General features: G+C 58.2%; 60 protein-coding genes (1 of these 60 cut by a window edge). 23 read left to right on the forward strand and 37 right to left on the reverse strand.

Annotated features, from left to right (window positions below; all coding sequences use genetic code 11):
- The 4 genes from KGB21_RS13395 to KGB21_RS13410 form a co-directional block, all read left to right on the forward strand.
- Positions 1 to 540: RHS repeat-associated core domain-containing protein (locus KGB21_RS13395; protein WP_223505398.1), on the forward strand; the 540-nt coding region annotated here is incomplete at its 5' end.
- On the forward strand, positions 537 to 869 hold the full coding sequence (locus KGB21_RS13400) for a hypothetical protein (RefSeq protein ID WP_223505399.1): 333 nt from the start codon (positions 537 to 539) through the stop codon (positions 867 to 869). The genes KGB21_RS13395 and KGB21_RS13400, both read left to right, overlap by 4 nt.
- 182 nt (positions 870 to 1,051) lie before the next feature.
- A complete protein-coding gene (locus KGB21_RS13405; protein ID WP_223505400.1) occupies positions 1,052 to 1,468 on the forward strand; it encodes a hypothetical protein in 417 nt (138 codons plus the stop codon).
- Between the two features lie 333 nt (positions 1,469 to 1,801).
- On the forward strand, positions 1,802 to 2,161 hold the full coding sequence (locus tag KGB21_RS13410; protein ID WP_223505401.1) for a hypothetical protein: 360 nt from the start codon (positions 1,802 to 1,804) through the stop codon (positions 2,159 to 2,161).
- Positions 2,162 to 2,223: 62 nt separating this feature from the next.
- Here the strand turns inward: KGB21_RS13410 and KGB21_RS13415 are convergent, their stop codons facing one another.
- Both KGB21_RS13415 and KGB21_RS13420 read right to left on the reverse strand, forming a co-directional pair.
- Positions 2,224 to 4,014, reverse strand: a complete 1,791-nt coding sequence (locus KGB21_RS13415) for a bifunctional diguanylate cyclase/phosphodiesterase (protein ID WP_223505402.1) — start codon at positions 4,012 to 4,014, stop codon at positions 2,224 to 2,226.
- Positions 4,015 to 4,132: 118 nt separating this feature from the next.
- Entirely contained in the window at positions 4,133 to 6,214 is a 2,082-nt protein-coding gene (locus KGB21_RS13420) for a carboxy terminal-processing peptidase (RefSeq protein ID WP_172668721.1), read from the reverse strand.
- A gap of 138 nt (positions 6,215 to 6,352) precedes the next feature.
- Between KGB21_RS13420 and KGB21_RS13425 the strand changes: the two genes are divergently transcribed.
- Positions 6,353 to 7,315: an NAD(P)H-quinone oxidoreductase gene (locus KGB21_RS13425; RefSeq protein ID WP_034151488.1), complete on the forward strand. Its 963-nt coding sequence runs from the start codon at positions 6,353 to 6,355 to the stop codon at positions 7,313 to 7,315.
- 106 nt (positions 7,316 to 7,421) lie between these two features.
- On the opposite strand, the gene KGB21_RS13430 is transcribed toward KGB21_RS13425, so the two are convergent.
- From KGB21_RS13430 to KGB21_RS13455, 6 genes are all read right to left on the reverse strand, one after another.
- Positions 7,422 to 8,075, reverse strand: a complete 654-nt coding sequence (locus KGB21_RS13430; protein WP_034151489.1) for an HAD family hydrolase — start codon at positions 8,073 to 8,075, stop codon at positions 7,422 to 7,424.
- A 34-nt stretch (positions 8,076 to 8,109) separates the two neighbouring features.
- Positions 8,110 to 9,099 (reverse strand): ABC transporter ATP-binding protein, encoded by a 990-nt coding sequence (locus tag KGB21_RS13435; protein WP_034151490.1) that lies wholly within the window; start codon positions 9,097 to 9,099, stop codon positions 8,110 to 8,112.
- A complete protein-coding gene (locus KGB21_RS13440; protein ID WP_034151491.1) occupies positions 9,096 to 9,896 on the reverse strand; it encodes an ABC transporter permease in 801 nt (266 codons plus the stop codon). The genes KGB21_RS13435 and KGB21_RS13440 overlap by 4 nt, the downstream gene beginning before the upstream one ends.
- On the reverse strand, positions 9,883 to 10,728 hold the full coding sequence (locus KGB21_RS13445; protein WP_034151492.1) for an ABC transporter permease: 846 nt from the start codon (positions 10,726 to 10,728) through the stop codon (positions 9,883 to 9,885). The genes KGB21_RS13440 and KGB21_RS13445 overlap by 14 nt, the downstream gene beginning before the upstream one ends.
- Positions 10,725 to 11,531 carry an alkaline phosphatase family protein gene (locus KGB21_RS13450; protein WP_034151493.1) on the reverse strand — a complete coding sequence of 269 codons (807 nt, stop codon included), beginning with the start codon at positions 11,529 to 11,531 and terminating at the stop codon, positions 10,725 to 10,727. The genes KGB21_RS13445 and KGB21_RS13450 overlap by 4 nt, the downstream gene beginning before the upstream one ends.
- 127 nt (positions 11,532 to 11,658) lie before the next feature.
- Positions 11,659 to 12,723 (reverse strand): ABC transporter substrate-binding protein, encoded by a 1,065-nt coding sequence (locus KGB21_RS13455; protein ID WP_223505403.1) that lies wholly within the window; start codon positions 12,721 to 12,723, stop codon positions 11,659 to 11,661.
- A gap of 362 nt (positions 12,724 to 13,085) precedes the next feature.
- Between KGB21_RS13455 and KGB21_RS13460 the strand changes: the two genes are divergently transcribed.
- Entirely contained in the window at positions 13,086 to 13,799 is a 714-nt protein-coding gene (locus KGB21_RS13460; protein ID WP_034151495.1) for a UTRA domain-containing protein, read from the forward strand.
- Between the two features lie 32 nt (positions 13,800 to 13,831).
- On the opposite strand, the gene KGB21_RS13465 is transcribed toward KGB21_RS13460, so the two are convergent.
- The 9 genes from KGB21_RS13465 to minC all read right to left on the reverse strand — a co-directional run bounded on the left by KGB21_RS13465 (position 13,832) and on the right by minC (position 22,731).
- Entirely contained in the window at positions 13,832 to 15,997 is a 2,166-nt protein-coding gene (locus tag KGB21_RS13465) for a mechanosensitive ion channel family protein (RefSeq protein WP_034151496.1), read from the reverse strand.
- A gap of 77 nt (positions 15,998 to 16,074) precedes the next feature.
- A complete protein-coding gene (locus KGB21_RS13470; protein WP_172668722.1) occupies positions 16,075 to 16,251 on the reverse strand; it encodes a hypothetical protein in 177 nt (58 codons plus the stop codon).
- Between the two features lie 70 nt (positions 16,252 to 16,321).
- Complete coding sequence (locus KGB21_RS13475; RefSeq protein WP_034151497.1) at positions 16,322 to 17,611, reverse strand: M18 family aminopeptidase; 1,290 nt, start codon at positions 17,609 to 17,611, stop codon at positions 16,322 to 16,324.
- Positions 17,612 to 17,707: 96 nt separating this feature from the next.
- Positions 17,708 to 18,787, reverse strand: coding sequence for a hypothetical protein (locus KGB21_RS13480; RefSeq protein ID WP_223505404.1), 1,080 nt, complete (start codon positions 18,785 to 18,787; stop codon positions 17,708 to 17,710).
- A gap of 110 nt (positions 18,788 to 18,897) precedes the next feature.
- Complete coding sequence (locus KGB21_RS13485; RefSeq protein ID WP_034151499.1) at positions 18,898 to 19,740, reverse strand: hypothetical protein; 843 nt, start codon at positions 19,738 to 19,740, stop codon at positions 18,898 to 18,900.
- Positions 19,741 to 19,896: 156 nt separating this feature from the next.
- Positions 19,897 to 20,532, reverse strand: a complete 636-nt coding sequence (locus tag KGB21_RS13490) for an RluA family pseudouridine synthase (RefSeq protein WP_034151500.1) — start codon at positions 20,530 to 20,532, stop codon at positions 19,897 to 19,899.
- A gap of 190 nt (positions 20,533 to 20,722) precedes the next feature.
- The gene (gene minE / locus KGB21_RS13495; protein ID WP_007974947.1) at positions 20,723 to 20,977 is read right to left on the reverse strand and encodes a cell division topological specificity factor MinE; all 255 of its coding nucleotides are present in this window, start codon (positions 20,975 to 20,977) and stop codon (positions 20,723 to 20,725) included.
- 3 nt (positions 20,978 to 20,980) lie between these two features.
- Positions 20,981 to 21,793 carry a septum site-determining protein MinD gene (minD, locus tag KGB21_RS13500; RefSeq protein ID WP_008056976.1) on the reverse strand — a complete coding sequence of 271 codons (813 nt, stop codon included), beginning with the start codon at positions 21,791 to 21,793 and terminating at the stop codon, positions 20,981 to 20,983.
- Between the two features lie 200 nt (positions 21,794 to 21,993).
- The gene (gene minC / locus KGB21_RS13505) at positions 21,994 to 22,731 is read right to left on the reverse strand and encodes a septum site-determining protein MinC (RefSeq protein ID WP_034151388.1); all 738 of its coding nucleotides are present in this window, start codon (positions 22,729 to 22,731) and stop codon (positions 21,994 to 21,996) included.
- A gap of 118 nt (positions 22,732 to 22,849) precedes the next feature.
- Here minC and KGB21_RS13510 point away from each other — a divergent pair, with 118 nt between their 5' ends.
- Positions 22,850 to 23,782 (forward strand): lipid A biosynthesis lauroyl acyltransferase, encoded by a 933-nt coding sequence (locus KGB21_RS13510; RefSeq protein WP_034151274.1) that lies wholly within the window; start codon positions 22,850 to 22,852, stop codon positions 23,780 to 23,782.
- 131 nt (positions 23,783 to 23,913) lie between these two features.
- Entirely contained in the window at positions 23,914 to 25,068 is a 1,155-nt protein-coding gene (locus KGB21_RS13515) for a patatin-like phospholipase family protein (protein ID WP_223505405.1), read from the forward strand.
- An 89-nt stretch (positions 25,069 to 25,157) separates the two neighbouring features.
- On the opposite strand, the gene KGB21_RS13520 is transcribed toward KGB21_RS13515, so the two are convergent.
- From KGB21_RS13520 to puuE, 8 genes are all read right to left on the reverse strand, one after another.
- Positions 25,158 to 25,943, reverse strand: a complete 786-nt coding sequence (locus KGB21_RS13520) for an outer membrane protein OmpK (protein WP_034151276.1) — start codon at positions 25,941 to 25,943, stop codon at positions 25,158 to 25,160.
- Between the two features lie 376 nt (positions 25,944 to 26,319).
- A complete protein-coding gene (locus tag KGB21_RS13525; RefSeq protein WP_034151277.1) occupies positions 26,320 to 27,105 on the reverse strand; it encodes an outer membrane protein OmpK in 786 nt (261 codons plus the stop codon).
- A gap of 153 nt (positions 27,106 to 27,258) precedes the next feature.
- Positions 27,259 to 28,617, reverse strand: coding sequence for a nucleobase:cation symporter-2 family protein (locus KGB21_RS13530; protein WP_223505406.1), 1,359 nt, complete (start codon positions 28,615 to 28,617; stop codon positions 27,259 to 27,261).
- A gap of 208 nt (positions 28,618 to 28,825) precedes the next feature.
- Complete coding sequence (locus tag KGB21_RS13535; RefSeq protein WP_034151279.1) at positions 28,826 to 30,130, reverse strand: urate hydroxylase PuuD; 1,305 nt, start codon at positions 30,128 to 30,130, stop codon at positions 28,826 to 28,828.
- A 51-nt stretch (positions 30,131 to 30,181) separates the two neighbouring features.
- Positions 30,182 to 30,685: an ureidoglycolate lyase gene (locus tag KGB21_RS13540; protein WP_007960046.1), complete on the reverse strand. Its 504-nt coding sequence runs from the start codon at positions 30,683 to 30,685 to the stop codon at positions 30,182 to 30,184.
- Between the two features lie 123 nt (positions 30,686 to 30,808).
- Positions 30,809 to 31,804 carry an allantoicase gene (gene alc, locus KGB21_RS13545; RefSeq protein WP_034151280.1) on the reverse strand — a complete coding sequence of 332 codons (996 nt, stop codon included), beginning with the start codon at positions 31,802 to 31,804 and terminating at the stop codon, positions 30,809 to 30,811.
- A gap of 86 nt (positions 31,805 to 31,890) precedes the next feature.
- The gene (gene uraD / locus KGB21_RS13550) at positions 31,891 to 32,406 is read right to left on the reverse strand and encodes a 2-oxo-4-hydroxy-4-carboxy-5-ureidoimidazoline decarboxylase (protein ID WP_223505407.1); all 516 of its coding nucleotides are present in this window, start codon (positions 32,404 to 32,406) and stop codon (positions 31,891 to 31,893) included.
- Complete coding sequence (gene puuE / locus KGB21_RS13555) at positions 32,403 to 33,329, reverse strand: allantoinase PuuE (RefSeq protein ID WP_034151282.1); 927 nt, start codon at positions 33,327 to 33,329, stop codon at positions 32,403 to 32,405. Before puuE ends, uraD begins: the two co-directional genes overlap by 4 nt.
- A 419-nt stretch (positions 33,330 to 33,748) precedes the next feature.
- Between puuE and uraH the strand changes: the two genes are divergently transcribed.
- A complete protein-coding gene (uraH, locus tag KGB21_RS13560; RefSeq protein WP_008031462.1) occupies positions 33,749 to 34,102 on the forward strand; it encodes a hydroxyisourate hydrolase in 354 nt (117 codons plus the stop codon).
- 217 nt (positions 34,103 to 34,319) lie between these two features.
- On the opposite strand, the gene KGB21_RS13565 is transcribed toward uraH, so the two are convergent.
- From KGB21_RS13565 to KGB21_RS13575, 3 genes are all read right to left on the reverse strand, one after another.
- On the reverse strand, positions 34,320 to 34,946 hold the full coding sequence (locus tag KGB21_RS13565) for a LysE family translocator (protein ID WP_034151284.1): 627 nt from the start codon (positions 34,944 to 34,946) through the stop codon (positions 34,320 to 34,322).
- A 72-nt stretch (positions 34,947 to 35,018) separates the two neighbouring features.
- Complete coding sequence (locus KGB21_RS13570) at positions 35,019 to 36,368, reverse strand: NCS2 family permease (protein ID WP_034151285.1); 1,350 nt, start codon at positions 36,366 to 36,368, stop codon at positions 35,019 to 35,021.
- Between the two features lie 327 nt (positions 36,369 to 36,695).
- Positions 36,696 to 37,130: a MarR family winged helix-turn-helix transcriptional regulator gene (locus KGB21_RS13575; protein WP_034151286.1), complete on the reverse strand. Its 435-nt coding sequence runs from the start codon at positions 37,128 to 37,130 to the stop codon at positions 36,696 to 36,698.
- 81 nt (positions 37,131 to 37,211) lie between these two features.
- On the opposite strand from KGB21_RS13575, the gene KGB21_RS13580 reads away from it, so the two are divergent.
- Positions 37,212 to 38,378, forward strand: a complete 1,167-nt coding sequence (locus KGB21_RS13580; protein WP_223505408.1) for a PLP-dependent aminotransferase family protein — start codon at positions 37,212 to 37,214, stop codon at positions 38,376 to 38,378.
- A gap of 164 nt (positions 38,379 to 38,542) precedes the next feature.
- Here the strand turns inward: KGB21_RS13580 and KGB21_RS13585 are convergent, their stop codons facing one another.
- From KGB21_RS13585 to KGB21_RS13605, 5 genes are all read right to left on the reverse strand, one after another.
- Complete coding sequence (locus KGB21_RS13585) at positions 38,543 to 38,914, reverse strand: glutathione S-transferase N-terminal domain-containing protein (RefSeq protein ID WP_034151288.1); 372 nt, start codon at positions 38,912 to 38,914, stop codon at positions 38,543 to 38,545.
- A gap of 104 nt (positions 38,915 to 39,018) precedes the next feature.
- Positions 39,019 to 39,564, reverse strand: a complete 546-nt coding sequence (gene folE / locus KGB21_RS13590) for a GTP cyclohydrolase I FolE (protein WP_003204506.1) — start codon at positions 39,562 to 39,564, stop codon at positions 39,019 to 39,021.
- A 78-nt stretch (positions 39,565 to 39,642) separates the two neighbouring features.
- Positions 39,643 to 40,200, reverse strand: coding sequence for a Smr/MutS family protein (locus KGB21_RS13595; protein ID WP_017339764.1), 558 nt, complete (start codon positions 40,198 to 40,200; stop codon positions 39,643 to 39,645).
- Between the two features lie 76 nt (positions 40,201 to 40,276).
- Positions 40,277 to 40,597: a hypothetical protein gene (locus KGB21_RS13600; RefSeq protein WP_034151289.1), complete on the reverse strand. Its 321-nt coding sequence runs from the start codon at positions 40,595 to 40,597 to the stop codon at positions 40,277 to 40,279.
- A gap of 131 nt (positions 40,598 to 40,728) precedes the next feature.
- Positions 40,729 to 41,319, reverse strand: coding sequence for a cysteine hydrolase family protein (locus tag KGB21_RS13605; RefSeq protein ID WP_034151290.1), 591 nt, complete (start codon positions 41,317 to 41,319; stop codon positions 40,729 to 40,731).
- Positions 41,320 to 41,557: 238 nt separating this feature from the next.
- On the opposite strand from KGB21_RS13605, the gene prmB reads away from it, so the two are divergent.
- The gene (gene prmB, locus KGB21_RS13610; protein ID WP_034151291.1) at positions 41,558 to 42,466 is read left to right on the forward strand and encodes a 50S ribosomal protein L3 N(5)-glutamine methyltransferase; all 909 of its coding nucleotides are present in this window, start codon (positions 41,558 to 41,560) and stop codon (positions 42,464 to 42,466) included.
- 116 nt (positions 42,467 to 42,582) lie between these two features.
- Here prmB and KGB21_RS13615 read toward each other — a convergent pair whose 3' ends face one another.
- Together KGB21_RS13615 and KGB21_RS13620 are read right to left on the reverse strand one after the other, a co-directional pair.
- Entirely contained in the window at positions 42,583 to 43,374 is a 792-nt protein-coding gene (locus KGB21_RS13615; protein WP_223505409.1) for a hypothetical protein, read from the reverse strand.
- A gap of 89 nt (positions 43,375 to 43,463) precedes the next feature.
- Positions 43,464 to 44,462 carry an alpha/beta hydrolase gene (locus tag KGB21_RS13620; RefSeq protein ID WP_034151293.1) on the reverse strand — a complete coding sequence of 333 codons (999 nt, stop codon included), beginning with the start codon at positions 44,460 to 44,462 and terminating at the stop codon, positions 43,464 to 43,466.
- 83 nt (positions 44,463 to 44,545) lie between these two features.
- Here KGB21_RS13620 and aroC point away from each other — a divergent pair, with 83 nt between their 5' ends.
- From aroC to mtnC, 5 genes are read left to right on the forward strand one after another with little or no spacing between them, the layout of a single operon-like run.
- Positions 44,546 to 45,637, forward strand: coding sequence for a chorismate synthase (gene aroC / locus KGB21_RS13625; protein WP_034151294.1), 1,092 nt, complete (start codon positions 44,546 to 44,548; stop codon positions 45,635 to 45,637).
- Between the two features lie 28 nt (positions 45,638 to 45,665).
- Entirely contained in the window at positions 45,666 to 46,817 is a 1,152-nt protein-coding gene (locus tag KGB21_RS13630; RefSeq protein ID WP_223505410.1) for an MFS transporter, read from the forward strand.
- Positions 46,814 to 47,434, forward strand: a complete 621-nt coding sequence (locus KGB21_RS13635; RefSeq protein ID WP_223505411.1) for a methylthioribulose 1-phosphate dehydratase — start codon at positions 46,814 to 46,816, stop codon at positions 47,432 to 47,434. The genes KGB21_RS13630 and KGB21_RS13635 overlap by 4 nt, the downstream gene beginning before the upstream one ends.
- Before the next feature lie 26 nt (positions 47,435 to 47,460).
- Positions 47,461 to 48,006, forward strand: a complete 546-nt coding sequence (locus tag KGB21_RS13640) for a 1,2-dihydroxy-3-keto-5-methylthiopentene dioxygenase (RefSeq protein ID WP_034151296.1) — start codon at positions 47,461 to 47,463, stop codon at positions 48,004 to 48,006.
- A gap of 4 nt (positions 48,007 to 48,010) precedes the next feature.
- The gene (gene mtnC / locus KGB21_RS13645) at positions 48,011 to 48,694 is read left to right on the forward strand and encodes an acireductone synthase (protein WP_034151297.1); all 684 of its coding nucleotides are present in this window, start codon (positions 48,011 to 48,013) and stop codon (positions 48,692 to 48,694) included.
- Positions 48,695 to 48,785: 91 nt separating this feature from the next.
- Here the strand turns inward: mtnC and KGB21_RS13650 are convergent, their stop codons facing one another.
- Complete coding sequence (locus tag KGB21_RS13650; RefSeq protein WP_223505412.1) at positions 48,786 to 49,067, reverse strand: DUF3509 domain-containing protein; 282 nt, start codon at positions 49,065 to 49,067, stop codon at positions 48,786 to 48,788.
- 343 nt (positions 49,068 to 49,410) lie between these two features.
- Between KGB21_RS13650 and KGB21_RS13655 the strand changes: the two genes are divergently transcribed.
- The 7 genes from KGB21_RS13655 to KGB21_RS13685 all read left to right on the forward strand — a co-directional run bounded on the left by KGB21_RS13655 (position 49,411) and on the right by KGB21_RS13685 (position 54,989).
- Positions 49,411 to 51,249, forward strand: a complete 1,839-nt coding sequence (locus KGB21_RS13655) for a long-chain-acyl-CoA synthetase (RefSeq protein WP_223505413.1) — start codon at positions 49,411 to 49,413, stop codon at positions 51,247 to 51,249.
- A gap of 112 nt (positions 51,250 to 51,361) precedes the next feature.
- Positions 51,362 to 51,880 (forward strand): ankyrin repeat domain-containing protein, encoded by a 519-nt coding sequence (locus KGB21_RS13660; RefSeq protein ID WP_034151300.1) that lies wholly within the window; start codon positions 51,362 to 51,364, stop codon positions 51,878 to 51,880.
- Between the two features lie 192 nt (positions 51,881 to 52,072).
- The gene (locus KGB21_RS13665) at positions 52,073 to 52,603 is read left to right on the forward strand and encodes a hypothetical protein (RefSeq protein WP_223505414.1); all 531 of its coding nucleotides are present in this window, start codon (positions 52,073 to 52,075) and stop codon (positions 52,601 to 52,603) included.
- 82 nt (positions 52,604 to 52,685) lie between these two features.
- Positions 52,686 to 52,877, forward strand: a complete 192-nt coding sequence (locus KGB21_RS13670; protein ID WP_034151302.1) for a PLD nuclease N-terminal domain-containing protein — start codon at positions 52,686 to 52,688, stop codon at positions 52,875 to 52,877.
- 238 nt (positions 52,878 to 53,115) lie between these two features.
- Positions 53,116 to 53,991 (forward strand): polyamine aminopropyltransferase, encoded by an 876-nt coding sequence (speE, locus tag KGB21_RS13675; protein WP_034151303.1) that lies wholly within the window; start codon positions 53,116 to 53,118, stop codon positions 53,989 to 53,991.
- Between the two features lie 211 nt (positions 53,992 to 54,202).
- On the forward strand, positions 54,203 to 54,436 hold the full coding sequence (locus KGB21_RS13680) for a hypothetical protein (RefSeq protein ID WP_034151304.1): 234 nt from the start codon (positions 54,203 to 54,205) through the stop codon (positions 54,434 to 54,436).
- A 211-nt stretch (positions 54,437 to 54,647) separates the two neighbouring features.
- On the forward strand, positions 54,648 to 54,989 hold the full coding sequence (locus KGB21_RS13685; protein WP_034151305.1) for a ribonuclease E inhibitor RraB: 342 nt from the start codon (positions 54,648 to 54,650) through the stop codon (positions 54,987 to 54,989).
- A 73-nt stretch (positions 54,990 to 55,062) separates the two neighbouring features.
- Here the strand turns inward: KGB21_RS13685 and KGB21_RS13690 are convergent, their stop codons facing one another.
- Positions 55,063 to 55,768, reverse strand: the 3' portion of a protein-coding gene (locus KGB21_RS13690) for a DODA-type extradiol aromatic ring-opening family dioxygenase (RefSeq protein ID WP_034151306.1). 62 nt of this gene lie beyond the right edge of the window; 706 of the gene's 768 nt are visible here — the last part of the coding sequence; the start codon falls outside the window, past its right edge; its stop codon occupies positions 55,063 to 55,065.

Here is a 55,768-nt window from a genome sequence, read left to right on the forward strand (position 1 = left end):
CGGCATCGGTATTACCAGCCGGATACGGGGCGCTATCTGACGCCGGATCCGGTGAAGTTGGCGGGTGGGTTGAATGCCTATCGGTATACGCCGAACCCGACGGGGTGGGTGGATCCGTTGGGGTTGAGCGGGAATTGTCCGGGGGCCAATAAGCCGGGTTGTTCGGTGCCGGATGGAGTGGATGGGACTAAAGTTAATTCTGGAGAGCCAAAGGTCCCTTTTCCGAGCCAAGTAGATTGGACTCCGCACGGTTACAAGCACATGCCATCAAAAAACATGACTTGGAAGCAAACAATAAACTCAACAAAATCGGGCCCCGCGAAGTACAAATCAGGTACTGACGTTGAAAGCCTAGAGCGTGATGCCTATAACACTGGTCTACCAGTTACTAATGGTAAATCATGGAAAATCAAAGAATATGAATCAGAAATTGGTGCAAGTGAAGGAAAGCTGAGTCGCTGGGTACGCATTGAGTTGAGTGCTCGAACGATCCACGGACATCCAATTTCAGAAAGTGAATTCAGGAAGCTCAAAAAATGATTGATCTGGCGTTCATTACCGGGGAAATTTCTCACGACGATCTGTCTTTGTTGGCAAGCGAGGATCTATCTACTCAAGCCGGTGATCTCAAAGAAGATATGCTGCAGGTGAAGTACCCCTCATCGATTTTGCTAGATGTCGGTTGGTACCCCTCGTTCGATCTTGATGGCCTGTTTCAAATAAGAGTCATAAGGGACTATGACTGGAATGACCCAGTTTTTTTTTCAGAAGCCACCACAATTCCTTTGCTAATAGGGGCACTAGTCCAAGCGCAAAAAAAAATCAACAGTGTTTTCGAAACGGAATGCGGTGGTGACACTGGCAAATAGAGAGAAAGCTTCACCTGAAAATCTGTCTATGTGAGAGTCGATCGAGTGCGAGCCGTGGATCCTCAGCGACTTCGCTTCGGTATGCGCCATTCCGTTGCAGCATGGGTGAATTGATTTGAAGTAAAGTTTGATAAACATGATACGAAGCGTCCCTATACAGCTTTTCCAACGGAGAGAAAGTGATGTTGCTAGACCCGTTCGTAAATGAGCAATTCGAACCTGATCTCATGTGGTTTATTGGAGGGTTCAATGTTTATGATCGCGAAGAAACTCGGGGCGTGGAGTTAGAGATTTACGATCCGAATAATAAGAGTGACAGGGCGGAGCTGATTAAAAAATACAGCTTGAATCTAGGGTGCTTGTCCTACCGGCATAAGCTTGTATTGGTGGAGTCATTAGCGAATAAGTTGGCTGATCTAAGCTACGACTTTCAACGTTTGTTCGAAATCGATGAGGACGAAGCATCGAGTTGGCCTCGTGGCGAATGGTATGAGTTGGAGAACCCTCGGGAGTTTTTTCAGGATGTGCACACATTCGCTCAAGAAGTTTGGAAGGAAGACCTTCTCACAGCAGGCCTTGAAGATCGATCTTTCTGGTGAGTCGTCGATAAATTTCTGGGGAGGATAGCTTCCGGCAATCACCGCTGCCCCATCAACCACGCACCTTGCGGCTCCGCCACCGCCAAACTATCAATCAAATGCACGCTAAACCCCTGCACATTCTTCTTATCGAGACCAGCTGAATGCCATACATCGTGCTCAGCTTATTTTCAGGCGAAATGGGCAAATGGCGTCAAAGGGACCGATGGATATGGGTAAGGTTGTTGGTGAGGGGTACAAAAGAGGGGGAGTAGTTTACGGACAGCAAACACATGCGATAGTAATCCTTGATGGTGTCGCTCGGCCGATAACCTCTTATACGGAATTTATGGAATGAAACGTAAGCCTGAATATTTTGTTCTACGTGGTCTGCTTTTTCTATTTGATATAGAAAATACTCACAACGATGCTCGTGAAAAGATTATTGTTTCTAAGAATGTCAATGACAAGGAAGAGCTTGCTGAATTGTTCGATATTCTTATGAGACCTGAGTTTCTTTATTATAGTTTTCAGGGGCGCGAGTGGTGTATTGACACCCTGAAATACTACTTGGAGATTGGTGACACCTTTGATGCTGTATTCACAAAAATTACAACCTATTTTGATGATGATGTAGAGGATCAACGTCAGTTTATGCAGGTTTTGTTAAGTTGCTTATTGAAGTATCACACCGAAGACCCAAAGGCGGGGTAAAGCCGAAACAGTTAGGCTGATTGAGCTAGTCATTTCGCGGGGGGATTGTGGTGATCGGGAAATTAGCGTTGGCCGATGAGCTGCGTTGAATGAAGGTCAGGGGCAGTGAGGCTATCAATCACATGCACACTATACCCCTGCACATTCTTCGCATGGTGTTTAGCCTGCGAAGCCATCTCCGCCAACTGACTGGCATCCAGTTGTCTACAGGCCTGTGGATGCAAATGCACCACACCAATGGAGAGTGACAACAACGGAAACTCCTGGCGTACACCCTGGCGATTCGGGGCGATGAAGCAGCCGGCTTCGAGGTGTTCGTTTCGGTAGAAGCGGCGGCACTGGCTCTGGAAGTCGTCGAGGAGTTGGTTCAAGCGTTTGCGCCACTCTTCCGGGCCGAGTACCAGCAGGAAGTCGTCGCCGCCGATATGGCCGACGAAGTCGCGGGACGGGTCGACGCGGTCGTTCAGGCATTGCGCCAGGCAGAGCAGGACTTCGTCGCCACGGCCGTAGCCGTAGATGTCGTTGAAGGGTTTGAAGCTGTCGATGTCGACGTAGCAGATCACTGATTCCCGTTGCTGTTGCAACAGCCGCGTGAGGCATTGCTGGATTGGCACGTTGCCCGGCAGCAAGGTCAGTGGGTTGGCGTAGCGGGCTTGTTGGATCTTGAGTTCGGTAATCAGCTTGAGCACGTCGATTACCCGACCCAGGCCCAGGTAGCTGCCGTTGAGGGTGATGATGAAGTCTTCTTCGATGCGTTGCCGGGCGCGGCTGGTGATCAAACGGCTGACCTGTTGCAGCGACTGGCTCATCTCCACGGCCAGGAAGTCATCGTTCATCAATCGGCTGATGGGTTTGCGGGCGAACAGGTCGGTGGCGAACGGCTTGAGCAGGGCATCGGAGAGTGAATGCCGATGGACGATGCCGCAAGGTTGGTCATGCTCATCAAGCACCGCCAGCGAATTCAGGTTGGCCTGGCGGCGGAAGGCTTCGAGCACTGTGGCGGTCGGGGTGTTGCGGGCCACTGCGGGTTGGTCGTTGAGCAGGGCGCTGAGGTCGCTGCCTTCGTCGTTCAGCGTCACGATGGAATTGTCGTGCCTTGGCATCAGGGTGCGAGCGTCACGGGGAGGGTGCTCTTGTGGCCGACAGAGCAAATATCCCTGCACCAGATCTACACCCATCTCGGTCAACACGGCGAGCTCTTCCGGCAACTCGATCCCTTCGGCGATCACTTGCGCCCGAGAAGCTTTGGCGATTTGCAGAATCGAGCCGACGAATTCACGCTTGAGGGCATCCTGATGAATGCCGTCGATAAAGTGCCGATCAATCTTTACATAGTCCGGACGCAGCTCGGACCATAGACGCAAACTCGAATAGCCAGCACCCAAGTCGTCCAGGGCAATGGAAAAACCCATCGCCCGATAGTGATGCAAGGCGGTTTGCAGCAGTTCGAAGTCGTCGGTCGGGGTCTGTTCGGTGAGTTCGATTACCACCTGATTCGGCGGGATGCCGAAATCCTGCAGCAGTTGCAGGGTGCGGCCGGGTTGGTGCGCGGCTTCGAGCAGGGATTCTGGCGAGACGTTGAGGAACAGTTTGCCGGGTAGTTGCTGTTCGTTGAAACGTCGGCAAGCGCTCTGCCGGCAGGCGATTTCCAGTTCACTCAAGCGGCCAGCCTGGCGGGCAACGGCGAACAGGGCGACAGGGGAGTGCAGCGGGCTGTTGGAAGGGCCGCGGCTGAGGGCTTCGTAGCCGAGGATCCGTCGTTCAGAGAGGCAAATGATCGGTTGGAACAGGCTGTGTAAACCGCTTTGAGTCAGGATTGAACTCAAGGCACTCAGCTGCTCGGTTGTGGTCATGGCGATCTCTGGCGATAAAAAAGGGCTGGGAACCTAAGCTCCCAGCCCTCTATTTCACGACAGAATGATGACTGTTTGATGACGCTCCGGGGAGCGTCAGCATTAAATTGCCATCACCTTAGTGTTTCGCTACCGCGGTGTTGAGTTTCAGGTAGTCCAACAGAATGCGCCCGGTCTCGCTCAGGTAGGCGTCGTCTTCTGGTTTGGTCTTGTCCGGCTCGGCCGCGATGGCGTCTTCGTCTTCTTTTTTCAGCTCTTTGAGCGGCTCTTCGCCCTTGGCCTTGCGACGGATGTTTTCCATGGCCAGTTGCTTGGCTTCGATATCCGCGTGTTGGGCGCGACGTTCGGTTTCATTGAGGCTGACGGTTTTTTCGTTCATCAGCTTCTGAGCCAGGGCCAGTTTGTCGCGGATGAACACGAACTCCGCGTCCTTGGCCGTACGCACGTCATGCTCGGACTTGAGTTGGGTGATGTACGGTTTGAACGGGTCGACCGCAGGCTTGATGGCCGCGCGGATGGTGTCCCACGGCATGGCTTCCGGCAGGGCACTTTCGCCGATTTCCTTGGTGTCGATGATCGACGGGTAATCGATATCCGGCAGTACGCCCTGATGCTGAGTGCTCTGGCCGGAAACCCGGTAGAACTTGGCCAGCGTCAGTTTCAGCTCGCCATGGTTCAGCGGCTGAATGGTCTGCACGGTGCCTTTACCGAAGGTCTGGCCACCGATAATCAGGGCACGGTGGTAGTCCTGCATGGCGCCGGCGAAAATCTCCGAAGCCGAGGCGGACAAGCGGTTGACCAGCAACGCCATCGGGCCTTTGTAGAACGCGCCCGGGTTTTCATCTTCCAGGACATCGACGCGGCCATCGGCATTACGCACGAGTACGGTCGGGCCTTTGTCGATGAACAGGCTGGTCAGTTCGGTGGCTTCCTGCAAGGAACCGCCACCATTGTTGCGCAGGTCGATGACCACGCCGTCGACTTTGTCTTTCTGCAATTCGGTCAGCAGTTTCTTGACGTCGCGGGTGGTGCTCTTGTAGTCCGGATCGCCAGCACGGAAGGCCTTGAAGTCCAGGTAGAAGGCCGGGATCTCGATGACGCCGAGTTTGTAGTCCTTGCCGTCCTGTTTCAGATTCAGCACCGATTTTTTCACGGCCTGATCTTCAAGCTTCACCGCTTCACGGGTGATCGGCACGATCTTGCTGGTCTGGTCGTTCGGCGCATTGCTGGCCGGAATCACTTCCAGGCGCACCACGGTGCCTTTCGGACCACGGATCAGCTTGACCACTTCATCCAGACGCCAGCCAACCACGTCGACCATCTCTTTGTTGCCTTGGGCAACGCCAATGATCTTGTCGGCCGGTGCAACCAGCTTGGTCTTGTCGGCCGGGCCTGCCGGTACCAGGCGTACGACTTTTACTTGATCGTTATCGCTCTGCAACACGGCGCCGATGCCCTCGAGGGACAGGCTCATGTTGATGTCGAAGTTTTCCGCGTTATCCGGCGACAGATAATTGGTGTGCGGGTCGTAGGACATCGCGAAGGTGTTGATGTAAGCCTGGAAGATATCTTCCGCGCGGGTCTGGTCCAGACGCGCAAGTTGGTTCTTGTAGCGCTTGGTCAGGGTTTCCTGGATCTGCTTGGAATCCTTGCCGGCGATCTTCTGCCGCAGCACTTCATCCTTGACGCGTTTGCGCCACAGGTCGTCGAGTTCTGCGGTGGATTTGAGCCAAGGAGCGTCCTTGCGGTCGATCAGCAAGGTTTCCTTGGTATTGAAGTCGATCTTGTCGACGCCCTTGTTCAACTCGGCAAGGGCGAAGTCCAGACGCGCTTTGACGCGGTCCAGGTAGCGCTTGTAGATGGTGAACCCGGCGTTGAGGTCGCCGCTTTTGAGGAAGTCGTCGAACTGCGTCTTCCACTTGTCGAATTCGGCGATGTCGCTGGCCATGAAGTAGCTGCGCGACGGATCCAGCAGCTTGAGGTAGCTGTCGTAGATGATCACCGAGCGCGCGTCGTCGAGCGGCGGCTTGCTGTAGTGGTGGCGCTTGAGCAACTCAACGACGTTCAGACTGGCGATGACTTCGTCACGATCGGGTTGGAGCTTGTCCCAGCTATTGGCTGCGAAAGAACTGCTCGACATCGGCAACAGGCCGATACCGATGATTAGGGCGAGGGCGGTGCTGGGGAACAAACGCTTCATGTTGATTCGACGCGGGGACAATTGATAACGCATATTAGGCCGTCTTTGAAGTCGCCGGTTCCACATGGGCCGGTCGCATAATGCAAAAAGCCCGGCGCTACAGCTTCGGGCTCAGTCCAGACTCACTATGGAGGCACTGTGAAAGCATTGCAAGGCGTTGACGGTCAAGTGGAGTGGGTTGAAGAGCCCAGTCCTGCATGTGATGTGGGGCAAGTTCGCATTCGTGTGGCGGCAGCGGGTCTCAATCGCGCCGATTTGTTGCAGAAGGCAGGCCTCTATCCGCCACCGCCGGGGGCCAGCCAGGTGCTGGGTCTTGAGTGTTCCGGGGTGATCAGCGAGGTCGGCGCGGGGTCGTCCTGGCAGGTGGGCGATCGGGTTTGCGCCTTGCTGGCCGGGGGCGGGATGGCTGAAGAGGTGGTTGTCGACGGACGGCACGTGCTGCCGGTTCCCGACGAAATGTCGTTGGCGGAAGCGGCAGCGTTGCCGGAAGTGTACGCAACCGTCTGGTTGAATTTGTTTCAACTGGCGGCGCTCAAACCGGGTGAGAAAGTTCTCCTGCACGCCGGAGCAAGTGGAATCGGTTCAGCTGCCATTCAGCTGTGCAAAGCGTTCGGTAACCCTTGCTGGGTCAGCGTTGGTTCCGCCGAGCGCCTGGCTTATTGCGAAAAGCTGGGTGCCCAGGGTGGCGTGGTGCGCACCGGTGATCTGGAAAGCCTGACCGACCTGGGTCCGTTCGATGTCATTCTCGACCCGGTGGGGGGCAATTACGCGGCGTTGAACCTGAAGTTGATGGCACTCGATGGCCGTTGGGTGCTGATCGGTCTGATGGGTGGTCGCGAAGCGAAGCTGGATCTGGCGCAGGTGCTGGCCAAGCGAGTGCAACTGCTGGGTTCGACCCTGCGCAGTCGTGACGATCAATTCAAGGCCGATCTGTTCAGTGATCTGAGCCAGCATGTCTGGCCGTTGTTTGCCGAAGGGCGCTTGAGCCCGCAGTTGGCCAAGGCTTTCCCGATCAAGGATGCCGAAGCGGCGTTTGCGGAGTTGGCGAGTAACAAGGTGGCGGGGAAGTTGGTGTTGGTGATTGACGAGAGCCTGAACTGATCTCTGCTCTGTAGGAGCTGGCTTGCTAGCGATTGAGGCGACGCGGTTTGTCTGGCTGACCGCGTTATCGTTCATCGCTGGCAAGCCAGCTCCTACAGGTTCTCGGTTACTTCCAGATGTGGATCGGCCAGCCGGCCTTTTCGGCATGCTCCAGTAGCACCGGATCGGGATTCACCACGTGCGGGTAATCCACTTTCAGCAACAACGGCAAATCATTGCGTGAGTCCGAGTAGAAACTCGCCCCCTCGAGGTTCTCCTCCTCCGCATCCAGCCATTCCAGCAACCGAGTGATTTTGCCCTCGCGATAAGTCAGGGTGCCCACGGTGTGGCCGGTATAAACCCCGTGTGCCACTTCCAGTTCGATCCCGAGAATCTCGTCGATGCCCAGGCGTTCTGCGATCGGTCCGACCAAGTGCGTGCCCGAAGCGGAGATCACCAGGATGCGGTCGCCGGCCTTGCGGTGGGCGGCGATGGTTTTGGTCGCGTCGCTGAAGATAATCGGTTCGATGAAGTCTTCCACCCACGGGCCGACCAGATGCTCGACCTCTTGCGGCGTGCGGCCGATCATCGGTTCCAGGCTGAACTCCATGTACTCTTCCATGCGCAACTTGCCGTGGCTGTAGGCATCCATCAGCTCGTTGTTCTTGCGCATGAACGACTCGGGATCGACCCAGCCCAGGCGGCCCATTTGCTCGCTCCAGAGGGTGGCGCAGTCGCCGTGGATCAGGGTTTCGTCCAGATCAAAAATTGCCAGGGCCATCAGTGCAGTTCTCTCTTCAACATCAGCAAAGTCATCAGGCTACCTCACACAGGGCCGTCGGATCGATGGAAAGCGCCAGGCGCTGACCATCGGGATGCAGATCGGTCGCCGAGCGATTGAGCACGTCCACCACCAATTCCACGCCCCGGGCTTCGACCCGATAGCGAATCACGTTGCCCAGCAGGCTGTGGCTGCGCACTTGCGCGTCCAGTTCGCCGTTGAGGCTCAGTTCGATGGCCTCCGGGCGAATGGCGATGCGGTGGTTGATTGGGCGTTGCAGCAGTTTCGTCGCGCTGTCGGCGTCCAGCAGATTGTAATTGCCGATGAAACCCGCCGCGAACACATCCACAGGCGCGGTGTACAAGGTTTCGGCGTCGCCGCTTTGTACGATTTTTCCCTGATTCATCAGGAAAATCCGGTCAGACATGGTCAGGGCTTCTTCCTGATCGTGTGTGACGAAGATCGTAGTCAAGCCCAGTTCGCGCTGGATCTGACGGATCTGTTCGCGCAAGTGCTTGCGAATCCGCGCATCGAGGGCCGACAGCGGTTCATCCAGCAGCAACAAACGCGGCCGGGTCACCAGCGAGCGGGCGAGGGCGACACGCTGGCATTGGCCACCGGACAGTTGATGCGGATAACGGGCGGCAAACTCATTGAGTTCCACCAGTTTCAGCACTTCGGCAACGCGCTTTTGGCTGTCGTCGGCGTTGACCTTCTGCATGCGCAGGCCGAAGGCGACGTTCTGCTCGACGGTCATGTTGGGGAACAACGCGTAACTCTGGAACACCATGCCGATCCCGCGTTTTTGCGGGCTCAGTGGCACGATGTCCTGATTGTCGAGAAGGATCTTGCCGCCATCCACCGACGTCAGCCCGGCGATGCAACGCAGCAGTGTCGATTTGCCGCAACCTGACGGGCCAAGCAGGGTGACGAATTCGCCTTTCTGGATCTCGCAATTGATGTCGCTGAACACCGTGGTGCCTGCGTAATTCTTTTGAAGATGTTGGACGCTGACATAGCTCATTCGCTTTTGTCCCTGTTCAAGATATTGGCGATCCAGGTCAAGACCAGCACAAAGAAGAAGTAGGAAATCACCAGCGCACTGGTGAAGTGACCGCTGCTGTTGCGCATGTTGTTTAGGTAGACCTGCAGGGTTTCGTAACGGGTGCCGACGAGGATGTTGGCGAACACGAACTCACCGAACAGGAACGAGAACGACAGCAGCAACGCCACCATCAGGCCCTTGCGCAGGTTCGGCAGCACCACCAGGAACGCAGCCTGAAAAGTGCTGGCGCCAAGCAATTGGGCGGAGTCCATCAAGTCGCGCAGGTTGATCGCTTGCAGGTTGTTGGTGATCGCCCGGTACATGAAGGGCAGCGCCACGGTGAAGTAACAACCGATCAGAATCCACGGCGTCCCGACCATCGCAAACGGCCCGGAACCATAGAGCTGCAGCAACCCTACCGACGACACTACGGGCGGCACGGCGAAGGGCAGCAGGATCAGGATGTTCATCAGCGCATCGAGTTTCGGGAAGTGGTAATGCACCACGAACAGCAGCGGCAGAATCAACACCACCGACAGGATCAGCGCGCCGATACAGACCAGCAACGATTGCCCGAAAGCATTGAGAAAACGCGGATCGCTCCACAGTTGCGCATACCACTTGATACTGAAACCACTGGGCAGAATGGTTGCCGACCAACTGCTGGAAATCGAGTAGATGAAGGTGCCGAGCAGCGGCAACAACAGAATGGCAAACAGCAGGTAAACCACCACGCGATGGTAGATGCCGGCAGGCCCCAGTTCAGCGCGAGACATGGTAGCTCCTCTTCAACAACAGTTGATGCACGATGGTCACCAGGGTCATCAACGCCACCAGGACTACGGCCAGGGCACTGGCCAGGTTCGGGTCCAGGGAAATGTCGCCCGACACCATTGCTGCGATGCGAATCGGCAACACGTTGAAGTTGCCGGTGGTCAAGGCGTACACCGTGGCATAGGCGCCGAGGGCGTTGGCCAGCAGGATCACGAAGGTGCCGAGCAGCGCCGGGGTCAGCACCGGCAGGCCGATGTGGCGCCAGAACTGCCAGCCGTTCGCGCCGAGCAGCGCCGCGGACTCGCGCCAGTCTTCACGCAGCGCGTCGAAGGCCGGATAGAGCAGCAGCACGCCCAGTGGAATCTGGAAGTAGGTGTAGAGAATGATCAGCCCGGTTTTCGAGTACAGGTTGAAGTCCTGAATGATCCCGGCTTGCTTGAGCATGATGGTGAAGCTGCCGTTGAAGCCCAGCAAAATGATAAAGGCGAAGGCCAAAGGCACGCCGGCGAAGTTGCTGGTCATGTTGGCGAAGGCGTTGACGAAGTTGCGCAGTTTCGAGTCGACCCGGCGCAGGGAGTAGGCGCCGAGCACCGCAATGATGATTCCGAATACGCTGGACCAGAAACTGATTTCGAGGCTGTACTGGATCGCTTGCAGGTAAAACTTCGAGCTGAAGATCTTGGTGAAGTTGGCCAGGCCCCAGCCGAACTCTTCCGATTCCAGGCTGTTGATCATGACCCACACCAACGGGGCAATTTCAAACACGATAAAGAACAGTGCGAAGGGCACCAGGCACAAGGCCGCCAGCCATTTGCCACGGGTGATGGAGCTCACTTGAGCAACTCCCGGCACACAGGTTTGTCGTGGGGCACGCCCAGCAGTTCGCAAACGGTGCCGCAGATTTCAGTCTGTTTCGGTGTGGCATTGGTGTTGAAACTGAAGGCATCGCCGAGGACGAACAGCGGCACTTCGCGTTCTTCGGGCAGCAAGCCGTTATGGGAGCGGTCGTTGTTCATGCCGTGATCGGCGGTCACGAGTACCTGGTAACCGGCGTCGAGCCAGCCTTGTAGATAGTCGGCGAGGAAAATGTCGGCGAAACGTGCGCTGTTGCGGTATTGCGGAGTATCGAGACCGTGCTTGTGCCCGGCGTCGTCGATGTTCATCGGGTGAACAAGCAGGAAATTCGGCGAATGGCGCAGGCGCAGGTTTTCGGCGTCGGCGAACAGGTGCGAGTCGGGGTAGTGATCGCTCCAGTAGAAATGCCCGTACTGGATCGGCAGGTCGGGGTTGTCGGTGTGACGGTCCCGGGCCTCGACGAAGGGCGAACGGTTATACAACTCACTGACCCAGTGATACGCCGCCGCTGCGGTTTTCAGCCCGGCATCCTTGGCGTAGTGGTAGATGCTGCGCTGGTTCGACAGGCGCGAAACATTGTTGTGAACGATGCCACTGACGATCGGCGTGACGCCGGTCAGGATGCATTCGTAAAGAGGACGGGACAGGGCCGGCAACTCGCATTCCAGCTTATAGAGCGCTGCGCGTCCTGCGCCGACGTAAGCCTGCAGGTGTCCCATGGCGTGGCGGGCGACTTCGTAGTTGAGGCCGTCGAGCACGACAAGGATGACGTTGTGTTTCATAGGGGAGGAACTCCGTGGGTTCTCTCAAACCTGTAGGAGCCGGTTTGCTGGCGATTGGATCACCATGGTGCCCAGTGGGACCGAGGTGTCGGGGATCGCCAGCAAGCCGGCTCCTACAGATGAAGCATTACTTCATTTCGACGATGACTTCTTCGTTCCACTTCTGCGGCAAAGCCTTGGAGGTTTTCTCCCACGCGTCCGCGTCCTTGATCGGCGTAACCTTTTTGTACTGCTCGTTAGGCAGCAGCTTGGCCTTTACGTCTTCCGGCAGGGTGATGTGCTCGGCACGGATCGGACGGGCGTTGCCTTTTGCCAGGTTGATCTGGCCGGCGTCGCTGAAGATGTACTCGCGGGTCAGCTTGGCGGCGTTCGGGTTCTTCGCGTATTTGTTGATGATGGTGGTGTAGCCGGAAATCACCGAGCCGTCGGACGGGATCAACACCACGTAGTCATCCGGGTTGGCCATTTTGGCTTTGTAGCTCAGGCCGTTGAAGTCCCAGACCACGCCGACTTCGATTTCGCCTTTTTCCATGGTGGCGATGGTCGGGTTGGCCATCGACAGGCGACCTTGCTTGGCGATGTCGGCAAACATCAGCAACGCAGGTTGCAGGTTTTTCTCGTCACCACCGTTGGCCAAGGCTGCAGCCAGTACACCGTTGGCGGCTTGGGCAGCGGTGCTCACGTCACCGATGGACACCTTGTATTTGCCAGACTTGAGGTCAGCCCATTTGGTCGGTACATCGGAGCCGTGCAGCAGCTTTTTATTGACGATAAAGGCGATGGTGCCGGTGTAGGCCAGTGCCCAGTTGCCGTCCTTGTCCTTGGCCCAATCCGGAACCTGCGCCCAGGTGGTCGGTTTGTACGGTTGCACCACGCCTTGTTTGACCGCGATCGGGCCGAAAGCGGCACCGACGTCGCCGATGTCGGCGCTGGCGTTGTCTTTTTCAGCGGCGAACTTGGCGATTTCCTGGGCCGAGCTCATGTCGGTGTCGATGTGTTTCAGGCCGTAGTTCTTGGCCAGGTCGTCCCAGGTGCCTTTCCAGTTGGCCCAGTCATCGGGCATGCCGACGCTGTTGACTGCGCCTTCCGCTTTCGCAGCGGCTTCCAGGGTTTTCAAATCATCAGCCGCCATGGCGGCGGTGCACATGGCAATGGTCGAGCCTAACAGTGATGCCAGGAAAAGCTGTTTCATTCCGAAGCTCCTATGGGCGTTTTCAACGCTGCGATTGCGGTTGTGTTGGTCTAGGTCAGCAATACCTGAGCCAATCTAAGGGGGCTCGATGACACTTTGATGTCGCTCGTCGCCCGGCAGGACTTTTGTTAGCCCGGAATTGGCGGGGTCTCGGTAAGCGTAGACCATGGGCAATAGCCCGCTATACCTGGCTTATGGCCGATGTATTTGCAGGTTTTTAAATCAGTGCTGAAATGACCGTTCGGTGGTTTGTCATCTATCAGTCATCTGCACTGCCTACGCTTGCAGGATGCTGAAAGAACCGATTTGGTGTGCGGTTCCGCCCTGAAACAGTGCTGGTCTAGTCCAGATAGGTAACGTTGATGCGTGATGAGGCAACAAAAGCGGTGACAGCCATCGGCCAGGTGCTTCAGGAGCAGCTCGATCACGGGTTGCTGACGGCCGGCAGCAAGTTACCGGCCGAGCGCAAGCTCAGTGAGTTGTTCGGAACAACGCGGATCACGGTGCGTGAGGCGTTGTTGCAGTTGGAGGCCCAAGGGCAGATTTATCGCGAGGAGCGTCGCGGCTGGTTCGTTTCGCCCCCGCGCCTGGCTTACAACTTGATGCAGCGCAGTCACTTCCACGCGATGGTCAGCGCCCAGGGGCGGGTGCCGTCAACCGAAGTGATCTCTGCGCGATTGCAGCCGGCGTCGGCGGCGGTCTGTGCGTGGTTGCAGCTGCCGGCACTGTCGAGCGTGATTCAGATCTGCCGTTCTCGGCGGATCGATGGGCGGTTGGTGTTGTACGTGGAGCACTATTTGAATCCGCAGTATTTCCCGGGGATTCTCGATTTCGATCTGAATCAGTCGATCACCGAGTTGTATGCGCGGCACTACGATTTGCACTACGGCCGCGTGCGTTTCGAGATCGTACCGACGGCATTGTCGGTGGATGCGGCGGCGGCTTTGCGGGTGTCGGTGGGGAGCCCGGGCTTGCGCATTGCCCGGGTCAACTACGACCAGCATGAACGGTTGATCGACTGCGATCTGGAGTTTTGGCGACATGATGCGATTCATGTCGGAGTGGACGTAGTCTGACGATGTTCTGTAGGAGCTGCCGCAGGCTGCTCCTATAAAGGTTGGTCCTGTTGCGGCCCGCCGCCAGCTGTGACGACTTGTACGCTCATGCGCGGCGTCGCCAAGTCCAGTCCCGCTTCATCCAGATGCCGTTTGAGTGACAGGTTGAACGCCCGCGAAACTTCCCACTGCTTGATCGGCGCTGTCTTAAAACGGGCGCGAAGAATCGCATTGCCCGACTCGAAACTTTCCACACCCTGAATCTCCAGCGGCGACCAGATATTGCGTCGTTGCAGCGGGTCGGTGCGCATTTTCTGGCCGACTTCGCGCATCAGTTTGATTGCGTTGTCGATGTCCATGCTGGCCGGCACCGCGACCCGGAAGATCGCGTAGCCGAATTCCCGGGAGTAGTTCTTGATGCTTTTGATTTCACTGAACGGAATGGTGTGGACGATGCCATCGATGTCCCGCAGACGCACGGTGCGAATGGTCAGGCCTTCGACCGTGCCCAGGTGCCCGCCGACGTCCACATAGTCGTCGATGGCCAGGGAGTCTTCGATGATGATGAACAGCCCGGTGATCAGGTCGGCCACCAGCGATTGCGCACCGAAACCGATGGCCAGGCCGATCACACCGGCACCGGCCAGCAGCGGCGTGACGTTCATGCCCATGTTCGCCAGGGCAACGATCAGCGCGATGATGAAGATGGCCACGAACAGCACGTTGCGGATCAGCGGCATCATCGTCTGCGCACGGGCGTTGGCCAAGCCTTTGCGCGAGCGAGTGAGGGCGTGGTGCACGGCGGTGTCGCTGAGAATCCAGATCAGCCAGGCAAAGATCAGCGTGCCGGCAAGGCTGAACAGTTTGACGCTGATTTCATGGCCCTCACCTTCGGTGAACGTGATCAGCGACATGCCCCAGACCCGCAGACCGAGCTCGATGAAGGCCAGCCATACCAACAGGTGGGCGAGGGTATAGAAGAAGTTTTTCAGACGTTCCGAATACAGCGCGTGCCGCTTTACGCCGCGTTGCGGTTTCAGGGCGTGGCGGCGCACCAGCCCGTTGATGACCATGCACAACACCAGCAGCACGGTGCAGATCAGCGATTGACGCAGTGCTGTACTGGTATCGCCGGCCGAAACGAACGTGGCGAACAGTGAAATCCCCACCAGTACCAGCGCCGGAACGTACCAGAAGGTGCCGAGAATATCGATGGTGTCGCTGAGGGCGCGGCGGGTCAGGCGCCGGGACAATGGCTGGTTGCGGATCAAGTGGGCAATCGGCCGGCGGAAACGCAGGATGAACAATCCGGTGGATAGCGCCGCCAACACGTTGGCCACCGTCGCGGCGGTATGCGCCAGATGCACGCCAAGGCTGTCGATCAAACGCGGATCGTTCAGGGCTTCGCCAAACGCGGCGAAACTGCCGATCAGCCACAATGGCCGAAAGGCTTGATGCCGCAAAATGTACAAGGCGCGGTGGCGGTGCGGACCGTCGAGCAAGGAAAAAGCAATCACGCAGATCGCTGAAAAACAGGTGCCGACCACTAGCGCATAAGCCAGCACCATCGCCAGACTTTTGCCCAAGGACGAAGGCAATGCGTAGCTCATGTAAACGGTGATAACCAAGGCAATCAGCCATGGCCCCAGTTTGCGCAGGGCGAAGCGCAACATGTCCAGGGCCCTTGGGTGTTGCGGCAGTTCTTCGGTCAGGCCGAAGCGCATCCGCACCCGATGGCTGACCCAGATCAGCGCCGCAGCCAGCAGGCTCCAGACCATCAGGATCATGGCGAAAGCGAAGATGATCGGCAGCCATTCATTGGCCGGCAATACCAGCGCCGTCAGTTCATCTTTGGCCAGGTCGAACTCATTGGACCAGCGAGTGAGCGGGCTGTCGGCTCCGGTAAATTGCTTTTCGAAACTGGCCAGCGTCCCGCCAATCAAACCCAACACGCCCTCTTCGGCGGCCGGTTGGGCTTTTTTGGTGGCGTCGCGCAGCTTCTTCAAATCCGCCAGCAGCTTGGTGCGCTGCTGATCGTTCTCCAACGACTTGATCACTTCGTCGAGGGATTGCCCGAGGGGTTCCTGCGCCTCAGGCTGGGGCTTCGCCGAGCTGTTGAGCAAGCCTGGCAAACCGACCGCCTGGGCAGGCGCCATCGGCAGCAGCGTCATGAGGCAGACAAGGAAAAAGCAGGGCAGGGCGAAAAGACGAGCGAACACTAGGCGGTCAACCTCGGAGTGAGCGGGTCGACCGAGTGTACGAGCCCCGCAAAACCAATGCGAGTCGGCGGGAGGATTTATTCGTTGAGTTTGGCGAGGATCTTGATTACTACAGTGGCGAAGATGGTCAGCATGCCGATCCACATGGCGAGCACGCCAGCATTCTTGTCACGAAAATTGAAGCCGATTGCCAGCAGGAGCATCCCGGAAAGAATCGGGATCAGCATGCCGTGGAAGGAGGAGAGCGAGATCATGGTGACTGCCTTGTCGGAAAAGGATAGTTAAAGTTTAGGTGGCTTTTCTGCGGCAGCTCCTACAGGTCTATTACGGCAGCTCGCGGCTGGCGTAGAACGCGCTCAGCACTTTGACCAGGTGCGCCAGGTCATGGCTGCCGCACAGTTCACGGATCGAGTGCATGGCGAAGGTCGGCAAGCCGATGTCCACGGTGCGCACGCCCAAATGACTGGCGGTGATCGGGCCGATGGTCGAGCCGCAACCCATGTCGCTGCGCACCACGAAGCTTTGCACCGGCACTTCTTCGGCCATGCACAGGTGGCGGAAGAACCCGGCGGTTTCGCTGTTGGTGGCGTAGCGCTGGTTGCTGTTGACCTTGATCACCGGGCCGGCGTTGAGTTTCGGGCCATGGTTGGCGTCATGCTTGTCGGCGTAGTTCGGGTGTACGCCGTGGGCATTGTCGGCCGAGACCAGCAAGGATTTCTGAATGGTGCGCACGAATTCATCACCTTCGGGCAGCAGGCGACGCAACGTCTGCTCCAGCATCGGGCCATCGGCGCCACACGCCGAGCATGAACCGACTTCTTCATGATCGTTGCAGACCAGCACGCAGGTTTCGTCGGTGTCAGCGGTCAGCAATGCTTGCAGGCCGGCGTAGCACGACAGCAGGTTGTCCAGGCGCGCGCCGGCGATGAAGTCGCCATGCAGGCCAATGACGGCAGCGCTTTGGGTGTCGTAGAAACTCAGTTCGTAATCCAGCACGACGTCGGCGTTCAGGCCGTGTTCGCGGGCAAGTTGGTCAGTGAGCACGGCGCGGAAGTCCACGCGCTCGTCGCCGGCAAATTGCGCGAGCACCGGCGGCAATTCGGTCTGGGCGTTGATCGCCCAGCCCATGTTGGCTTCACGGTTGAGGTGAATGGCCAGGTTCGGGATGATTGCGATCGGTGCCTTGAAGTCGATCAATTGGCTTTCGACTTTACCGTCGCGGCGGAAGGTCACGCGGCCAGCCAGCGACAGGTCGCGGTCGAACCACGGGGCCAGCAGGGCGCCGCCGTAGACTTCGACGCCCAACTGCCAGAAACCCTGACGTTGCAGTTCCGGTTGCGGCTTGACCCGCAGGCACGGACTGTCAGTGTGGGCGCCGACCAGGCGAATGCCGCCGTGCAGCGGCGAATGGCGGCCCATTTTGACGGCGACGATCGAAGAGTCGTTACGGGTGACGTAGTAACGACCATTGGCTTCGGTGTGCCATGGTTCACGCTCGTCGAGGCGTTGATAGCCCGCCGCTTCCAGACGCTGAACGAGGCTGGCGGTGGCATGAAACGGGGTAGGGGAGGCCTTGAGAAAGTCGATCAGGCCTTGGTTCAACTCTTCGCGCATAAGAAACTCCAGACAGCAATGGCGCCAGTTTAACGTATTGGCCCGGCGCATTGGGCAAGTGCTTTCATCGCCGGGAAACGGACTGGTGCCTGGCCGTTAATGCGCCATCCGTTCGCGCAGATATTTGATGATGGTCTGTTCGTCAGTGGACTTTGCAGGCTTGGGCAGATGTTTTGGCCAATGGCCTTTCTGCGGGCCGAAGAAGCTTTTCTGCTTGGCTTCGTCCCAACGCAAAATCTCGCGGGAGGCCGATTCCCACCATTCATGACGGCACACTTCGTAATAGGGGTGGTCGGGCACCGCGCTTCCGTACAACAGGTCGCGGGCGACCTTTTTCATGTGCTTGCCTTTATTGCGTAACTTCCACTTGATACGCAGGCGCTGCCAGGGGGAAGGGACGGGTTTGCAGCGCGGCACTTCGGTGCAGAGGGTCGGCAGCTCGGAGCGAAACCTTTCACCATGACGGGTGAAAAAGTGCTTCTGCATGGCATGAAAGAAGCGTTTTTCAGCGAAGTAGTGATAGATGAATTTTTTCGCTTGCTGAACAGGCTTGTCACGCATCGCGAAAGACAGGGCGATTTGCTCGATGGTATGGATGTCGAACGAGTCTTGCGTCCACTCGTCGATCAGCCGGATCGATTCTTCAAGCAACGGGGTGTCGCTGGCGGTGACGCCGCATAGGCCACTGTTGTAAAGCTTGAAACTGTTTTCGGACGAGATGCCATAGGGTTGCAGGCAGCGTCCGAGTTTGACGTAGTCCGGTCGCTCGCAGACGTAACTCCAGTCGTACTCGAAGCGGTCCATCACATAGCGCCCAGGCTCGAAGAGTTCGAAAACGCGATGGGGCGATTCGAGAAACAGCGTATCGGTGTCGACGAACAGGGTTTTATCAGCCAGCTTCAGCCCTTGCGCAATGGCGCAGGCTTTGCGTCGGTGGTGGTAGCGGTTTTCGCCCATCCATTGGGTCATGGTCTCATCGCTCAAGGCGATCGGATCAACCGGCCAGCCCGCGTAATCCTGCGGGCGATCCGTCATGACCCGGATGCACAGCGACTCGCCCCGTTTGAGCTGGGCCAGGGCGGTGAGCATGCTGAATTTGGCTTCGCGCCGGTAAACATCCTGGTTGCCGTAGATGAGGTAGAGCAACTGGTGCGGTGCTTTCTCGAGTGGGTTCAACGTTTCTCGCTTAAGTAGTTCCAGACTGCAGAGGCGAAAGTTTAACGTATTGCCCTGCGGTGTTGCGGGTGCACTGCTGTGCGGTGTTTTTGCAAATGTAAGTAGCCACTTCAGCCGGTAATCAATCTGCCGCTGAGAAAAACCTCCCGCCGTTGCTTGCGACCGACATATTCATGTTTGCTCGCGTGGTACACCTCATCGAATTTTTGCCGCGAGATGCCAGGGAGTCCCCGGATGTAGTCATCAACCAGGCGATCGTAGTCGGCTTCGGTGATGAGTTTGTAGATGTCGCGGCGATAGAAGAATCCAAGCTGGAAACCCAGGGTTTCACTCATGTGAGCGGTTTTGCTGGCGAAGCAGTTTTCAAAGTCGATGGCTTGAAGCGGTTTACGCGAAGTTTCCGGAATCATGATGTTGCCCACCCAGAAATCCATGTGCGTAATGTTCTTGCGGGACAGGGAATCGAGCAGCTCGAAGGCGTCTAGAATGAAGTCTTTGACTTTGTCCGGATTGCGTTTAAGCCATTGCACACCGTCAATATGATCATCGAGCAGGCGCGTGAGAATGAAGTACTCCTGGGTCAGTCCCAAGCGGTCCTTGGAATAGCCAAAGCCTTGCAGCGATGGCATCCGCACGCCACGACGTTGTGCTTCGAAGGTGTTCGCCAGCTCTTCCAGTGGCCAGTCGAATCGGCCGTTGCGCTGTGGTTTGCCCAAGGTCACCCGGACTTTCGCCTTGAACGTATCCAGCGGTTGGACCTTGGCAAACAAAGGTGTTTTACCAGCAGCCAATGGCGCGCTCGCGCGGGTGAGTTTTTGCGCGTTGCGTTTCGTTATGAGTTTCTCGAGAGCTTGTCGCGCTTCGCCGCTAGGCTGTTCGTTCAGATGCAGAGTGGTGTTGCCGAAGGTAAAGGTGACGGGGTAGTCGATTTGGAGCGTTTTACTGCTGAGCACGAGTGGGCTTCCTGCCTGATACTGAAGTGCCACAATTTTACGTTTCTTTACAAATATATGACAATTTTTTCACGCCATTTTTATGCCGGGGCATTTGTAACAACAAATGAAAACGCCCTTCACTGGAAGGGCGTTTTCAGGTGAGCCGTGAGTCATTCAAAACGGCGCAGGGCACTCGAAGCGTAAACGTTCACCACTTTGTGGATGAGTGAAACTCAGCATGCTGGCGTGCAGGCACAGTCGTGGCCAGGCGGCCAGTGCTTGTTCATGGGCATAAAGTCCGTCACCCAATAGTGGATGACCAATCGACAGCATGTGCACGCGCAACTGGTGCGAGCGGCCGGTGATCGGCGTCAGTTCCACGCGGCACCAGTCACCGCAACGTTCCAGCACGCGCCAGAAGGTCAGGGCATGTTTGCCGAATTCGTGGTCGACCACATGGCGAGGCTTGGTCGGCGGGTCGTAGCGCAGCGGCAAATCGATGCTGCCGCTGTCGAGTTCCGGCTGACCCCAACACAGAGCGGTGTAGGCTTTTTCGGTTTCGCGGTCGTGAAATTGCCGGGACAGTTCGCGGTGCGTATCGGGATCGCGGGCCAACAGGATAATGCCGGAGGTTTCCCAATCCAGTCGGTGGACGATTCGCGCTTCCGGGTAGCCGTTTTCTTGCAGGCGGGTAATCAGGCAGTCCTTGTTGTCATCGGCCCTGCCAGGGACGGAGAGCAACAGGGTCGGTTTGTTCACCACCAGTACGGCGGCGTCCTGATGGATGATGTGGACGTTGGACAACGGCATTAAAACAGCCTCGTAACAAACGCCAACGGCGGCTCGATCACTTGATTCCCTACCTGTAGGAGCCGGCTTGCTGGCGATGCAGGCGACGCGTTGTATCTGATACAACGCGCTGATGCCATCGCCAGCAAGCCGGCTCCTACACAAATAGGGCGCTCAAGTGATCGAGCCGCCGTGGCTCCAGCCGGATCGACTAGCGATCTGGCAGGGTGATATTGAGTTCCAGAATCGAGCAGCTGCCCTGGCTTTCCAGTGCGACATGCACGTCATCGGACCCGATATTGACGTACTTGCGAATCACCTCGACCAGTTCCTTCTGCAAGGCTGGCAGGTAGTCCGGGGTGCTGCGTTGGCCGCGTTCGTGCGCCACGATGATCTGTAGACGCTCTTTCGCTACCGACGCGGTGCTTTGCTTTTTGTTGGCACGAAAGAAGTCAAAAAGGTTCATTGCTTAGTTGCCTCCAAACAGGCGCTCGAAGAATCCCTTCTTCTGTACATCGAGGAAACGATGTTCCACGGTTTTGCCCAACAGGCGGTCTACGGTATCGCTGTAGGCCTGGCCGGCATCGCTCTGGTCGTCGAGAATCACCGGAACGCCCTGGTTGGATGCCTTGAGCACCGCCTGGGATTCAGGGATCACGCCGAGCAGGGCCACCGAGAGGATTTCCTTGACGTCTTCCACGCCGAGCATTTCGCCTTTGCTCACACGTTCAGGGTGGTAACGGGTAATCAGCAGGTGTTCCTTGATCGGGTCTTCGCCGCGTTCGGCGCGACGGGACTTGCTGGCCAGCAGGCCGAGCATGCGGTCCGAGTCACGTACCGAGGAGACTTCCGGATTGGTCACGACGATCGCTTCGTCAGCGAAGTACATGGCCAGGTGGGCGCCTTTCTCGATGCCGGCCGGGGAGTCGCAGACCACGAACTCAAAGTCTTCCTTGAGTTGCATGAGGACTTTTTCCACGCCTTCGACGGTCAGCGCGTCTTTGTCGCGGGTCTGGCTGGCGGCCAGTACGTAAAGGTTTTCCAGGCGTTTGTCTTTGATCAGGGCCTGTTGCAGGTTGGCTTCGCCGTTCACCACGTTGACGAAGTCATACACCACGCGGCGCTCGCAACCCATGATCAGGTCGAGGTTACGCAAACCGACGTCGAAGTCGACGATAACTGTTTTGTGGCCGCGCAGAGCGAGGCCGGTACCGATAGCGGCGCTGGTGGTGGTCTTACCCACACCACCCTTGCCGGATGTAACCACGAGAATCTTGGCCAAGGTGTTTCACCCCTAAGGAAAAAGGACTTTTAGCCCCTGAAAAACATCTCTTGAAAACTACTGCAGTTGGACAGCCTTGGCTGGAATTTGGCCGCAGACGGCGTTTACCCCCGGTAAACACTGTTTGTAGCCTTTTTCCTACTTCGTTTGAGCCGTTTTCGCTACGTTTTAGAGATGCTTGGAAAATGCGGCAGTATCCGTTAAAGCCGAATGATGTTCAACACATCGCCCGACAGGCTGACCTGCACGCCCGAACCCCACAAAGGATCGCGGCGCAGATCTTCGGATACCTTGTAATGCCCGGCGATGGAGACCAGTTCAGCGCTCATTTGCTGACAGAAAATCCTGGCTTTCGTGTCGCCTTTGACCCCGGCCAACACACGACCACGCATCGGGCCGTATACATGGATGTTGCCATCGGCGAGAAGTTCCGCCCCCGGGCTGACCGAGGAGATCACCACCAGATCGCTGCCTTGGGCATAAATCTGCTGGCCACCCCGTACTGGCGAAGTGATGATTTTCGTCGGTTTGATCGTTGGCTCCGGTGGTTTTTCCGGTTTTTTCGCCACGACCCCTTCGTTCAGGTCCAGCGGGCGTTCACGGGCGCCGGACGGTGGCAGCACCGGCAGGTCGACCGCGATGGCAGCAGCAATGTCTTCGATGCGGCTGGCACGGATCGCCAGGGTGCGCAGGCCATGCTGGCGGCACACACGCATCAGGCCCGGCAAATCGACGGCACCTTCATTGGCTGGAAGTTTATCCAGGGCCAGTACCAGCGGCGCATTGCTGAAAAAGCCAGGCGCCTGGGCGACCTTGGCGGCCAGTTGCCGATCGAGACCCTCGAGGTCGTTACGGGCCAGTTCCAGCACCGTAATGGCGAGCATACTGCCCTTCAACTGGAACACGGGATCTTGGTCTAGCGGTTCGGTTTGGCTCATGGTCGGCATACAACGACTTGTCACTAAAAGTGCCGAGACTTATAACGAGAACGCCCGCGAGCCGCAAGCCGGGTCGAACGATGTAGAATGCGCGGCCATTGTCTTTACGGAACTGTTAATGGATCGCCCGCGTTTTCGAACAGCATTTCTCTCTCCACGTTTCTGGCCGCTGTGGTGTGGCCTGGGGCTGTTGTGGCTGATTGTGCAGTTGCCATACCCGGCATTGCTGTGGATCGGTCGTGTTCTGGGCGCCTTGATGTATCGAGCGGCCGGCGACCGACGGCGCATTGCCAAGCGCAATCTGGAACTGTGTTTCCCGGAAAAGTCCGCTGCCGAGCGCAAGCGCCTGCTCAAGGAAAACTTTGCCTCTACCGGCATTGCCTTCTTCGAAATGGCAATGAGCTGGTGGTGGTCCCGCGAACGTCTGGCGAAGCTGGCCCATATTGAAGGGCTGGAGTATTTGCAGCAGGCCCAGCGCGAAGGCAAAGGCGTGATCCTGATGGCGGTGCATTTCACCACGCTGGAAATCGGCGCGGCGTTGCTGGGTCAACAGCACACCATCGACGGCATGTACCGCGAACACAAAAATCCGTTGTTCGATTACGTCCAGCGCCAGGGGCGCGAGCGCCATAACCTCGACTCGCTGGCGGTGGAGCGTGAAGACGTACGCGGCATGCTCAAATTGCTGCGCGCAGGCCGGGCGATCTGGTACGCACCGGATCAGGACTACGGCGCCAAGCAAAGTATCTTCGTGCCGCTGTTCGGCATTCAGGCCGCGACCGTCACCGCCACCAGCAAGTTTGCACGGCTGGGCAAGGCGCTGGTGGTGCCGTTCACGCAAGAGCGCCTGGCTGACGGCAGTGGCTATCGCCTGGTGATCCATGCGCCGCTAGAAGGCTTTCCCGGTGAAACCGAAGAAGCCGACTGCCTGCGCATCAACCAGTGGATCGAGGGCGTCCTGCGCGACTGCCCGGAGCAATACCTCTGGGCGCATCGCCGCTTCAAGAGCCGTCCACCCGGCGAGCCCAAGCTGTACGCAAAACGCGGTTGATCCACTATCCCTGTAGGAGCGAGCCTGCTCGCGAAAAAACTGAGAGCGCCGTGGGGTGTCAGACTCCCGCCGTTCCGGAGCCGGCTCGCTTCTACAGTTGATATCCCACCAAGCACCATGGAGCGTTGCGCATGAGTCCAGGCGAACCGGTTACAGGGTTGATTCTTTCCGGCGGCGGGGCTCGGGCGGCTTATCAAGTCGGTGTGCTGGCGGCGATTGCCGAGTTGCTGCCGTTGGGCGCGGACAACCCTTTTCCGGTGATTGTCGGCACTTCCGCCGGGGCGATCAATGCGGTCAGCCTGGCCAGCGGGGCGATGGATTTTCGCGCGGCGATCGAGCGGCTGACCGCATTCTGGCAAGGCTTTCGCAGTCATCTGGTGTTGCGCAGCGACTGGCCGGGCGTGATCAGCCAGGCCACTCGGTTTGTCAGTCACAGTTTGCTGGGCCTTGGCGCGCAGGTCCCGGTGGCGCTGCTCAACAGCTCACCCCTGCGCGATCTGCTCGACGACAAATTACAGATGAACGGTATCGCCGAGGCCATCGCGCATAGGCAGTTGCACGCAGTAGCCGTGACGGCCTTCGGCTATGAGTCCGGTCAGGCCGTCACCTTTTATCAGGGTGGCGGCACCATCGACGCCTGGCTGCGCCATCGCCGAATTGGCATTCCCACACAATTGTCTGTCGACCATTTGCTCGCCAGTTCGGCGATTCCATTACTGTTCGCGCCGGTGAAAATCGGCGAAGAGTATTTCGGCGACGGCGCGGTGCGCCAATCGGCACCGATCAGCCCAGCGTTGCACTTGGGCGCCAGTCGAGTGCTGGTGGTAGGCGTCAGCGGCAACCCTCGCGGCGTTGATCCCGAGCAGCCGCTGCAACGCGCTTACACCGGGCAACAACCGACCCTGGCGCAGATTGGCGGGCACATGCTCAACAGTACGTTCATTGACAGTCTGGAAAGCGATATCGAGTTGCTGCAGCGGTTGAATCAGTTCAGTCAGCTTATGCCCGACGGTACACCGACCCGCGCGCTGGGCGTGGCGCCTGTGGAGGTTTTGGTGATTTCGCCGAGTCAGCCAATCGACGAGATTGCCGCGCGTCATCGCCAGGAGTTGCCGGCAGCGCTGCGTCTGTTTTTGCGTGGGCCGGGGGCGACCAAGACCAGCGGGGCGGGGGTGTTGAGTTACTTGCTGTTTGAGGCGGGGTATTGCAGCGAACTGATTGATTTGGGGCGGCGGGATGCGTTGGCCAAGAAGGAAGAGTTGAGTCGGTTTTTGGGGTTGCCATAAATCAAAAGATCGCAGCCTTCGGCAGCTCCTACAGAGGGAACGCATTCCAATGTAGGAGCTGGCGAAGCCTGCGATCTTTTGTCTTTAAATCAGAAGTGAACCTTGACCAGGAAGCTGGTCACGCTCTGATCGGTCTTGAAGCCCTGGCTGTCTTCGATACCGTATTTGTTTTTCCAGTAGTCATACTCGACACCGACGTACAGCTGTTTGGCACCCAGATTCAACGCCTTGCCGAGGTCGTATTTGACCTGTGGGTTGAAGTGCAGGTTGGCGTGGTATTCGCCTTTGTCGTTGACGTCGTTGTCGACCACCCAGTCCATGAAACCGTCGATCAGCACGTCCGAGTCGCCCACCGGAATGGTGTAGGACCAGACCGGCGTGACCTGCCAGATGTTGTCGCCCGGACGGTCGCCTTCGGTGTGGCGGTTGTAGAAGTTCAGCTGGAAGTAGTCGAAGCCCGGGATGGCCAGGTCAAAGCCCGGACCGATCAGGTAGGACTCGGTATCGTTTTCACCGAACTCGTACGTCATGGCCAGCAAGACGTCCTTGATCGGGCCGAATTCCAGCTTCTGATCGAAGATCTTGTTGAACGACAGGCGCGGGCTGAGCTCGCCGTAGTGGGTGTTCTCACCCGCGGAGGCGTCTTCCTTGCCGTTGTAGTAGATCTTGTCGATGAAGAAGAAGTTGTCGCCGTATTTCCAGCCGTCGGCGTGTTCGAAGGTCACCGTTTGCTGAATGCGCGGGTTGACCTGGAAGTCCTTGCCATAGAGGTAGGTCAGGCTGTTGTTCTGCCATTGCAGCAAGTCGCCGGCCATGGCCTGACCCCCCGCCAGCATTGATCCCGCCAGCATCAGGCTAGTGCACGTACGTTTCATTCGGTTGCTCCCAAAAAGTAGTGGTTTCACGTTATTTTTTTAAGGTCGACGCTCTGGTGTGGCGCCTTTTTCTGTATCTGTAAAAAATCCATCCAATCGGTCAGCTTTCATGCTGTTAGCAAAAGCTGCGCCAAGGCATTCGAAAAACACAAAAACTCCCGCTCGGCTGCTCAAAAACAGTCGATTGAGAGTGGGTTGGGGATGCCTTGGTACCGTCCAGAGCCGGGATAAGTTGGCTTTCTGGTCAGGAATTAAATCCGGGCTTTTTTTTAAAGCGGATTCAGGCGGCCGCGGAGAATACTGACTCCTCGGCCAGGTCTCAAGTGCCCCGCAACAGCGCACCGACGACAGGTTTGGGGCACGGTTGCGGGTCATCTTAGAAATGCACCTTTACCAGCAGGCTGGTGGTGTTTTCATTGGTGTCGAGGTTGCCGTTGTTTTCGATGCCGTATTTGTCTTTCCAGTAGCTGTACTCGGCGCCGACATACACCTGTTTTTCGCGCCAGCCGAGGGCTTTGCCCAGGTCGTACTTGATCTGCGGGTTGAAGTGCAGGTTGGCGTGATAGGTGCCGTGGGAATTCTGGTCGTTGTCCACGACCCAGTCGATGTAGCCGTCGATCAACAGGCTCGAATTGCCCAGTGGCACGGTGTAGGACCAGGCCGGCGTGATCTGCCAGACATCGTCGCCGGGACGTGAGCCTTCGGTCTGGCGGTTATAGAAGTTCAAGGTGAAATAGTTGAAACCCGGCACCGCGAGGTCGAAGCCGGGGCCGATGAGGTAGGCCTCGGTGTCGTCTTCGCCATTCTCGTAGGTCATGGCCAGCAACACGTCTTTGATCGGGCCGAATTCGAAACGGCGGTCGAGGATCTTGCCCAGGGAGAGGCGCGGACTGAACTCGCCGTAGTAGGCGTGAACGCCTTTATTGCGGTCTTTCTCGCCGTTGTAGTAAGTGCTGTCGATGAACATGAAGTTGTCACCGTACTTCCAGCGGTCGGCGTGCTCGAAGGTCACCGTCTGCTGGATCGACGGGTTGACCGCGAAATCCTTGCCATACAGATAGCTCAGGCTGTTGGTCTGCCACAGCAGTAAATCGCCGGCCATGGCTTGAGTAGCCGCCAGAAGTCCACCGCCCAACAGCATGCTGGTTTGTTTCCGAATCATCTGTTGCTCCCTCTGTTTTTTATTTTTTCAAGGCGCAGGCAACCCCACCCGTGTAGGAGCCGGCTTGCTGGCGAAGAGGCCAGAACATCCAACATGGACGTTGTCTGGCACACCGCCTTCGCCAGCCGGCTCCTACAAGGGTTTCGTTCTGTCTTAGTGCGAGTGGACTTGGCAGTCGTTGATGGCCGCGCGTTCGGCGCCACCGAGGATGTTGAACAGCAGGTTCAAGGTCAGCGCACTGAGCGTGGCCATGGCGATGCCGCTGTGGGTGATCGGGCTCATCCACAAGGGCAGGTGGGCGAAAAATTCCGGGCGTACCACCGGGATCAGGCCCATGCCGATGCTCACCGCCACCAGCAACTGGTTGCGACGGTCACCGATATCGGCTTCCTGCAGAATCTTGATCCCGGTGGCGGCGACCATGCCGAACATCGCAATGGCTGCGCCGCCGAGTACCGCTGGCGGAATCGAAGCCACCAGGAACGCGGCTTTCGGCAGCAGGCTCAGGACGATCAGCAACCCGCCGGCAACGATGGTCACCGAGCGGCAGCGAACGCCGGTCATCTGTACCAGGCCGATGTTCTGCGCGAAGGAGGAGTGGGTGAAGGTGTTGAAGAACCCGGCGAAGAACGAAGCGCCGGCATCACACAGCAAGCCGCGACGCAGCATCCGTGGGCAGACTTCCTGGCCGGTGATTTTGCCCAGCGCCAGGAACATCCCGGTGGACTCGACGAAGATGATCACCACCACCAGGCACATCGACAGAATCGGCGCGAGTTCGAATTTCGGCATGCCGAAATGCAGCGGCGTGACGAATTGCAGCCATGGCGCCTGGGCCATGCCGCTGAGGTCGACCATGCCCAGCACGCCGCAGAGCACATAGCCCAGGCACATGCCGATCAGCACGGAAATGTTGACCCAGAAACCGCGCATGAAGCGATGCACCAGCAAGATGGTGCCCAGCACCAGCGCGGCGATGGTCAGGTAAATCGGTGAGCCGAATTGAGTGGCATCTGCTCCTCCGCCAGCCCAGTTCACGGCTACGGGGAACAACGACAAACCGATCGAGGTGATGACCGTACCGGTCACCAGAGGCGGGAAGAAGCGCACGACTTTGGACATGAACGGCGCGATGAGCATGCCGAAGAACCCGGCGGCTATCGTTGCGCCGAAGATCCCTTGCAGACCGATACCCGGCATGCCGGCCATGGCGACCATGCTGCCGACGGCGGCGAAACTGGCGCCCATCATCACCGGCATGCGGATGCCCATGGGGCCGATACCGAGGGATTGGACGATGGTGGCGATGCCGGCGACCAGTAGGTCGGCGTTGATCAGGAAGGCGATTTCTTCACGACTCAGGCCAGCGGCCTGTCCGATGATCAGCGGCACCGCGATGGCACCACCGTACATCAGCAGAACATGTTGCAAACCGACCAGGATCAGTTGCAAAAGGGGCAAACGCTGAATGGCGGGTGCGTCGGGGATGCGTGCTGGGGAGAGCTCGGACATGCAACACCTCGGATCTTTTTTATTCTTGTGATTTACAGCTGCATTGCTGCTGGCAGCTGTATTCGAAACAGGTGGATCTGTGGCGAGGGAGCTTGCTCCCGCTGGGGCGCGAAGCGGCCCTGCTCTTTACTTGAAGAGCAAGGGCCTGCTGCGCAGTCCAGCGGGAGCAAGCTCCCTCGCCACAAAAGCCCATGGGCTTTTGTGTTGCTTAGTTGGTCGGTGCACCTTGAACAATCCAGGCGCCGATCAGATCACGTTCCTGCTGGGTCATCTGGGTGATGTTGCCCAGTGGCATGATCTGGCTGGCGACGGCTTGAGCCTGGATCCGCGCGGCGTTCTGGCGGATTTGCTCGGGGGTGTCGAGCATCACACCGGCCGGCGCTGCGCTGAACAGTGGGCTGGTCGGTTTGGCCGAATGGCACACTGCGCAACGTTCCTGAATCACGCTGTGGACCTTGTCGAAACCAGGGCCGGCGTTGGACGCCTGCGCTGGTGCAGCAGCGGGAGCTTCTGCCGGTTTGGCTTCAGCCGGTTTCAAACCACCACCCTGTGCCGTTTCCGGCAGCGGTTGGTACTCGATCGCCGCTGGTGCCTTGGCCACTTCCGGGGCGCTGGACATCGGCTTCGGACCGGACACATACGCCAGGCAAATCATGCCCACCGCTGCCACTGGCAGGGTCCAGGCAAATTTGTGGCTGTCGTGACGGGTGTTGAAGTAGTGACGCACCAACACCGCCAGCACCGCGATCCCGGCCAGGATCAGCCAGTTGTACTGGCTGCCGTAGGTGCTCGGGAAGTGGTTGCTGATCATGATGAACAGCACTGGCAAGGTGAAGTAGTTGTTGTGACGCGAACGCAGCAGGCCTTTGGCCGGCAGCGCCGGATCCGGCGTGCGGTTCTCGGCAATCGCCGCCACCAGTGCACGTTGCGCCGGCATGATGATGCGGAACACGTTGCCGACCATGATGGTGCCGATGATCGCGCCGACGTGCAGGTAAGCACCGCGACCGCTGAACACTTTGCTGAAGCCGTAGGCGGCGCCGATGATCAGCACGAACAGGATGAAGCCGAGCAGGGCAGGGCGTTTGCCCAAGGCCGAGTCACAGAGGAAGGAGTAGACGAACCAGCCGACGAACAGCGAGCCGATACCCAGCAAAACGCCTTCAGGGCCAGTCAGGCTGCTGCCCGGAGCCAGCAGGTAGAGCGTCGGGTTGGAGTAGAACACCACGCACAGCAGCGCGATACCCGACATCCAGGTGAAGTAGGCTTCCCATTTGAACCAGTGCAGGTTGTCCGGCATGGTCGGTGGAGCCAGTTTGTATTTTTCCAGGTGGTAGATACCGCCGCCGTGGATCGCCCACAAATCACCGGCCAGCCCGCTTTTCGGGTTGACCCGATTGAGGTTGTTTTCCAGCCAGACGAAGTAGAACGATGCGCCGATCCAGGCCACGCCAGTAATCATGTGAACCCAGCGCACGCTCAGGTTCAGCCATTCCAACAGATGTGCTTCCACAGTCTTTACCTCTCGCCCGTCACTCTTGTTGTCGAGTGATCGGACCTTCTCTTATTGGTGGGGGGCGAGGATCAAACGCTCATCCTCTTTGAAAAAATGCTCATCGCAGTTATTGCCTGTGCCACTGCGATCAACCACCAGGAAGTCATCCCGCTTTTCGATCGTCAGCACCGGATGGTGCCAAACGCCGCGATGGTAATTAATGCCCTGCCTGCCGTTGGTGACGAAGGCGCGGACCAAGCCTGATACAGGTTCATCGCCAAGTGGCGCGACCACGATCAGAAAGGGATTGCCGAGCAGCGGAATGAAAGCCTGGCTGCCCAGCGGATGACGCTCCAGCATGCTCACGGTCAGCGGCATGTCCTGCGCGTCGGCGCGGAAAATGCTGATGATCGCGTTGTCTTCAGGCGTAGCGGTTTCCACCGTCGCCAGTTTATGGAAGCGCATGGTCGAACCGTTGTTGATCATGAAGTGATCGCTGCCGTCGGTTTCGATCACGTCACCGAAAGGGGCAAAGGCTTCTTTGGTCAGCGGTTCAATCGTCAGTGTGCGCATGCTGTTCTTATCCGAATTCTGTGTTGTTAGAACTATCGCCATCGCGGGCAAGCCCGCTCCCACAGTGAACTGTGGCGTTCACAAAACCTGTGGGAGCTGGCTTGCCAGCGATGGGGTTCAACCTTATTTAGCGACCTTGCCCAAAACCCGCAGGCGGCTCACACCACCGTCCGGGAACACGTTCAGGCGGATGTGGGTGATCGGGCCCAAGGCCTTGATCTGCTCGGCGAAGGTGTGTTCGGCGTGCATTTCCAGTTTCTGGCTTGGCAACAGTTCGCGCCAGAACAGCGATTGGGTTTCGATCTGGCTGTCGGTGCCGCCCTTCACGAAAGCGCCCTGGATCGAGCACGTGTCCGGGTAGTTGCCCTTGAAGTGCAGGGTGTCGACGATGATTTTCTCGATCTCGCCCGGGTGGCCCAGCGCGACGATCACCCAGTCATTGCCCGGCGTACGACGACGTGCGGTTTCCCAGCCGTCGCCCATGTTGATGCCACGGCCAGGGTTGAGGATGTTGCTCATGCGACCGAAGTGTTCGTCGGAGCAGGCGAGGGCGCGGCCACCGTTGAGGGCTGAGGCCAGGTCGACTTGCTCGTTGTCGCCAACAGCCGACCAGTCGCGGTGCGGAATGCCGTACACGCGCAGACGGGCAACACCGCCGTCCGGGTAGATGTTGAAGCGCAGGTGGCTGAACGCCTGGTCGTTGTTGATTTCGTGGTAGTGGTGGCTGTTGCCTTGCAGCTCGACGGCGGACAGCACTTCAGTCCACTGGGTGTTTTCGTTCGGCTCGCCTTCGGCCAGGAAGCAGGCTTCCAGGGAGGCCGACGGCGGGAAGTTGCCGGTGAAGAATGAAGTGTCGATGTCGACGCCCTTGATCGAACCCGGTACGCCCAGGCGGATCACAGCGCTGTCGTAGCCTTCGAAGCGCTTGCGGCGCGACTCCCAGCCGTCCATCCACTTGCCGTTGTCATCGAACACGCCCTCCTTCCACACGGCCGGGGTCGGTTGGAACAGACGGTTGGCGTCTGCAAACCAGTCATCGGTGACCGAGATGATTTTGGTGCCCAGGCGGGCGTCGGCCAGGTTGACGAACTTCTCGAAAGGTACGGCGTAAGCTTTCATTCTTCTTGTCTGCCTTTAAATAAGTGGCTTGGGATGCTTGCAGTGCCCTGGGTGCTATCGCGTTGTGAACACTCGGGCAAGGCTCGCTATAGGGTCAGTAAACGGAACAGGGCGATCTTGTTGATCTCTGCCAGCGCGCATTTGAATTCGGTGTCTGCCGAGTTGTGAATACGCGTTTCGAACGCTGCGAGGATCTGATGCCGGTTGCTGCCTTTTACCGCCATGATGAAGGGAAACTTGAACTTGGCTTTGTAGGCGTCGTTCAGCTCGGTGAAGCGCTGGAACTCTTCGGCCGTGCATTGGTGAATACCGGCGCCAGCCTGTTCATTGGTGCTGGCTTCGGTCAGTTGGCCCTGGACGGCAGCTTTGCCGGCCAGGTCCGGGTGAGCATTGATCAGGGCCAGTTGGCTTTCATGATCGGCGCTCAACAGGATGTCGCTCATGCGCTGGTGCAGGGTTTCGATCTCGTCGATCGAAGCGTCCTGACCCAGGTCGAAGGCCTTCTCGGCAACCCATGGCGAATGTTCGTAGATGTCGGCGAAGGCTTTGACGAAGGCGTCGCGGCTCAATGTCGATGGTTTAACGGTTTGAAAGGTGCTCATTTGGCAGCCCCTTGGTACGGGTGGGTTTCCTGCCAGTGGCGCGCGATGTCGACGCGACGGCTGAACCACACCTGTTCATGGCTTTTAGCGTATTCGATAAAGCGCTTGAGCGAGGCCAGACGCGCCGGACGGCCGATCAGGCGGCAGTGCAGGCCGATCGACAGCATTTTCGGGGCTTCGGCGCCTTCAGCGTAAAGCACGTCGAATGCGTCTTTCAGGTATTCGAAGAAATCGTCGCCCTTGTTGAAACCCTGGACCTGGGTGAAGCGCATGTCGTTGGTGTCCAGGGTGTACGGGATCACCAAGTGCGGCTTGCCGGTCGGGTTGTTCGGTTCCCAGTAGGGCAGGTCGTCGTCGTAAGTGTCGCTGTCGTAGAGGAAACCGCCTTCTTCCATCACCAGGCGACGGGTGTTCGGACCGGTGCGACCGGTGTACCAGCCCAGCGGACGTTCACCGGTAATTTCGGTGAGGATGCGGATCGCTTCGAGCATGTGCTCGCGTTCCTGGGCTTCGTCCATGTACTGGTAGTCGATCCAGCGATAGCCGTGGCTGCAGATCTCGTGGCCGGCATCGACCATGGCGCGGATCACGTCCGGGTGACGCTGGGCGGCCATGGCCACGGCGAAGATGGTCAGCGGAATGTCGAATTCCTTGAACAGTTTCAAAATCCGCCAGACGCCGGTACGGCTGCCATACTCGTAGAGAGATTCCATGCTCATGTTGCGCGCGCCTTGAAGCGGCTGCGCCGAGACCATTTCGGAGAGGAAGGCTTCGGATTCTTTATCGCCGTGCAGGATGTTGCGCTCGCCGCCTTCCTCGTAATTGAGTACGAAGGACAAGGCGATGCGGGCATTGCCCGGCCAGTGTGGGTGCGGAGGGTTACTGCCGTAACCGATCAGGTCGCGAGGGTAGTCAGCGCTCACTGCAGTCTTCCTTCTTATTCGTGATGACAGTTTGTGTGATTTGCCTTGGCTGGCGTCACAGCGATGGGCTGATTGTATACAACTTTATATTCACTTTGTAAGCCTGATTTTTTGCATTTTTCATCAGCGGTCATCTTCACCTTCTCTTTGCAAAACCTTGCAAGAAATCTGCCTGACTAGTCAGCTACTGGTTGCGGGGTTCAGTCTGGACGGGCTTCGGCTGAAAATCGCCGAGAAAACCCCGGATGGCGGGGATGGCGGGAAAAATGTCGTTTTTATTGTGTACAATTTTTTTGAAAAGTGTCTTAATCAATCGCTCGCCGCAGCTTTTCGTGCTCCGAATCGGTGCGGTCTCCTTTTTACCTGACTTCGGGAGGCGCGAAGTCTGACTGCTCCTCGCAGGCAGGCGCGCAGAATCAATGGGACGTTTGACTACACACGTTTTGGACGCTGCACACGGTTGCCCGGGCAGCTCGATCAAGGTCGAGTTGTACCGCGTTGAAGGTTCGCAGCTGGAATTGGTCGCCAGCGCGATAACCAACAGCGATGGCCGGGTCGATGCACCGCTGCTGCAAGGCGATGACTATCGCACCGGGGTTTATCAGGTTCAGTTTCATGCGGGCGACTACTACCGCGCCCGAGGTGTTCAGCTGCCGGAGCCGGCGTTCCTGGATGTGGTGGTGCTGCGCTTTGGCATCTCTGCGGAACAGGATCACTACCACGTTCCCTTGCTGATTTCGCCGTACAGCTATTCCACGTATCGCGGCAGCTGATCCCCCAAGCAGCTGCCTCACCCTGGAAGCGACTGCGCATATAGCTTCTTTGGTTTTTCGCCCGCTCACACTGCGGGCTTTTTTTCGTCTGTAGATAAGTGGTGCCTGTGTTGACGCCATCGCTGGCAAGCCAGCTCCCACAGGTTCAGGGGTGTTCACATGTTCTGTGTACGACCCGGACACTGTGGGCGCTGGCTTGCCAGCGATGCCTTTGCTCTTAGCGGCTCAGCAAGGAAGCGGCACCCGCCCCACTGAACAACCCGGCACTGATCCGGTTAAACCAACTCTGCCCCTTGCCACTGCGCAAATACCGCGCCGCACCATGGGCACCCAGCCCGTAGGCCAATTTGCAGAGCAGGTCCAGCACGGTCCAGGTCACGATCATCACCAGCAACTGCGGCAGGAACGGCTGCTCGGCGCTCAAGAACTGCGGCAGAAACGCCGCAAAAAACAGGATGTCTTTCGGGTTGCTGGCGCCAAGCATGAATGCGCGCCCGAACAGTGCGCGAAAACGTGGCACCGGCGCAGCTTGAGGCACTTCGGCGCCGTGGGAAGGCTGGCGCGATTGCTGCCAGCTTTGCCAGGCGAGATAGAACAGGTACAACGCGCCAACAATTTTCAATGCGCTGAACAATTGTTCCGATGCCAGCAGCAGGGCGCCCAGACCCAGCGCCGAAGCACTCAGTAAACAAATCGAGGCAATCACACCGCCGAGAAACGCCGGATAGGAACGGACCAAACCGTAATTCAGACTGTTGCTGATCATCAGCAAAGACAGTGGCCCCGGGATCAGGATTACCACCAGCGCAGCGCCGCTGAACAGCAGCCAGGTTTCCAGACTCATCACTTTCCTCCATTTGCACAAAAGCCCCACCCGACGGGGTGAGGCTGGTTTCAAGCGCGTACCGCGTAAGGCTTACAAGAAGATGAACTTGGCGATGAAGATCGCGCAGAGCACCCACAGGCTCACGGAGATTTCCTTGTACTTGCCGGTACCGGCCTTCAGCGCCACATACGTGATGAAGCCCAGCGCAATACCGTCGGCGACCGAGAAGGTCAGAGGCATCATGATGGCGGTGACGATCGCCGGAATGCTGTCGGTCGCTTCGTCCCACTCAATGTGCGCCATGCCGCCCATCATCAACATCGCTACGTAAATCAGCGCACCCGCAGTGGCATAGGCAGGAATCATCCCGGCCAGCGGTGCGAAGAACATGGCTGCAATAAATAGCACACCTACGGTCACGGCGGTAAGACCAGTCCGACCACCAGCGGCTACGCCCGCGGCACTTTCCACATAGCTGGTGACCGGTGGCACGCCGACCACTGCACCAAATACGCTGGAAGCACTGTCGGCTTTCATGGCGCGGGAGAGATTTTCGATCTTGCCATCAGCGTTCACCAGGTTGGCGCGCTGGGCCACGCCCATCAAGGTGCCAGCGGTGTCGAACATGTGCACGAAAAGGAACGCCAGGACCACGCTGATCATGCTGACGTTGAACACGCCGGCAACGTTCATGGCCATCCAGGTCGGGGCCAGGCTTGGCGGTGCCGACATGATCCCTTCGTAATGCACAAGGCCCAGGCCCCATCCAGCGAGGGTCACGGTGATGATGCTGATGAGGATCGCGCCGAATACACGGTGGTAGCTGAGGATGGCGATCATCAGGAAGCACACGGCGGCTAGCAGCGGGCCAGGTTCGCGCAGGGAGCCGAGTTTGATCAGGGTCGCCGGGCTATCAACGACGATGCCGGCAGTTTTCAAACCGATCAGCCCCAGGAACAGGCCCACGCCGGCACCCATCGCGAAACGCAAGCTGACGGGGATGCTGTTGAGTAGCCATTCGCGGATGCGCGAGAAGGTCAGGATCATGAACAACACACCGGACACGAACACCGCGCCCAGCGCGGTTTCCCAGTTGTAGCCCATGGTGCCGACCACGGTGTAGGTGAAGAAAGCGTTCAGGCCCATGCCCGGTGCCAGGCCCACCGGCCAGTTGGCGTACAAGCCCATCAACAGGCAACCCAGTGCGGCGGCGATGCAAGTGGCGACGAACGCGGCACCGTGATCGATCCCGGCGTCGGCCATGATGTTCGGGTTAACGAAAATGATGTAAGCCATCGTGATGAAGGTTGTCAGACCGGCAATCAGCTCGGTCTTCACCGTGGTGCCATGCAAGCTGAGTTTAAAGATGCGCTCCAGCCAGCCATTGCGTAAAGGCGGCGAGAGATCCAGCGTCGATGCTTCGGATTTGCGGCTTTCCACAGCGAGTACTCCTCAAGAGTTTTATTGTTATTTCCAGGGCCGGACCTGAGAGGGTGGCAGCGGCCCTTTGAGGCACTTGCGAATTTGTTGACTGCTTGGTCAGGAACTCGCACGAAGTGGATTATGCTTTTGTATACAAAGAAAGCAAATAATGTTTTTGATTTTGTTTACGGTTTTTCTGGCGATAGGAATATATCGCCACGCAGGACGCCATCGCGGGCAAGCCCGCTCCCACAGGTTTTGTGCCGCTCGCCTATCTTGTGCACGACAGAGATCCTGTGGGAGCGCGGCTTGCCCGCGATAACTGACTAAAGGGCACGCAGACTTTTACCGGCTTTCCCCCAACGCCAGATTCACCGCCAGCCACCCATTCACCGCCGCCTCCCCAGCCTCGGCGAACACCCGCTCCAGCAATTTCACCTGTTCACGGCGCAACGACTGTTCGAAACGCGCACCGTCCTCAGTCAGTTCCAGCAGCCGTTTACGCTTGTCAGTCTCGGACGCAACGCTGTTCACCAAATGCATTTCCATCAACTGACGCAGCGGGATGTTCAGCGCTTGCTTGCTCACATCGAGCAATGCCAACAACTCCTTCACACTCAGGTTCGGATAACGGGCGATGAAAAACACGATGCGTTGGTGCACCCGGCTCAAGCCGCGTCGCTCAAGCATTTCATCGGCTTTGGCGGTGAAAGCCTGGTAACCGAAGAAAAACGCTTCCATGGCCTGTTGCTGGGAAATCGGGTTTTTAAGGTCAAGCATATTGACGTATCCGCTCGGGCTATCGTAATTTCGGTCAACAAGTTTGACTCATTTTCCTCTGGCCTCGCTACCGGTGACCCCATGGCTTTTTCCGAACGTGTCTCGCGCCTTAAAAGTTCTTTGATCCGTGAAATCCTCGCCGCGGCCCAGCGTCCTCAGGTGATGTCGTTCGCCGGGGGCTTGCCGGCCGAAGCCATGCTGCCCAAGGTCGAATGGACCGATATGCCGGTGTCCATGGGCCAATACGGCATGAGCGAAGGTGAGCCGGCTCTACGCGAAGCGCTGGCCGCTGAAGCCCGGGCGTTGGGAGTGCCTTGCGAGGCGAGTCAGGTGTTGGTGGTCAGCGGTTCCCAGCAAACCCTCGATCTGGCCGCCAAGCTGTACATCGACAAGGGCACCGAGATTCTGCTAGAAGCGCCAACGTACCTGGCGGCGCTGCAAATCTTCCAGTTGTTCGGTGCCGACTGCATCACCGTGCCGCTGGAGTCCGATGGGCCAGACTTGGCACAACTGCGCAGTCGCTTGGAAAAACATCGTCCGGCATTCATCTACCTGATTCCGACGTTCCAGAATCCATCGGCCGTGCGGTACAGCGAAGCCAAGCGCGACGCGGTGGCAGCGTTGCTGGATGAATTTGGCGTGACGCTGATTGAGGATGAGCCTTACCGCGAGCTGACCTTCGACGGTGGCAGTGCGACGCCGATCGTCAGTCGCTTGAAAAAATCCAGCTGGATCTACACCGGCACTGTGTCGAAAACCCTGTTGCCGGGTTTGCGCGTTGGTTATCTGATCGCCAGTCCGGACCTGTTCCCGCACCTATTGAAACTCAAGCAATCCGCGGATCTGCACACCAATCGGGTCGGCCAGTGGCAGGCGCTGCAATGGATCGGCACTGAGAAATACCAGCAGCATCTGAGCGAATTGCGTGACTTCTACCGGGTGCGTCGCGACGCGTTTCAGTCGGCGCTGGAAACGCATTTCTCCGATCTGGCGGATTGGAATGTGCCGCAGGGCGGGTTGTTTTTCTGGCTGACGCTGAAGCAGCCGATGGATACTCGAACGCTGCTCAACACGGCGCTGGCCAGTGATGTGGCGTTCATGCCTGGGGAACCGTTCTTCCCGGATCCGGATAACAATCCCGGACACCTGAGATTGAATTTCAGCCACATCGACCCGGCGCGACTGGATGAAGGATTGAAACGGTTGGCGGCGGTGGTGCGGCAGGCGCAGGCTGCGCGAGCGGCATAGATAAAAAAACCGGCTCAAGGGCCGGTTTATTTATGTCTGAGATTGGTAGCGTTTGTATCGGCCACATCGCTGGCAAGCCAGCGCCCACAGGTTTTGTGAGCACCACAGATCACTGTGGGAGCTGGCTTGCCAGCGATGAGGCCATTAATCACACCACCAAAACCTCAGGCTGCCGCGAAGCGCTTATCCAGATAATCAATAATTACCTTGGATTCATACATCCAGGTGGTCTGGCCATTCTCTTCGATGCGCAGGCACGGCACTTTGATCTTGCCGCCTTGCTCCAGCAGCGTCTGGCGATCCTGCTCGTTGTTCTTCGCATCACGCAACGCCACCGGTACATTCAAGCGGCGCAGGGTGCGACGGGTTTTCACGCAGAATGGGCAGGCGTGAAATTGATACAGGGTCAGGTCCTTGGCAGCGGCTTCGACCTGGGCCTGGGCAGCGGCGGGGCGCTTTTGCTTGCCTGGGCGAGTGAGGAAGTCGATGAAGATGATCAGTTGGCCAAGGCCGACACGAAGCGCTTTTACGAACACGGTACAAGCCTCACGGTGCGAATAAAGAAAGGCGCGCAGCTTACCTGATTTTTCGCGGACGAAAAAAAACCGGCGATGAATGCCGGTTTTCTTCGTGTGGCGAATTACTTGATGAGGCTGAGGAATTCGCTGCGGGTGGCGGCGTTTTCACGGAACTCACCGAGCATCACCGAGGTGATCATCGACGAATTCTGCTTTTCCACACCGCGCATCATCATGCACATGTGCTTGGCCTCGATCACCACCGCAACGCCCAGGGCGCCGGTGACTTGCTGGACCGCGTCGGCGATCTGGCGGCTGAGGTTTTCCTGGATCTGCAGGCGGCGGGCGTACATATCGACGATCCGCGCGACTTTCGACAAGCCCAGAACCTTGCCGCTCGGGATGTAGGCGACGTGGGCCTTGCCGATGAACGGCAGCAGGTGGTGTTCGCACAACGAGTACAACTCGATGTCCTTGACCAGCACCATTTCGCTGTTGTCGGAACTGAACAAGGCACCGTTGGTGACTTCTTCCAGTGTCTGTTCATAGCCGCGGCAGAGGTACTGCATGGCTTTGGCGGCACGTTTTGGCGTGTCGAGCAGGCCCTCGCGGGAGACGTCCTCGCCAAGTTGACCAAGGATGGCCGTGTAATTCTGTTCCAGGGACATGAAACTACCTGTGGGATTTTTACGCAAAGGGCAAGGGTACGGTGGCAAACACGACGCTGCAAGCGTGACGCATCAGCTTTACTCGTCGCGGCCTTCCATCATGGTTCGTTTGAGCATCACATAAACAGCGCCGGCGCCGCCGTGTCTGGCCTGGCAGGAGGTGAAGCCAAGGACCTGCGAATGCTGACGCAGCCAGGTGTTGACGTGGCTTTTGATCATCGGTCGCTTGCCATCAAGACGCACGGCTTTACCGTGGGTGACACGTACGCAGCGAATTTCGAATTTGGTGGCTTCAGCGAGGAAAGCCCAGAGGGTTTCCCGGGCCTTTTCCACGCTCATGCCATGCAGGTCGAGGCTGCCCTCGAACGGAATCTGCCCGATCTTGAGCTTGCGCATCTGGCTTTCCTGCACACCGTCGCGTGCCCACATCAGCTCGTCTTCCGGGCCGACGTCGATCACGAACTGATCGGACAGCCCATCAACGGTGGTGGCATCGGTGCGAACGGTGGCGGCTTGACGCAGCTTGGCGATCTGCGCGCGGTCAGCCTTGGGTTTGCCGGTTTCGGCGCGATCGTGCTTGATCGGCTTGACGCCTTGGATCGCGCTTTTGAACAGGGAAAAATCGTCGTCTTGCATGTCAGCCTCCGCGAAGGGCGGCCAGTTTACCCAACTCGACGCGAATGGGCGCGCGACAAAATGCGCGGCGTCCGGATCAGTCGTGTTTTTTCATCAGATGCGGGGACATGTTCAACTCCCGCGACTGCCGCGAACGACGGCGGCAGCGACGCCACAGCCACACGCCGATGTACAGCACGAACAGGCCAATCGCCAGAATCACCGCTGCACCGCCCCGGTTGGTATTCAACTCGCCCAGGGCAGGCACATGGCCGAACAGGGCGGCGGCACCGGCCATGGCGAGCAACACACCGGACATCGCCAGCAGCGCCGCAATGGTTGCGCCGATTCGAAAACGCCAATTGCTTTGGCCTTTGGGCCGCAAGCGGCGAGCGTCAAAACCATCGGATAACTTCATTCCGACCTTCCTCTATGGGTATCGGCCCTTCGACCGGGAGTTGACCGGGATGTTCCTGAGGCTAAGACAATTACGGCTGTTGAGCGGCTTTTGCGGATGAGCGGTGGTTTCGACCGCTCATGAGGTGTTGATCAAACCAGATCGTTGGTCAGGGCGAGGGCGGCAAAGTTGTCGGCCATGATCGCCATTTCGGTCTGCTGCACATGCTCGGCGCTCAGCACACCGCCTTTGTACGGCAGATCGCGGGTGGCGCAGGCGTCTTCAACGAGGGTGCAACGAAAACCCAGGTTTTTCGCCGCTCGCACGGTGGTGCTGACACTGGAATGACTCATGAAACCGCACACCACCAGGTCCACAGAGCCCAGGTCTTCCAGGCGTTTTTTCAGATCCGTGCCATGGAAAGCGCTTGGCAGGATTTTTTCAATCTTGATTTCGCCCTCAAGCGGCTCCAGCCCGGGGATGAATTGCCCGCGTTCGCCACGTGGGTCAAACAGCCCGCCAACGGTGCCGAGATGGCTGACATGCACAATCGGCCGGCCGGCGGCGCGGGCGGCAGTGACCAATTGTTTGATGTTCGCGACGGCAGCATCCATGCCGCTCAGGGCCAGGGGACCACTGAGATATTCTTTCTGGGCATCGATGATGATGAGGGTCGCGTGGCTCAGTTTGGCTGCTGCGTAACCGCGGCCGCTGAGTTGAAACATCGTTTGTGGAACGGACATTCTGGGGCTCCTTGGAGTGGGGCTTTTGCGCCATTGTCCTCTGGCTGAGCGGTTCTGTGAATCGCTACCATCGTAGGCACCGTCGTTATTGGCGTACAGCGTTGTCAAGTGGCCCGTTTTGTTCAATGCCGAGCTGAAAAAAGAGAATAGTCCTACATTTGCTCCGGCGTTTTCCCGCGTCGTCGTCGCGACGTTTGGCTGTTAGAATCGCCCGTCGATTTTTCTGGAGTTTGCCGTCGTGATCACTTCCCGCCTTCGTACCCTGCGTGACCATATCCGTTGGGCGGTCAGCCGCTTCCATGGGGAGGATCTTTTTTTCGGCCATGGCACCGACAACGCCTGGGACGAAGCCCGTCAACTGGTGTTGGGAGCGCTGCACCTGCCATGGGAAATCGCCGACAGCTACCTCGACTGCAATCTGGAAGAAGACGAACTGGTCCACTTGCAGCTATTGCTCAAACGCCGCATCGAAGAGCGCGTGCCGACCGCTTACCTGCTGGGTGAAGCCTGGTTCTGTGGCATGTCGTTCATCGTCGACGAGCGCGTGTTGATCCCGCGTTCGCCGATTGGCGAGTTGATCGAAAACCGTTTCACCCCATGGCTGGGCACCGAGCCTGCAAGGATTCTTGACCTGTGCACCGGTTCCGGCTGCATCGGCATTGCCTGCGCCTACGAGTTCCAGAACGCCGAGGTGGTGCTGGCCGACCTGTCGTTCGAAGCGCTGGAAGTGGCCAACCAGAACATCGAGCGCCATGGCGTCGATGAGCGGGTCTACACCGTCCAGGGCGATGGTTTCGATGGCTTGCCGGGGCAGCGTTTCGACTTGATCGTGTCGAATCCGCCGTATGTCGATGCGGAAGATTTCGCCGACATGCCGGACGAATACCAGCACGAACCGGAACTGGGTCTGGCGTGCGGCGATGACGGCTTGAACCTGGTGCGGCGCATGCTCGCCGAAGCGGCGGATCATCTGACCGAGAAGGGCTTGCTGATTGTCGAAGTGGGCAACAGCCAGGTTCACGTCGAGGCGTTGTACCCCGAAGTCGACTTCGCCTGGCTGGAGTTCGAGCGGGGCGGGCATGGCGTGTTCATGTTGACCGCCGAACAGTGCCGCGATCATCAGGCGTTGTTTGCTTCCCGCGTTTGATTCGTTGAAACCCTATCGCTGGCAAGCCAGCTCCCACAGGTTATGTGTCGTGCCAATACATGAGGCAAACACAAAACTTGTGGGAGCTGGCTTGCCAGCGATGGCAGCGCCGCCGATTACCGGTGTGTCGCAATCCAGATCAACAACCCCGCCTGAAACACCGCAAACGCCACCAGGCAGGTAATGGTGAAACGCAACCCGGCGTCTTCGCGTTTGTACTTGCTGACCTTCTCTTCGTGTTTCTTCAGTTTGACTTCTTGCTCCAGCAGATTCTGTTCGGCTTGCTGAAGCATCGCCGCCGCCTCAAGAATCTCCACGATCTGCAGTTTTTCCGTGTTCCAGTCGCCCACCAGCTCGCTGACCTGCACGGCTTTGACGCTGCCCTTCAGATGCTGGGCGTCGGCGTAAACCACATCGAAACCGTGCACTCGCAAAAAATGATCACGACGCAGGCGCGTGTCTTCGTTCAACGCATCCTTGTTGTTCAGGTCTGTGCCGTCGACGGTGTAACCGGGCCAGCGTTTTTTCGCCCAGGTAATGCCTTGCGCAGCCATGAAACGGCCGATACCACGGTTCAGCGGTTCAATCTGCAGGCCGCTGTCTGGCCCGAAATGCACGCGTTTCTCGACGTGATCGACCCACACGTCCAGATGATTCTGTTCCTTGCGTACGCGCTGGCCGGGCAGGGTGATGCTCATGCGCATCAGGCTGCGCTGCTTGTCGTTGCGTTCGGCGTAACCGAATTCGACAAAACGCAGGGGACGCCCACCTGTGTGGCGGTCAGTCTGCAACGGCGCCAGACGGAGCATCTTGTGGTGCTCGACGTGGACGTCCGCCCAGGGCAGCTCGACCGCTGGCGGTGCGTCTTTTTCAGCGGTGGTGTCGGATGAAGTCTGGGTATCAGTCATAACGGCGAGATCCTGTCCAAGCTCTGCTTGTCGCCAGCCAGTGCGCTGGCGACAAAGGCTTATCGGCCGTTTTTTTCAGGACTGGAGGGCTAACTGCTGCGAAGTCCGTCAATAAACCCAATGATTCTCGTGCCCAGTTCAGCCGCCAAGGGCAATTGTGGATCTTTATAAGAGGCCAGTTGCCGTTTCACGTCGTTGGGCACGATGCGCATGACGTGGTTCATGCCTTCGATCAGCGCCAGTTCGGCGTCGGGTTTGGCGGCCTTGAGCAGTTTGGCGTCATTGATGCCGACCTGAATGTCGTTGCTGCCCTGGATGATCAACGCCGGCATTTTCAACTTGGCGAAAGCCGCCGCAGGGTCCTGGCGGAACAGTGAAATCAAGTAAGGCTGCACACTCGGACGGAAAATTACCTGTAATTGCGGCGGTACGTTGTCGTCGGTTTTTCCGGCCTTGAGGCTGTCGAGCAATTCATTGCTACGCAGCATCAGCGGCGGCGGCAGGCGATTGCTCAGTTGTTCGCGCAAGACTTGATCGATCGGCCGGGCGCTGCCGGACATGGAAATGACTGCCGCCGCATCGACGCTCGGCGCCGCGAGGCTGGCAATCAACGCACCTTCGCTGTGGCCCAGCAGAATCAGCTGGTTGAAGCGCGGGTCGGTTTTAAGTTTTCGGCCCCAGGCTTCGGTGTCAGCCACGTAAGCTTCCACCGACAGGTTGCGCTCGTCGGGGGTGGCTGCCAGGCTCGCCGCCACGCCGCGCTTGTCGTAGCGCACACTGGCGATGTTGTGCTTGGCCAGCACCCAGGCCAAACGCTTGAGACTGTCATTGCGCCCGCCGTCGGGGTTATTTCCGTCGCGATCCGTAGGACCGGAGCCGGAAATGATCAGGACAACAGGAACCGGCGTGTCGGATTTAGGCAACAACAATGAGCCGAAAAGCTCACCGGTGCCGGTGTCCAACGTGATCGGCCTTTGCAGGACAGTGGCCTGGGCGAAGCCGGATATCAGGGTAAGGCTCAAGGCTAGAACTCGCAGCATCATCACGCCATCATTAACAAGATGCCGGTTGGACTCACAGGCACCCATAAGGTTCGAGGATGAACTACTTGGGTAGCCTGCGTATACTGGCGCGCATTACGAATTGGGTTCGATTTCACGGAGCGTCCTGCATGTCCGGCAATACCTACGGCAAGCTGTTCACTGTCACCACCGCGGGCGAAAGCCATGGTCCGGCGTTGGTCGCCATTGTCGATGGCTGCCCGCCGGGCCTGGAGATCTCCCTTGAAGATCTGCAGCGCGACCTGGACCGCCGCAAGCCCGGCACCAGCCGCCACACCACCCAGCGCCAGGAAGCCGACGAAGTCGAAATCCTCTCCGGCGTGTTCGAAGGTCGCACCACCGGTTGCGCCATCGGCCTGTTGATCCGCAACACCGACCAGAAGTCCAAGGACTACTCGGCGATCAAGGATCTGTTCCGCCCGGCCCACGCCGACTACACCTACCACCACAAATACGGCGAGCGCGATTATCGCGGCGGTGGCCGCAGTTCGGCCCGTGAAACCGCGATGCGTGTGGCGGCTGGCGCGATTGCGAAAAAGTACCTGGCCAGCCAGGGCATCGTCATTCGCGGCTACATGAGCCAGCTCGGCCCGATCGAAATCCCGTTCAAGACCTGGGATTCGGTCGAACAAAACGCCTTCTTCAGCCCGGACCCGGACAAAGTGCCGGAACTGGAAGCCTATATGGACCAGTTGCGTCGCGATCAGGATTCGGTCGGCGCGAAGATCACCGTAGTCGCTGAAGGCGTGATGCCGGGTCTGGGCGAGCCGATCTTCGACCGCCTCGACGCGGAACTGGCCCACGCGCTGATGAGCATCAACGCAGTGAAGGGCGTGGAAATCGGCGCCGGTTTCGCCAGCGTCGCCCAGCGCGGCACCGAGCATCGCGATGAAATGACCCCGGAAGGTTTCCTCAGCAATAACGCCGGCGGCATCCTCGGCGGTATTTCCTCCGGTCAGCCGATCGTCGCGCACCTGGCGTTGAAACCGACGTCGAGCATCACCACGCCGGGTCGTTCCATCGACATCAATGGCAATCCGGTGGAGGTCATCACCAAGGGCCGTCACGACCCATGCGTCGGCATCCGTGCCACGCCGATTGCCGAAGCGATGATGGCCATCGTGCTGATGGATCACCTGTTGCGTCACCGCGGGCAGAACGCCGATGTGCGCGTGAGCACGCCGGTGCTGGGTCAGCTTTAATGGCTCATCTGACAGCCGCTGCAGTCTGATGGCTGTGGCGGCGCTCCCGTACTGGCGGCTCTCCAGTTTCTACCTGTTCTATTTCGCCTTGCTCGGTTCGACAGCGCCGTTTCTGGCGCTGTACTTCGATCACCTCGGGTTTTCCGCAGCGCGCATCGGCGAACTGGTGGCGATCCCGATGCTGATGCGCTGCGTGGCGCCAAACATCTGGGGCTGGCTCGGTGACTACACCGGTCGGCGGCTGGCCATCGTGCGCTTTGGCGCTGTGTGCACACTTCTGACGTTCTCACTGATTTTCGTCAGCAAGACCTACGCCTGGCTGGCGATGGTCATGGCCTTGCACGCGTTCTTCTGGCACGCCGTGTTACCGCAATTCGAAGTCATCACCCTGGCGCACTTGAATGGGCAGACGTCGCGCTACAGCCAGATTCGCTTGTGGGGCTCCATCGGTTTCATCATCACCGTCGTCGCGCTCGGGCGCCTGTTCGAATGGCTCAGCCTCGACATTTATCCGGCGGCGCTGGTGCTGATCCTGGTCGGAATCGTGCTCAGCAGTCTGTGGGTGCCGAACGCCCAACCGATCCAGAGTGAACGCTTGCCGGGGGACGGATTTCTCGCGCAATTGCGCAGCCCCGGTGTGTTGGCGTTCTATGGTTGCGTGGCGCTGATGCAGATGAGTCACGGGCCGTATTACACGTTTTTGACCCTTCACCTTGAACGACTGGGTTATAGCCGTGGGGTGATCGGCATGCTCTGGGCCGTCGGCGTCGTGGCCGAGGTCTTGATGTTCATGTTCATGAGCAAGATCCTTGCGCGCTTCTCGATACGCCAGGTGCTGCTGGCGAGTTTTCTGTTGGCAGCGCTTCGCTGGGTATTGCTCGGCTCATTGGCTGAGTTTCTCTGGGTATTGTTGTTTGCCCAGGTGTTGCACGCGGCGACGTTCGGCAGCTTTCACGCCGCTGCCATTTCATTCGTGCAACGTAGCTTCGGCGCGCGTCAGCAAGGGCAGGGCCAAGCGTTGTATGCCGCATTGGCCGGCACCGGTGGCGCATTGGGTGCGTTGTATTCCGGCTACAGCTGGAACGCCCTCGGCGCGGCATGGACCTTTAGTATTGCCAGTCTCGCAGCCCTCGCGGCTGCCGTTATCATTGCCACACGTATGCAAGAGGACAGGCCATGAGCCTTACCCGTGAACACCTCGCCCAGGAAATCATCGACGCCGGGCGCTTTCTCTATGGCCGCGGCTGGTCGCCGGCCACCAGCAGCAACTATTCGACCCGTTTGTCGGCGACCGAAGCCTTGCTGACGGTGTCCGGCAAGCACAAAGGTCAGTTGGGCCTCGACGATGTGCTGGCCACTGATCTGTCGGGCAACAGCCTGGAACCGGGCAAGAAACCGTCCGCCGAAACCCTGCTGCACACGCAGCTCTACAACTGGCGCGCGGAAATCGGCGCGGTACTGCACACCCATTCGGTGAACGCCACGGTGCTGTCGCGCCTGACGGCAGAAGATTTCATCGACTTCGAAGACTACGAACTGCAAAAAGCCTTCAGCGGCGTGTCGACTCACGAATCCCGGGTGCGGGTGCCGATCTTCGACAACGATCAGGACATTGCGCGCCTCGCCGCCAAGGTGCAGCCTTGGCTAGAAGCCCATCCCGATTGCGTGGGTTACCTGATCCGCGGCCACGGCCTCTACACCTGGGGCGCGCGCATGAGCGACGCCCTGCGGCAGATCGAGGCCTTTGAATTTTTGTTCGAGTGCGAGTTGAAAACCCGCTCGCTGTTGAACCGTTAAGCATGAATCGTTAAGGAGTTGCCCTGATGAGCAGCCTGTCCGTTTACCACGTCTCAAGCCCTGACATTCCGAACAAGGTGCTGACTCACTTCGAAGACATTGCCTCGACTTTGGCCGAGCAGGGCGTGCGTTTCGACCGTTGGCAAGCCGCGGCGAAGATCCAGCCCGGCGCCAGCCAGGAAGAAGTGATCGCCGCCTACCAGGAGCAGATCGACAAGCTGATGACCGAACGCGGTTACATCACCGTCGATGTCATCAGCCTCAACAGCGATCACCCGCAAAAAGCCGAGCTGCGCGCCAAGTTCCTCGACGAACACCGTCATGGCGAAGACGAAGTACGATTTTTCGTCGCCGGTCGTGGCTTGTTTACCCTGCACATCGATGATTACGTCTACGCCGTGCTTTGCGAGAAGAACGACCTGATCTCGGTGCCGGCCGGCACCCCGCACTGGTTTGACATGGGCGAGCATCCGCATTTCGTCGCGATTCGCCTGTTCAACAACCCGGAAGGCTGGGTGGCCAATTTCACCGGCGAAGACATCGCCAGCCGTTTCCCGCGTCTTGAGGACTGAGTCAATGCCGATCAAAGCGATTCTCACCGACATCGAAGGCACCACCAGCGCGGTGAGTTTTGTGTTCGACGTGCTGTTTCCTTACGCCGCCAAACACCTGCCGGAATTCGTCCGCCAGAACGCCGAGCGCTCAGATGTGGCCGAACAACTGGCCGCTGTACGCAGCGACAGCAATGAGCCGAATGCCGACGTCGAGCGGGTCATCGAGATTTTGCTGGGCTGGATCGCTGAAGACCGCAAGGCCACGCCGCTCAAGGCTTTGCAAGGAATGGTCTGGGAGCAGGGCTACCAGGCCGGGCAACTGAAAGGTCACGTGTATCCGGATGCGGTCGAAGCGCTCAAGCGCTGGCATCAGGCTGGTTATCAACTGTTCGTCTATTCCTCGGGCTCGATCCAGGCTCAGCGCCTGATTTTCGGCTGTTCGGAGGCGGGGGATTTGACGCCGTTGTTCAGCGGCTATTTCGACACGACGTCGGGGGCCAAGCGAGAAGCGCAGTCCTACGCCAACATCACCCAGGCTATTGGCCTGGAGGCCTCGCAGATTTTGTTTCTGTCGGACATCGTCGAAGAGCTCGACGCGGCGCGTGTAGCGGGGATGGCGACTTGCGGCTTGGCCCGTGAGGGCGGCGAACTGGCGGGGCATCTGACCGTGGACAGTTTTGCGCGGATCGATCCTTTGACGTTTTAAGGTAAAAACGCCAAATCAAGAGATCGCAGCCTTCGGCAGCTCCTACAGGGATTAATGTAGGAGCTACATGAGGCTGCGATCTCTTGATCTTTTAGAGCGAGTGATAAGTCGGCAGGGCAAACCGTTGCTGGCTCTGCAGCATGGAGATTTGCGGCAGTTCACTTGCTTGTTCAGCCAGATCACGGCGAATCGCGCTGATGACCCACGACAGTTGGTCGCCGTTGTGCAATTGCTGATAGGAAATCGAGCGTTTGAACACTCTGTCTTCGGCGCCACCGCAAAGCGTCAGAAGAATCCCGCCGTCAGGTCGTGCCTGGGTGGAGACTTCGAAGTTGGAGAACAAGGATGCAAATTTTTCCTGGATCAGGCTCATGTCTTTCAGCTCCGTAAGTACTTGAATGGCAAGCATGCGGAGAGAGTTGCAGCGATTGTGCCAGTATTCGAATGATTAAAAACTCCTTATAAATCAATAGATTATATTTTTTGAGGATTTTTGCTTTCGTGCAATCTGCATGAAGGGCCATCGTGCATCCTGCATTTTGCGAGATCGTCAGCGATTGGATGGAACCATTTGGCAGAGCGGTGCTCGCGATTTTTGGCATTGCTTCGCGGATACAAAACATTTCAAAAACCGCGTGTACAGCGCCAGAACCGTTGACGTATTTTCGGGCTCAATCTACGCCGCCCGACAATAAGAAGATCGAACGGGAGCAACCATGAGCCGCACGCCAAGCGCCACGATTACCTGGGGCATGATGCTCCGCAAGCTGCCTTCCATTGCCAGAGCCATTCCACGGGTGGTCAAGGGAATGAAGGTCGCCAACGTCAAGGACCCGACCCAACCGTGTGGCCTGGGATGGTGTTTCGAGCAAGCGACCTTGCGCAATCCCGATGGCCCGGCGTTGCTGCACGGCGAGGTGGTGCTGAGTTATGCACAGGTCAACGAATGGGCCAATCGCATCGCCCATCACCTGATCGCCCAAGGCATCGGCAAGGGCGATGGGGTGGCGGTCTTCATCGAAAATCGCCCGGAACTGTTGGTGACGATTCTGGCGGTGGCCAAGGTCGGCGCCATCAGTGCGTTGCTCAATACTTCGCAGACCCGAGATGCTCTGGCGCACAGTCTGAATCTTGTCGCACCGGTGGCGATCGTGGTCGGCGAGGAACTGATCCCGGCGTTCGAGTCGGTGCGCGGGCGGGTATCGATCGACGCGGCGCGTACCTGGTTTGTCGCCGATCAAGACACTTACAGCCATCCGGGAATTGCCCCCGAAGGCTTCATCAACCTGATGACGGCCAGCATCGACAGTTGCGGCGACAACCCCGCCAGCAGCCAGCAGGTTTTTTTCGACGACCCTTGCTTCTACATCTACACCTCGGGCACCACCGGACTGCCCAAGGCTGGGGTGTTCAAGCACGGCCGCTGGATGCGCAGCTCGGCGAGTTTCGGCATGATCGCTCTGGATATGCGCCCGGACGACATCGTGTATTGCACCTTGCCGCTCTACCACGCCACCGGGCTTTGCGTGTGCTGGGGCTCGGCCATCAGCGGTGCTTCGGGGTTTGCCATCCGCCGTAAGTTCAGCGCCAGTCAGTTCTGGAATGACGTGCGTAAATACCGCGCGACCACCCTTGGTTATGTCGGCGAGTTGTGCCGTTACCTGGTTGATCAACCGCCCAGCGTCGAAGACAACCAGCACGGCGTGACCAAGATGATCGGTAACGGCTTGCGACCCGGCGCCTGGGACGCGTTCAAGATGCGCTTTGGCGTGCGTCACATCTGCGAACTCTATGCCGCCAGCGACGGCAACATCGGCTTCACCAACATTCTGAATTTCGACAACACCGTCGGCTTTTCCCTGATGTCCTGGGAATTGGCCGCGTACGACCATGACAGCGCCGCGCCTGTTCGTCAGGCCAATGGCTTTATACGCAAGGTCGGCAAAGGCGAGCAAGGGTTGCTGTTGGCGAAAATCGACGACAAGGCGCCGCTGGACGGCTACACCGATCCAGAGAAAACCGCGAAAGTCGTGCTGCACGATGTATTCGTCAAGGGTGACTGTTACTTCAACACCGGCGACCTGCTGCGCAACATCGGTTTTGGTCACGCGCAGTTCGTCGATCGCTTGGGCGACACCTACCGCTGGAAAGGTGAAAACGTCTCGACCACCGAAGTCGAGAACATCCTCCTGCAACATCCGCACATTTCCGAAGCTGTGGCCTATGGCGTGGAAATCCACAACACCAACGGCCGCGCCGGAATGGCAGCGATTACGCCGGCAGAATCCTTGGCGACCCTGGATTTCAGCGAACTGCTGGCCTTCGCTCGGCAGCAGATGCCGGCCTACGCGGTGCCGTTGTTTTTGCGAGTGAAAGTGAAAATGGAGACCACCGGCACCTTCAAATATCAGAAGACCCGGCTCAAGGATGAAGGCTTCGACCCGGGCAGAACCGGCGATGATCCGATCTACGCCTGGTTGCCCGGAAGCGAAACCTACGTGCAAGTCACCGAGCAGGTGTTGCGGGAGATTCGCGGCGGCAAGCATCGTTATTGAAAGCGGCGCTATTGAATGTGGCTATAAGCCCGCATCAGAAAAAAGAAGTGACAGTGTCGAGGCCGCTCGGGAAACTGTCGGCTTTTCCGAATGACAGAAAGTGGAGCGTCCAATGTCAGACCAAAGCCGCCAGATGACCCCCGAAGAAGCTGCGGAGTTTGCCGAACAGGTATTCAACAAGGCACGCGAGGGCGATGCGGCCATGATGGCTGCGCTACTGACCAAGGGCCTGCCGCCAAACCTGCGCAATCACAAGGGCGACACCTTGCTGATGCTGGCCGCCTACCATGGCCATGTAGAAACGGTAAAAGTCCTGCTTGAGCACAAGGCTGATCCGGAAATCCGCAATGACAACGGCCAGAGCCCGATCGCCGGTGCGGCCTTCAAGGGTGATCTGGCCGTGGTCACGGCGCTGGTCGAGGGTGGCGCACAGGTCGAGGGTTCGTCCTTCGATGGTCGTACCGCGTTGATGATGGCCGCGATGTTCAACCGCGTCGCTATTGTCGACTACCTGATCAGCAAAGGCGCCGATCCCAAAGCCAAGGACGCCAATGGCGTCACCGCGCTGGACGCCGCCAAGACGCTAGGTGCTACCGATACCATCGCGCAGCTGGAGAAGTTGCTGGGCTGATATTGCGCAATACCTCTGTGGCGAGGGAGCTTGTCGGATCGCCGCACCGTCCCGCTCGGCTGCGAAGCAGTCGCAAATGGCCAATTTGGGGGCGCTTCGCACCCCGGCGGGAGCAAGCTCCCTCGCCACAATATCAGCCAGAATGCGGTATCCTTCGCGCCCTCAAAACTCCCTCGCTACAGGATCTACCCCATGAAAGCCGCACTCGTCGAACTCATCAGCAAAATCAGCTCCGGGTGCATGGGCGATGACGAAATCCTCAAGATCGCTGACGAAGCGGCGCAGGCCTACGAAGATCCAGAGGGTTTTCTGACAGCGAATCCGGACATCAACTACGACGACACCTTCCCGATTCCGTTGGGCGAGTGGGTGGTTGTCGGCAGCTTGCCGGAAACAGTGCTGTTCCAGGCCGATACCTACATGGACCTGTTCGCCCAAATCGTTGCCTCGTTCGGCCCGGGTGTCGACTTCAATATCAAACCCAAGCAACTGGCCAAGACCGAAGCCCTGACCGCGCTCAATCGCATCCAGGTGCAGATGAGCAGCCTGAACAAGGAAAGTGGTGGTTATGTGCTGATGAATTTCAGCCAGTTGCTCGATGATGAGCTGCAAGTCGTGATGGTCTACGGCAACGATGTGCCACGGGTGCTCGAATTGTGCGCCGAAGTCGGCATCGCGGCGGCGCCTTCCCTGGAAGCCTTGAAAGTGGCTATCCACGTCTGAAGCGGCAAGCTGTCAATAAAAACGGAACCCTGGTAATGCCCGGCTATTCTAAGAGGGCAAATCACTCTTCGGGAGCGTCACTATGGGTTCCACGTTCAACAGCTTGGTTGCCTTGATTATTTTTGTCCTGGACATCTGGGCCATCATTAACGTGTTCAAAAGTAGCGCGGATACCGGGATGAAAGTCCTCTGGGTACTGCTGATCGCCCTGTTGCCGGTGCTGGGACTGATTATCTGGGCCATTGCCGGGCCGCGGGGGAATGTGCGGGTCTGACTTCTCAAAACCTGTAGGAGCTGGCTTGCCAGCGATGCAGGCGACGCGGTCAGTCAGATGCACCGCTGGGCTCCCATCGCTGGCAAGCCAGCTCCTACAGGGATGTGCGTATCAGAAGGTTCGACCTGTCATCTTCCGCGACGTAGAATGCGCGCCTTTCCCGGCCAATCGAGCCGATCGATTGGCCATCATGGGCGGGTAACCGTCCGTTGCCGCCGCATTCATCGGAGCACTTCCCATGAGCAACATCCCAGCAAGCGACTACCTGGAAACCCTCTACGAAGGCTACGGCCAGCGTTTTCGCATGGAAAAACTGCTGCACGAAGTGCGCACCGAACACCAACACCTGGTGATCTTTGAAAACCCGCGCATGGGCCGGGTCATGGCTCTGGATGGCGTAATCCAGACCACCGAAGCCGACGAGTTCATCTACCACGAAATGCTCACCCATGTGCCGATCCTGGCCCATGGCAACGCCAAGCGCGTGCTGATCATCGGCGGTGGCGACGGCGGCATGCTGCGTGAAGTCGCCAAACACGGCAGCGTCGAGCACATCACCATGGTCGAAATCGATGGCACCGTGGTCGACATGTGCAAGGAATTCCTGCCGAACCACTCCAACGGTGCGTTCGATGATCCACGCCTGAACCTGGTGATCGACGACGGCATGCGTTTCGTCGCCACCACCACTGAAAAGTTCGACGTGATCATTTCCGACTCCACCGACCCGATCGGTCCGGGCGAAGTGCTGTTTTCGGAAAACTTTTACCAGGCTTGCCACCGCTGCCTGAACGAAGGCGGCATCCTCGTGACCCAGAACGGCACGCCGTTCATGCAGATCGAAGAAGTGAAGACCACCGCCGGTCGCCTGCGCAGCCTGTTTCCGGACTGGCACTTCTATCAAGCCGCAGTGCCGACTTACATCGGTGGCTCGATGACTTTTGCCTGGGGCGCGACCAATACCGCTTATCGCAAATTGTCCCGCGAAACCCTGCAACAGCGTTTCGCCGGCAGCGGCATCGTCACCCGCTACTACAATCCGGAAATCCACATCGGTGCGTTCGCCTTGCCGCAATACGTGCTGCAAGCTGTGAACAAGCCAAGCAACGACTGAAGAAATACGCGATGCCCCTGTAGGAGCTGGCTTGCCAGCGATGCAGACGCTGCGGTCCGTCAAAATCGCCGCATTGATCCTATCGCTGGCAAGCCAGCTCCTACAGGTTCTGTGTTTTATGTTCCAAACGCATGATCCATTTGAACGATCAGAAAGAGCAAAAGTCCAGATAGGTGTAAGCCCAATTGCGGGTTTTATCGAGGAGGCACTGATGCAAAAGTGGAAAATCACTTTCGTGGATGATCACGGTGAAACGGTCGACGAAGTCTTTGAGTGCGACGAGTGCCCGGATAACGAACACGCCGCCAAACTCATCAAGGCCCGGCTCCTTCCTGTCGCTGCCGAACTGGATCTGAACGATCTGGAAGGGCGAACCGCTGATGCGAGCGTCAAAAGTCTCAAGACCCAGAACAGCATTCAAATCCTCGGCATCACGCCAATCTGAACCGCACCTGTCACATTCTCAACCAGGCCTTGGCAGAGGCTCTATCTTGGGGCTAATCTGCAAGCGAGATCAGCGAATGGATCGCTAAGGTCTGGTCTTGTCAGCTACATGCTTGTTTCCCGTCGGCACATCGGTTGCCGTCGCTCGCACGGTTTGATGGCGAGCGCAGGGAGTACGGAAAGTCTATCCATCAGTTTGAGGAGGACGTTTCATGAGCACAGCCTATCAAGAAGACATCAGCACCAGCGTGCTGCGCCGCATGAAAGAAGGCGGTTTCGACTTTTCACGGTTCCATCCCATTGAGTTCTACGCCATTTTCCCGGACGAGGAGCGGGCACGCAGGGCGGCAGGTCATTACCGTGGTGAATCCCTGAATGCACAGATCAGTGTGCGTGACGACGGCGCCTGGGCGCTGGAACTGAGCAAAGTCATGTACGCCACCTACGATGACATTGGTGACTTCGAGCAGGGTTTCGAAGCCGTGGTCGAGCCATTGGGCGGCATCATTGAAGGCTGGGGTGTCAAACAGGAGGTACGAGGGCGACTCGCATAAACTTTATGAACAGTGACAATCGGCAATAACGGCTAACCCATGGGTTGGCCGTTTTCGTTTCTGGATCTTGCGTTCACCCGAACCGATAAATGTCCATGCCCAACGCACCCATGGTGAATCCCTGGTGGGCAATACTGAAATCACCCCCGGCACTGCGGGCAAAATACAGCGGCAGCAAATGTTCGTCGCTGGGATGGTTACGCACGGCATTCGGCGCTTGCCGCCGATAATCGTGCAGGGCCGCTTCGTCGTTGGTCGCAAGCTTGTCGATCATCCAGTCGCGGAACGCCTGTGCCCACGGCTCGACGCTCTCCGGGCCGGCATGCCAGTCCAATTCGCGCAGGTTGTGAGTAATGCTGCCGGAACCGATCAGCAGCACGCCCAGTTCACGCAGGCTGGCCAAGGCATGGCCGACGCGGCTTTGCAGGGCAGGGCCACCACGAGTCGGAAGTGAAACCTGGACAATCGGGATATCCGCCTGCGGGTACATCAACGACAAGGGCACCCAGACGCCGTGGTCGAACGGCCGTTTGCTGTCGATACGCGCCGGGAGATCGCTGGCATTCAACAGTTCAACAACCTCTGCCGCCAGTTGCGGATCGCCGGGCGCCGGGTATTGCACCTCGAACAGGGCCCTTGGAAAGCCGCCGAAGTCATGCCAGGTGTCAGGCTGGGGGTTGCCGCTGACCAACAGTTCATCGCTTTCCCAGTGCGCGGAAACAATCACGATGGCGCGGGGCTTCGGCATTTCTGTCGAAAGGCGCGCCAGGGCCGGTCCG

This window comes from Pseudomonas sp. GL-RE-29, assembly GCF_019947275.1.
GTDB lineage: Bacteria > Pseudomonadota > Gammaproteobacteria > Pseudomonadales > Pseudomonadaceae > Aquipseudomonas > Aquipseudomonas fluorescens_A.

Coding starts and splice junctions, on each gene's coding strand:
- KGB21_RS13455 (WP_223505403.1), bottom strand. CDS start 12,723: ATGAAACAGCTTTTCCTGGCATCACTGTTAGGCTCGACCATTGCCATG.
- KGB21_RS13565 (WP_034151284.1), bottom strand. CDS start 34,946: ATGAGTCTGGAAACCTGGCTGCTGTTCAGCGGCGCTGCGCTGGTGGTA.
- KGB21_RS13660 (WP_034151300.1), top strand. CDS start 51,362: ATGTCAGACCAAAGCCGCCAGATGACCCCCGAAGAAGCTGCGGAGTTT.
- KGB21_RS13665 (WP_223505414.1), top strand. CDS start 52,073: ATGAAAGCCGCACTCGTCGAACTCATCAGCAAAATCAGCTCCGGGTGC.
- KGB21_RS13655 (WP_223505413.1), top strand. CDS start 49,411: ATGAGCCGCACGCCAAGCGCCACGATTACCTGGGGCATGATGCTCCGC.
- KGB21_RS13615 (WP_223505409.1), bottom strand. CDS start 43,374: ATGACTGATACCCAGACTTCATCCGACACCACCGCTGAAAAAGACGCA.
- folE (WP_003204506.1), bottom strand. CDS start 39,564: ATGTCCCTGGAACAGAATTACACGGCCATCCTTGGTCAACTTGGCGAG.
- KGB21_RS13470 (WP_172668722.1), bottom strand. CDS start 16,251: ATGATCTCGCTCTCCTCCTTCCACGGCATGCTGATCCCGATTCTTTCC.
- KGB21_RS13540 (WP_007960046.1), bottom strand. CDS start 30,685: ATGCGCACACTGACGATTGAACCGCTGACCAAAGAAGCCTTTGCCCCT.
- speE (WP_034151303.1), top strand. CDS start 53,116: ATGAGCAACATCCCAGCAAGCGACTACCTGGAAACCCTCTACGAAGGC.
- KGB21_RS13530 (WP_223505406.1), bottom strand. CDS start 28,617: ATGTCCGAGCTCTCCCCAGCACGCATCCCCGACGCACCCGCCATTCAG.
- KGB21_RS13605 (WP_034151290.1), bottom strand. CDS start 41,319: ATGTCCGTTCCACAAACGATGTTTCAACTCAGCGGCCGCGGTTACGCA.
- KGB21_RS13580 (WP_223505408.1), top strand. CDS start 37,212: ATGGCTTTTTCCGAACGTGTCTCGCGCCTTAAAAGTTCTTTGATCCGT.
- KGB21_RS13525 (WP_034151277.1), bottom strand. CDS start 27,105: ATGATTCGGAAACAAACCAGCATGCTGTTGGGCGGTGGACTTCTGGCG.
- KGB21_RS13400 (WP_223505399.1), top strand. CDS start 537: ATGATTGATCTGGCGTTCATTACCGGGGAAATTTCTCACGACGATCTG.
- minC (WP_034151388.1), bottom strand. CDS start 22,731: ATGAGCCAAACCGAACCGCTAGACCAAGATCCCGTGTTCCAGTTGAAG.
- KGB21_RS13450 (WP_034151493.1), bottom strand. CDS start 11,531: ATGAAACACAACGTCATCCTTGTCGTGCTCGACGGCCTCAACTACGAA.
- KGB21_RS13635 (WP_223505411.1), top strand. CDS start 46,814: ATGAGCCTTACCCGTGAACACCTCGCCCAGGAAATCATCGACGCCGGG.
- uraD (WP_223505407.1), bottom strand. CDS start 32,406: ATGAGCACCTTTCAAACCGTTAAACCATCGACATTGAGCCGCGACGCC.
- KGB21_RS13575 (WP_034151286.1), bottom strand. CDS start 37,130: ATGCTTGACCTTAAAAACCCGATTTCCCAGCAACAGGCCATGGAAGCG.
- KGB21_RS13620 (WP_034151293.1), bottom strand. CDS start 44,462: ATGGGTGCCTGTGAGTCCAACCGGCATCTTGTTAATGATGGCGTGATG.
- KGB21_RS13515 (WP_223505405.1), top strand. CDS start 23,914: ATGAGTCCAGGCGAACCGGTTACAGGGTTGATTCTTTCCGGCGGCGGG.
- KGB21_RS13475 (WP_034151497.1), bottom strand. CDS start 17,611: ATGCGCGAAGAGTTGAACCAAGGCCTGATCGACTTTCTCAAGGCCTCC.
- KGB21_RS13640 (WP_034151296.1), top strand. CDS start 47,461: ATGAGCAGCCTGTCCGTTTACCACGTCTCAAGCCCTGACATTCCGAAC.
- KGB21_RS13520 (WP_034151276.1), bottom strand. CDS start 25,943: ATGAAACGTACGTGCACTAGCCTGATGCTGGCGGGATCAATGCTGGCG.
- KGB21_RS13600 (WP_034151289.1), bottom strand. CDS start 40,597: ATGAAGTTATCCGATGGTTTTGACGCTCGCCGCTTGCGGCCCAAAGGC.
- uraH (WP_008031462.1), top strand. CDS start 33,749: ATGGGACGTTTGACTACACACGTTTTGGACGCTGCACACGGTTGCCCG.
- KGB21_RS13510 (WP_034151274.1), top strand. CDS start 22,850: ATGGATCGCCCGCGTTTTCGAACAGCATTTCTCTCTCCACGTTTCTGG.
- KGB21_RS13460 (WP_034151495.1), top strand. CDS start 13,086: ATGCGTGATGAGGCAACAAAAGCGGTGACAGCCATCGGCCAGGTGCTT.
- KGB21_RS13420 (WP_172668721.1), bottom strand. CDS start 6,214: ATGAAGCGTTTGTTCCCCAGCACCGCCCTCGCCCTAATCATCGGTATC.
- KGB21_RS13650 (WP_223505412.1), bottom strand. CDS start 49,067: ATGAGCCTGATCCAGGAAAAATTTGCATCCTTGTTCTCCAACTTCGAA.
- KGB21_RS13630 (WP_223505410.1), top strand. CDS start 45,666: ATGGCTGTGGCGGCGCTCCCGTACTGGCGGCTCTCCAGTTTCTACCTG.
- KGB21_RS13490 (WP_034151500.1), bottom strand. CDS start 20,532: ATGCCGTTGTCCAACGTCCACATCATCCATCAGGACGCCGCCGTACTG.
- KGB21_RS13410 (WP_223505401.1), top strand. CDS start 1,802: ATGAAACGTAAGCCTGAATATTTTGTTCTACGTGGTCTGCTTTTTCTA.
- KGB21_RS13415 (WP_223505402.1), bottom strand. CDS start 4,014: ATGACCACAACCGAGCAGCTGAGTGCCTTGAGTTCAATCCTGACTCAA.
- alc (WP_034151280.1), bottom strand. CDS start 31,804: ATGAAAGCTTACGCCGTACCTTTCGAGAAGTTCGTCAACCTGGCCGAC.
- aroC (WP_034151294.1), top strand. CDS start 44,546: ATGTCCGGCAATACCTACGGCAAGCTGTTCACTGTCACCACCGCGGGC.
- KGB21_RS13440 (WP_034151491.1), bottom strand. CDS start 9,896: ATGTCTCGCGCTGAACTGGGGCCTGCCGGCATCTACCATCGCGTGGTG.
- KGB21_RS13435 (WP_034151490.1), bottom strand. CDS start 9,099: ATGAGCTATGTCAGCGTCCAACATCTTCAAAAGAATTACGCAGGCACC.
- mtnC (WP_034151297.1), top strand. CDS start 48,011: ATGCCGATCAAAGCGATTCTCACCGACATCGAAGGCACCACCAGCGCG.
- minE (WP_007974947.1), bottom strand. CDS start 20,977: ATGAACCTTTTTGACTTCTTTCGTGCCAACAAAAAGCAAAGCACCGCG.
- KGB21_RS13430 (WP_034151489.1), bottom strand. CDS start 8,075: ATGGCCCTGGCAATTTTTGATCTGGACGAAACCCTGATCCACGGCGAC.
- KGB21_RS13595 (WP_017339764.1), bottom strand. CDS start 40,200: ATGCAAGACGACGATTTTTCCCTGTTCAAAAGCGCGATCCAAGGCGTC.
- KGB21_RS13405 (WP_223505400.1), top strand. CDS start 1,052: ATGTTGCTAGACCCGTTCGTAAATGAGCAATTCGAACCTGATCTCATG.
- KGB21_RS13670 (WP_034151302.1), top strand. CDS start 52,686: ATGGGTTCCACGTTCAACAGCTTGGTTGCCTTGATTATTTTTGTCCTG.
- KGB21_RS13685 (WP_034151305.1), top strand. CDS start 54,648: ATGAGCACAGCCTATCAAGAAGACATCAGCACCAGCGTGCTGCGCCGC.
- KGB21_RS13680 (WP_034151304.1), top strand. CDS start 54,203: ATGCAAAAGTGGAAAATCACTTTCGTGGATGATCACGGTGAAACGGTC.